This window comes from Enterobacter cloacae complex sp. BZL2005 (assembly GCF_049238885.1).
GTDB classification, from domain to species: domain Bacteria; phylum Pseudomonadota; class Gammaproteobacteria; order Enterobacterales; family Enterobacteriaceae; genus Enterobacter; species Enterobacter roggenkampii.
On record NZ_JBMKGI010000008.1, the window covers coordinates 1 to 57323 of the forward strand.

Sequence of the window (57323 nt, forward strand, 5' to 3'; positions counted from 1 at the left end):
CTGATGATCTGTTCGTCGGAAAAACGCTTCTTCATGGGGATGTCCTCATGTGGCTTATGAAGACATTACTAACATCGGGGTGTACTAATCAACGGGGAGCAGGTCAGAGCGGCTTATCGATATGGACCTTCACCGGATCCGGTTCGGTGATAATTGCCCGGGTATTCGGTGCCAGCAGGCTCACCAGGGCCCGGATGCCTTCTGCATTGCGGGTGGGTAATCGCATGGTGCCCAGCAGGGCCAGAAAGCGGGAAACCGGCGTCGCCACCTGCTCAGCCGTTCCCGGTATACCGAGTCCCACCAGCCCCAGCAGACACTGAGATGTGGCATCGCGGCCACCTGCCTCGAAGGTGGCCGGACATCGCCTGTGCATCTTGCCAGATGTCCAGCGCACTCAGCTCGGAGACAGGATTCAGATTGATTTTCTCAAACAGTGAGGCGTATACACCACCCACAGCAGGACGTTCCAGCACCACGCTTTCCCCGCCAGCAATATGATTTTGTACAGACATGAGCATTCCTTGATTAATCCGTTAAAACAGCATGATGGTTAAGGTTGTTTTGAAGCCAGTGCGGACAGTTCATTTCGCAACTCAGCACTAAGCGACTGGTCAACAACGATTTTTTCCAGCTCTTTTCGGAAAGTCTGGTTATCCAACAGGTTAGCTTTGAGATCGCGAAGCAAGTTGCGCATCGCCAGCATCGCCTTCAGCTGCGGAATTTGGGCAGCCACCTGCTCTGGCGTGAAATCTTTCATGCTCTGGAAAGTCAGCTGAATGTTGTCTTCACCACCATCGTCAGACAGTGTATTTTTTACGGCCAGGTTAACTTTTGGGGAATATTCGGAAAGAACGCTATCAAAATTATTTTTGGTGATGTTAATCTTTTCACGCTCAGATATTGTCGCAGATTCCTGCCCGTTGCTGAAATCACCCGTAACAAGCAATTTCAAGGGTAATTCCATTTTCTTGCTTGCTCCGCCAGTATGCAGGTCAAGCTTCAGGTTAATACGTGCCTTAGGCACCTCGTTCTGAAAACTGTCAGCCATCTAATCATCCCTCTTTGTTTTGCTATGCCAACTTCACGGTATCGTTCTTGACGCGCAATAATAGAATAATGATCGGAACAAAATCAAATACACAGATCATTTATCCGATACAAGAATTTTCTTAAGAATTTTCCACTAAGACATTATCGCAAATTGCTCAATCAACTCAGAAAAAGAAACTACTCTTTTCTCACAAATCGAATATTTGTATCGCCGAAGGCGATTGCAGCCAGAGAGATATTAATAAAAACATCTTATTTTGATTTGCATCACGGAACTATGTCAAAAAACAAGAAAGGACTGCAATATTTTATTGCAGCACGATTAAAAGAAGAGAAAAGTGGGTGATAAAAGACGACTATTCCATTGAGGATATGAATAATAAATAAGATTTTTCACAAAGAAAATTCTTATTTATTAGGTAAGGAAGAAATAAACGAGAAATAATTAATTTGCCGTAACTCAACAATGCCATTCTTTTTCGTTACGTCTTCCATCCGATCGCCAGGGTTTCTGCTCTCCGCTCAGTCAGGAAAAACGCTTTCAATGCGACTTTCTATAAAATCTGTAAAATCAAGCACCTCCTTAACTGCCGCTTTTTTAATCAAAAACGAGTAATAGCACATATCGTATAACGGTGCTACATTACGCCGCCCGCCCAAATCAGCAGTGGCCAGGCAACGCCGTAAAGTTCGGTAAAGCCTGCAACCATCACCTTGAAGAACGGTCTTATCGGCACGTCGTATCGCAAACTCTGCGCTACCTTTACAGGCTTCACATAGGTTTTACTATTTTGTCTCAATCCAAATTTCAACGCGCGTTTTTACACCCGCGTTACTGGTTTACATGGTTTGGTCTTGGCGTTCTCTGGCTGCTGGTTCAACTTCCGTACCCTGTCCTGCGTTTGCTGGGGTCGAAACTGGGCAGCGCTTCCCGCTTCTTCCTGAAACGCCGCGAATCCATCGCGCGTAAAAATATTGAGCTTTGCTTTCCGCATTACAATGCCGAAGAGCGCGAGAAACTCATCGCTGAAAACTTCAAGTCTATCGGCATGGCACTGCTTGAAACCGGCATGGCCTGGTTCTGGCCGGATGAGCGCGTCCGCAAGTGGTTTGACGTGGAAGGGCTGGATAACCTTAAACGCGCGCAGATGCAAAAACGCGGCGTGATGGTCGTCGGCGTTCACTTTATGTCGCTGGAACTGGGTGGCCGCGTGATGGGCCTGTGCCAGCCAATGATGGCGACCTATCGACCACACAACAGTCCGCTGATGGAGTGGGTACAAACGCGTGGCCGCATGCGTTCGAATAAGGCGATGATCAGCCGTAATAACCTGCGCGGTATGGTCGGGGCTCTGAAGAAAGGTGAAGCCGTCTGGTTTGCCCCCGATCAGGATTATGGACGTAAAGGCAGCAGCTTTGCGCCTTTCTTTGCGGTTAAAGATGTTGCGACGACCAACGGCACCTTTGTCATTTCTCGTTTGTCGGGCGCTTCCATGCTGACCGTGACGATGGTGAGAAAAGCAGATAAATCAGGTTATCGTCTGCACATCTCTCCTGAGATGGCTAACTATCCTGAAAACGAGTGCGAAGCCGCGGCGTTTATCAATAAAGTCATCGAAACTGAAATCATGCGTGCGCCAGAGCAGTATCTGTGGATGCATCGTCGTTTCAAAACCCGCCCTATTGGCGAAGCCTCGCTCTATATTTAAGCTCTTCAGAAAGGTTAGTTTCGCTAAGAAACTAACCTTTTCAATCACCTGTCATCCGTTAAGAAACCGTTTTTCATTGCGTCGCCCAAAGTGAATTTATTGCGATGCGAAATCAAACTGTCGCCGTTCCACGACACTCGTAAGTGACGGAAATTATTTAAAAAAATCCCTCTTGTCACCCCTCATTTTTAGGCGTACATTAGCGCCGTCTGGCAACAGGAAAGCACAGAATTCTGAGCTGGAGTCAGCGGCGAAACGGGAAAATTCTCATTTCCGCTTTGACCGGATTTCAGTTCTCTATAATCAGGTGGACTCTGTTTTTAAATGCGTACCACAAGATACGCGGAGCGATGAAACGTGAAATATTTCTTTATGGGCATTTCGGTGATTGTTTTAGTCTGGGCCGGAACCTTTGCCCTGATGATCTAGTGAAGAACATGCAGTCAAAAAAACAGGAGCCATTGGCTCCTGTTTTTTTATGTCATGATGACGCGGGATTTTCAGCCACGCTCTTCGAGGAGAGAAGCCCGTCGGCCCGGAACATACTCTTGATGCCCCTCACCGCCTGACGAATGCGGTCGCTGTTTTCAATCAGGGCAAACCGCACATGGGTGTCGCCATAATCACCAAAGCCAATGCCCGGTGATACGCACACCTTCGCATCCTGCAGCAGCTTTTTGGCAAACTCCAGCGATCCCATCGCCGCGTACGGTTCCGGAATTTTCGCCCAGACGTACATGGACGCCTTCGGCATTTCCACCATCCAGCCCGCTTCATGCAAGCCTTTTACCAGCACGTCGCGACGGCGCTTATACTGAGCGGCAATCTCGTGGACGCACTGCTGGTCGCCCTCAAGAGCAGCGATAGCCGCAACCTGCAGCGGCGTGAAGGTGCCGTAGTCGTGGTAACTCTTAATACGCGCCAGTGCGCTCACCAGCGTTTTGTTACCCACCATAAAGCCAATACGCCAGCCCGCCATGTTGTAGCTTTTCGACAGGGTGAAGAACTCTACCGCCACGTCACGCGCGCCCGGGACCTGCATAATAGATGGCGCTTTCCAGCCATCATACACGATGTCGGCATAGGCTAAATCGTGAACCACCAGCACGTCATAACGCTTCGCCAGCGCGACCACTTTCTCGAAGAAATCGAGCTCCACGCACTGGGCCGTTGGGTTCGATGGGAAACCGAGGATCATCATCTTCGGTTTCGGATAGCTTTCGCGAATCGCACGTTCCAGTTCGTTAAAGAAATCGACCCCTTCCACCAGCGGAACCGAACGGACCTGCGCCCCGGCAATCACCGCACCGTAGATGTGGATTGGGTAGCTGGGATTCGGTACCAGCACCGTATCGCCATGATCCAGCGTAGCCAGCATCAGGTGTGCCAGCCCCTCTTTCGAGCCGATGGTGACAATCGCTTCACTTTCCGGATCGATATCAACCTGATAGCGATCCTGATACCAGCGCGAGATCGCGCGACGTAATCTGGGAATACCGCGGGAGGTCGAGTAGCCGTGCGTATCCGGACGCTGGGCAACCGTGCAGAGTTTTTCAACGATATGCGGTGGCGTTGGGCCGTCAGGGTTACCCATGCTGAAATCAATAATATCTTCGCCGCGCCGACGCGCAGCCATCTTCAGTTCAGCGGTGATATTGAAAACATAAGGGGGGAGACGATCGATACGCGTAAAACGGCGTTCAGGACTGAATTCAGCCATAGATTCCTCAGATTAACGTTAGCGCCCGGACCGTCCGAGCGACGCTGCCACCGATGTGGCGTGCTTAGAAAATAACCTGAAAAAAATCACCCTGTCGAGAGGGAAGTGAAAAAAAAGCGATCGCCTGAAAACCGGAACCCGGCTGTGCCGAAAAGCGGAAGTCCCTGTTTCAGGGTTGGCTTTCTGATAGCTGTTATTTAACAGGATGATATCAAAACAGTTACCTGACGATACGCAGGCTATAAAAAATCAGGATGTGTCCGTTACCCACAGACAATCCCCTTTAGAAATTATGGTTTTTCCTCATTTGATAAACCTGACGGATAGCTGGTCAACACGCGTCAGGTTTTTTATCATGGTTCTTTCCCGTTTTCCCAGGTCTACTCGTGCACGAAATATTCACTATGCTGCTGGCGGTTTTTGACCGTGCGGCATTAATGCTGATTTGCCTGTTTTTCCTCATTCGCATTCGCCTGTTTCGCGAGCTATTGCACAAATCCGCACACTCGCCAAAAGAGCTGCTGGCCGTTACCGCCATCTTTTCGCTGTTCGCCCTGTTCAGCACCTGGTCTGGAGTGCCGGTAGAGGGTTCGCTGGTTAACGTGCGCATTATCGCCGTGATGTCTGGCGGAATTTTGTTTGGCCCGTGGGTGGGTGTCATCACCGGCGTGATTGCCGGAACCCATCGCTACCTGATTGACATCGGCGGCGTCACGGCGGTGCCATGCTTTATTACCAGCATTATCGCCGGGGTGCTCTCCGGCTGGATCAGCCGCAAAATCACGAAAAAACAGCGCTGGCGCGCCGGGATCGTGGCGGGCATGGTGTGCGAAACGCTGACCATGATCCTGGTCGTCGTCTGGGCCCCGACCACCGAACTTGGGCTGGATATCGTCTCGAAAATCGGTATTCCGATGATCCTGGGCAGCGTGTGCATCGGCTTTATCGTGCTGCTGGTGCAAAGCGTTGAAGGGGAAAAAGAGGCCAGCGCCGCCCGTCAGGCCAAGCTGGCGCTGGATATCGCCAACAAAACGCTACCGCTCTTCCGCCACGTTAACGCGGAGTCGTTGCGTCAGGTCTGCGAAATCATTCGCCATGACATCCACGCTGACGCTGTCGCCATCACCAATATTGACCACGTGCTGGCCTACGTTGGCGTCGGGGAGCACAACTATCGCGATAATGATGACACCATCAGCCCAACCACCCGACAGGCGATTAACTACGGTAAAATCATTATTAAAAACAATGATGAAGCCCACCGAACGCCGGAAATCCACTCCATGCTGGTGATTCCGCTGTGGGAGAAAGGCGTCGTGACGGGCACGCTGAAAATTTATTACTGCCACGCGCATCAGATCACCTCCACGCTGCAGGAGATGGCCATCGGCCTGTCGCAGATTATCTCCACCCAGCTGGAAGTATCCCGGGCGGAACAACTGCGTGAGATGGCAAATAAGGCAGAGCTGCGCGCGCTGCAGAGCAAAATCAATCCCCATTTCCTGTTTAACGCGCTGAACGCGATCTCCTCGTCCATTCGTCTTAATCCGGACACCGCGCGCCAGCTGATTTTTAACCTGTCGCGCTATCTACGCTACAACATCGAGCTGAAAGATGACGAGCAGATCGACATCAAAAAAGAGCTGTATCAGATTAAAGACTACATCGCGATTGAGCAGGCGCGCTTTGGTGACAAGCTCACGGTCATTTACGATATTGATGAAGAGGTCAACTGCGTGATCCCAAGCCTGCTTATCCAGCCGCTGGTCGAAAACGCGATTGTTCACGGCATTCAGCCGTGTAAAGGCAAAGGCGTCGTCACCATCAGCGTCACCGAAAGCGGCAACCGCGTACGTATTGCCGTGCGCGATACCGGCCACGGAATTGATCCAAAAGTCATTGAGCGGGTGGAGTCTAACGAGATGCCTGGAAATAAAATCGGCCTGCTGAACGTGCACCACCGGGTCAAGCTGCTTTACGGCGACGGGCTGCATATTCAGCGTCTTGAACCGGGCACCGAAATTGCGTTTTACGTCCCGAACGAGCGCTCTCCCGTTCATTCGGCAACATCACTGTTGCCCCAGGTGGAGTAACCCATGAAAGTCATCATCGTAGAAGATGAAATTCTGGCTCAACAGGAGCTAACCTGGCTTATCAACACCCACAGCCAGATGGAAATTGTGGGTACCTTTGATGACGGTCTGGACGTGCTGAAGTTTCTGCAGCATAACCGGGTCGATGCCATCTTCCTGGACATCAATATTCCGTCGCTGGATGGCGTATTGCTGGCGCAAAACATCAATCAGTTTGCCCATAAGCCGTTTATTGTTTTCGTTACCGCCTGGAAAGAGCACGCCGTAGAGGCCTTCGAGCTGGAGGCATTTGACTATATCCTTAAGCCTTACCAGGAGTCGCGGATTGTCAGCATGCTGCAAAAGCTGGAGGCCGCGTGGCAGCAGCAGACCGCCCCTGCAAACGCCAGCCCAACGGTACGGGAAAACGACACCATTAATTTGGTCAAAGATGAGCGCATCATCGTGACGCCGGTCAATGATATCTACTATGCCGAAGCCCATGAAAAGATGACGTTTGTCTATACGCGACGGGAATCTTACGTGATGGCGATGAACATCACCGAGTTTTGCAGCAAGCTGCCTGCGTCGCACTTTTTCCGCTGCCACCGCTCGTTCTGCGTCAATTTAAACAAGATCCGCGAGATCGAACCGTGGTTTAACAACACCTACATTTTGCGTCTGAAGGATCTGGATTTTCAGGTGCCGGTGAGCCGCAGCAAGGTAAAAGAGTTCCGCCAGCTCATGCACCTGTAACAAAAAAGCCCTCTCCTGCGGGAGAGGGCTATGCGTCAGAGGATTTGACCGAGAACCTGACGCAGGTGGGCACCCGACCCCAGCAGGCCTGGGTTATCATGCACGATCAGATAAACCGGAATGTCCTGCACGTAGCTTCTGAAGCGCCCTTTATCCTCAAACCCGCCGCGGAAGCCGGAGGCTTTAAAGAACTCCAGGAAGCGCGGCACAATGCCGCCCGCGATATAAACGCCCCCGAAGGTACCCAGCGTCAGCGCCAGGTTGCCGCCGAAGCGCCCCATGATCACGCAGAACAGCGACAGGGCACGACGGCAGTCAATGCAGCTGTCCGCCAGCGCGCGTTCGGTGACGTCTTTCGGCTGCAGATTTTCCGGCAGACGACCGTCCGATTTCACAATCGCCCCGTACAGGTTCACCAGCCCCGGTCCTGAAAGGACGCGCTCGGCGGAGACGTGGCCGATCTCCGCGCGTAACTCTTCGAGGATAATGCCCTCTTCTTCGCTGTTTGGCGCAAAGTCCACGTGACCACCTTCACCCGGCAGGCTCACCCAGCGCTGAGCGACATGCACCAGATGTGAAACGCCCAGCCCGGTACCGGCCCCGTAAACCGCAATCGGCTTACCTTCGACCGGTTCAGCGCCGCCAAACTGGATCAGATGCTCAGGCTTCAGCATCGGGATCGCCATGGACACCGCGGTAAAGTCATTGATGATTTCAAGATGCGCAAAGCCGAGGTTTTTTTTCATCTCGGCGATGGAGAATGCCCAGGTATGGTTGGTCATGGCGACCCAGTCGCCGGTTATCGGACAGGCAATGGCGATGCAGCCATCTTCGACGCTTATCTGATGCTCCTCCAGATAGACGCGGACAACGGCCTCAAGGCTTGGATAATCGAGACCGGAATAGGTTTTCGCCCGGGAAATTTCACCGCTATTTACATCGCATAATGCAAGGCGCGCATTCGTGCCGCCCACATCGCCTACCAAAGCATACTTTGTCATTCTTCTACTGCTCCGCTAAAGTCAGAATAAATCTTTGGGACACTGTAAATTCAAGGCGTGATAACAACAACGACCGGAAGGTGAATGCCCATGGATTATCGATCTTCGTCACAGAATAACTTTACCGTTTCAGCACCTTTTGCACTATTGCCATAAGGCTTAATGTGCAAAGTAACGTAATACCGTTTTGTACAAGGAAATCATCATGCTTCACCCGCGAGCCAGAACCATGCTGTTGCTGGCAATTCCGGCGCTCATCATAGGCGTGGTTTCAAGTCTGGTCCTTATTGTCGTGATGAAAGTCGCGTCGGTGCTGCAAACACTATTATGGAACGCGCTTCCTGCAGGGCTGGGCGTCACCGCTGACTCTCCTGCGTGGATCGTTGGGATGCTGACGTTAACCGGTATTGCGGTGGGCCTGGTGATCCGTTTTAGTCCCGGCCATGCCGGCCCCGATCCGGCACTGGAACCGTTGATCGGTGCCCCGGTAGCCCCCTCGGCGTTGCCAGGGCTCATCATTGCGCTGATTATCGGTCTGGCCGGCGGCGTTAGTCTGGGACCTGAGCATCCGATTATGGCCGTGAACATTGGCCTGGCGGTTTTTCTTGGTTCACGCATTTTGCCCCGCGTTGGCGCGCTGGACTGGACCATTCTCGCCTCCGCAGGCACCATCGGGGCGCTCTTCGGCACGCCCGTTGCGGCGGCACTGATCTTTTCTCAGACGCTCAGCAGTAACAACGATGTCCCACTCTGGGACAAGCTCTTTGCCCCACTGATGACCGCAGCCGCCGGAGCGTTGACCACCAGCCTGTTTTTCCATCCCCATTTTTCACTCTCTCTCCCCCACTACGGCCAGATGCAAATCGCCGATATTTTCAGCGGTGCCATCGTCGCCGCCATCGCCATTGCGCTGGGCATGGTGGCAGTATGGTGTCTTCCACGCCTTCACCGGCTGATGCACAGACTCAAACACCCGGTGCTGATTCTGGGGGCTGGCGGTTTGATTCTGGGTATTTTAGGTACGATCGGCGGGCCGGTGACGCTGTTTAAAGGACTGGACGAGATGCAGCAGCTGGCCTTCAGCCAGGTGTTTAGCGTCTCCGACTATCTGCTGTTTGCCGTGATCAAGCTGGCAGCGCTGGTGGTGGCGGCCGCCTGCGGTTTCCGCGGTGGACGCATCTTCCCGGCGGTCTTTGTCGGCGTCGCGCTGGGGCTGATGCTGCACGAGCATGTCGATGCCGTTCCGGCTGCGATTACCGTTTCCTGCTCGATTCTGGGGCTGGTGCTGGTGGTCACGCGCGATGCCTGGCTGAGCCTCTTCATGGCCGCCGTGGTGGTACCGGATACCACCCTCATCCCGTTACTTTGCATCGTGATGTTGCCCGCCTGGCTCCTGCTGGCGGGCAAACCGATGATGATGGCCTGGCGAAACGACAAATAATCAGGCGCTGTTGCGCGCTTCCAGCGCTTTGGTGATCGCCCCCAGCAGCGGAGGGATATCGGCTTTCGGCAGCATCACCTCAATCAGCGAGAGCCGCTCGTGGTGTGCCACCTTTTCAAGGACGTCCGCCAGCTGCTCCGCTTCACTGACCCGCCAGCACTGGGCCTGAGGATCAAGGCTCAGGGCCTGCGGGATTTGCGTCCAGTTCCATAGCGCAATGTCGTTGTAACGCTGCTCAGGCCCGTGGATCGCTCTTTCCACCGTGTACCCTTCGTTGTTCAGGACCAGAATGATGGGGTGTTGTTTATCCCGCAGCATCGAGCCAAGTTCCTGGATAGTAAGTTGCGCCGCGCCATCCCCCGTCAGGACAATCACGCGCCGGTTCGGGCAGGCCGTTTGCGCGCCAAATGCTGCCGCCAGCGTATAGCCAATCGATCCCCACAGCGGCTGGACGATAAAATTTACGTCAGCCGGCAGACGAAGGTCGATCGCGCCGAAGGCCGAGGTGCCCTGATCCGCAAGAATGATGTCTCCCGGACGAATAAATGTCTGCAACGTTTGCCAGAAATTCGCCTGCGTCAGCGAGCCATCCGGCTGCGGGTAGGCCATCGCGCTTTGAGAAGACTGCGCGGGTGTCTCGTGCACGTGCTGTTTGCACAGTTCCACCAGCGTTTCGATTGCCTGAAGCATAGGGATGCCGGTAAACCAGAGATCACCAACGCGTGAGGCATGAGGCTGAACTTCTATCGTTTGTGCCGGGGTGAGCTGATGCGTGAAGCCGGCGGTCAGGGTATCGGTAAATCGCGTGCCGATGCACAGTACGGTATCCGCCCCTTCAATCGCCTCTTTTACCGCACCGGCGCTCGCTGAACCGCTGTAGGTGCCATAAAATCCGGCGTGACGTTCGTCAAAGATCCCTTTGCCCATCAGCATGGTGGCGTGTGCCATCGGCACGTCTTTGACCCATTTTTGTAGCGCATGCTTCAGGCCGTGGCGCAGGACAAGGAAATCGGCCAGCAGCGCAGTACGCTTGCTCCTGGCAAGCTTGTTTTCTGCGGCGTCCCGGAACGCTTTCAGGCAGGCACTATCGGCATGTGGATGCCTGAGCGTGAGAGCGTTTACAGGGGGAGTGGCGGCCTTTTTCGCCACGTCGGCAGGCAACATCAGATAGCCGGGGCGACGCTCCCGTAGCATTGTCGTTAACACCCGGTCGATTTCATAACAGGCGTTTTGTTCGGTCAGGATCGCCTGTGCAGCAGTGATCGGCTCGCTCATATGATAAAAATGACGAAACTCACCGTCGCCAAGCGTGTGGTGCAGCAGCTCCCCTCTTTGCTGTGATGCCGTACCCGGTGCCCCCACAATATGCAAGACCGGAACGTGCTCGGCGAAGCTGCCCGCAATGCCGTTCATGGCGCTTAACTCTCCTACGCCAAATGTCGTCAGCAGCGCGGCAAAGCCCTTACATCGGGCGTATCCGTCAGCGGCATAAGAAGCGTTTAACTCGTTGGCACAGCCCACCCAGCAGATATCCGGGCTGTCTATCACATGGTCGAGAAACTGCAGGTTATAGTCGCCCGGCACGCCAAACAGATGATCGGCTCCACAATCATTAAGACGGTCCAGCAGGTAATCGGCGACGCAGTATGGGGTACGCATGAACAGGTATCCTTCTAATGTTGACCTCACCTTGAGTATTAAATAAGCGTGATGGCTGTCCAGAATTGGTGATAAGAAGGGCATGGAAAGAATGCTTTACAAAAAAGGCTGCGCTATGCTGCTTTTTTTCACGAAAATGTAAACGCATACACTGATTTTTCACTTCAGCGCCAGAGGTCACGAAAATGGGTTATCAGCCGGACAAAAATCGTTACTGGACAATGGAGTATCGCCGCTGCGGGCGAAGCGGACTCAGGTTGCCTGCCATCTCGCTTGGGCTGTGGCATAACTTTGGTGACACCACCCTTATCGAAAACAGCCGTCAACTTTTACAGCGTGCGTTCGATCTGGGCATTACGCATTTCGACCTTGCCAACAACTATGGCCCGCCCCCCGGATCGGCCGAACGTAATTTCGGACGTATTTTGCAGGAGGATTTCCTGCCCTGGCGCGACGAGCTAATCATCTCCACCAAAGCGGGTTATACCATGTGGGAGGGGCCTTACGGCGACTGGGGGTCACGTAAATATCTGCTGGCAAGCCTCGATCAAAGCCTGAAGCGCACGGGGCTGGAGTATGTGGATATCTTCTATCATCACCGGCCAGATCCTCAAACGCCGCTGCAGGAAACCATGAAAGCGCTTGACCATGTGGTGCGTCAGGGGAAGGCTTTGTATGTCGGATTATCCAACTACCCGGCTGTTCTGGCTCGCCAGGCGATTGATATCCTTAATGACCTCGGGACGCCCTGCCTGATCCACCAGCCGAAATATTCCCTCTTTGAACGTGCGCCGGAAGCGGGGCTGCTGGACGTGTTGCAGGAAAAAGGAGTCGGCTGTATTCCCTTCTCGCCGCTGGCCGGCGGGCAACTGACCAATCGCTATCTGAACGGCATCCCCGCAGACTCACGCGCGGCAAGCGGCAGTCAGTTCCTTAAACCCGATCAGCTCACCGAAGAGAAGCTGGAGAAAGTCAGGAAGCTGAATGCCCTGGCAGAAAGTCGCGGCCAGAAGCTGTCCCAGATGGCGCTGGCCTGGGTATTACGCCATGAGGACGTGACGTCGGTGCTGATTGGGGCAAGTAAAGCGGCTCAGATTGATGACGCCGTGGGGATGCTGGCAAACCGCCATTTCTCTGCAGAAGAGTTGGCCCGTATAGACGCGATCCTGAGCAGCTCAATATAACATCACTTTTAGCAAAAAGTGCTCTCACCCAGGAATTCGGAGTTGAGGCGATGATACGACGCTTTACCAACTCGTAAAATTGCGTTAACAGGCCCAACAAAGGCCCCGATCGTGAAGGAGAAAGAGTATGTTCAGGTCACTGATTCTTGCAGCGGTATTACTGGCTTCGGCGCCGCTGATCGCCACTGCGGGCGAAATCACCCTGTTGCCATCAGTAAAATTACAAATTGGCGATCGTGACGACTACGGCAGATACTGGGACGGCGGCTACTGGCGCGACCGTGATTACTGGCATCGTCACTATGAGTGGCGCGGCGATCGCTGGTGGAAACATGATAACGGCAGACACCGCGGCTGGTATAAAGACAGCGCCTATGAGCGCGGTTACCGTGAAGGCTGGAACGATCGTGACGACCGTCGCGGCGGCTGGGGTCGCGGCAAAGGTCATGGTCACGGCCATCATCACTAATCAAAAAGGAGCCTCCACGGCTCCTTTTTTTGTTAAAGACCCAGCGCGGTTCCCACTAACAACCACAGGTTCAGCGCAACGACCACCACCACGATGGCCCACCCGGTTCGTTTCACCAGCGTTGAGTTGACCAGCTCGCCCATCAGAGTTTTGTTGCTGGTAAAGATCAGCAGCGGCACCAGCGCCAGCGCAATACCAAAACTCAGCAGCACCTGGCTCATGACCAGAATTCGCGTTGGGTCGAGTCCCATCAGAATCACCACAAATGACGGCAGCATGGTGACGGAACGACGAACCCACAGCGGAATATGGAACCGGACAAACCCCTGCATCACCACCTGGCCTGCCAGCGTACCCACCACCGTAGAAGAGAGACCAGCAGCCACCAGGCTAAGGCCAAATATCGTGGCGGCAGCATGGCTCAGCAACGGCTCCAGCGTGAGATACGCCTGGTCGAGATCGGCAATACCGGTATGACCGTTAAAGTGGAAAGCTGCGGCTGCAGTAGCCATCATCGCCAGATTGACAAACCCCGCGATGGTCATGGCGATCGCCACGTCCCACTTGGTGGCGGAGTAACGCTCTTTACGCGTCCCACCGTGGAGATGCTGAGTCAGCGAGGAGTGCAGATAGATCACGTGCGGCATGATGGTCGCCCCCAGCACCCCGGCGGCCAGGAACACCGCTTCGGAGGTCGGCAGGCTTGGGATCGCCATCCCTTTACCGAGCTGCGCCAGATTCGGCTGTGAGAAGATTAGCTCAACGATATAGGCCGCCGCGACAAACAGCAGCAGACCGCCAATGACCTTCTCCAGCGGCTTTTGACCCCGACGCTGCAGCATCAGGATCAGGAACGTGGCAATCCCGGTGAGGACCGCCCCCTGCAACAGCGACACACCCAGAATCAGCTTAAAGCCGATCGCTGCGCCAATAAATTCAGCAAGGTCAGTGGCCATGGCGATGATTTCAGCCTGAACCCAGTAGAGCCAGACCGCGGGACGCGGATAATGGTCGCGAATTTGCTCCGCCAGGTTTTTGCCCGTCGCAATCCCCAGCTTTGCGGAGAGCATCTGAATCAGCATTGCCATCAGGTTTGCCCAGACGACCACCCAGAGCAGCTTATAACCGAAGCTGGCCCCGGCCTGAATATTGGTCGCAAAGTTACCTGGATCGATATAACCAATGGCAGCGATGAACGCAGGTCCCATTAATGCGAACCGCAACTTGCGCGCTGCTCTGCCACTGCTACCCTCTACGCGACTGTTTGTCATTTCTGCCTCTGAAATATAGCCTTTGCTATGTTTAATGCTATCAAAATGAGAATGATTATCAAGATCATTTATGAAGTTTGCAGTGATTTCTCTGATAGCTTTGAACGATAGACGGGCGGGTAAGTGGGGCGATCTAACTGAAACTGAAATCGCGCATGCTTTTGTGAAGACTAGCACACAAACTTAACTTTTCACTCATTTACCTAACATAACAAAAATGTATTGTGGATCACTATTTTTGAGACTCGTCACAGGATGTAACTATAGTGTGCCCTCGATCTCGTTTTCTTTTCGCTTGTTACATAGAATGTGCACGAAAATTAAACCTGCCTCATATTTGGAGCAAATATGGACCGCGTCCTTCATTTTGTCCTGGCACTTGTTGTCGTTACTGCACTCGCATTGCTGGTCAGCACAGACCGCAAAAAAATTCGTATTCGTTATGTTGTCCAACTGCTGGTCATTGAAGTTTTACTTGCGTGGTTCTTCCTGAACTCCAACGTAGGCCTCGGCTTCGTGAAAGGCTTCTCCGAAATGTTCGAAAAACTGCTCGGGTTCGCCAATGAAGGGACCAACTTTGTCTTCGGTAAAATGAACGACGAAGGTCTGGCGTTCTTCTTCCTGAAGGTTCTCTGCCCTATCGTCTTCATCTCCGCGCTGATCGGTATTCTGCAGCACATCCGCGTTCTGCCGTTCGTGATTCGTGGAATTGGTTTCCTGTTATCCAAAGTGAACGGCATGGGTAAGCTGGAATCCTTCAACGCCGTCAGTTCCCTGATCCTCGGTCAGTCTGAGAACTTCATCGCGTATAAAGATATTCTCGGCAAGATGTCCCGCAACCGTATGTACACCATGGCGGCAACCGCAATGTCTACCGTTTCCATGTCTATCGTGGGCGCGTATATGACCATGCTGGAACCAAAATACGTGGTGGCTGCGCTGGTACTGAACATGTTCAGCACCTTTATCGTTCTGTCGCTGATCAACCCGTACCGCGTTGACGCCAGCGAAGAGAACATCCAGATGTCTAACCTGCACGAAGGCCAGAGCTTCTTCGAAATGCTGGGTGAATACATCCTGGCCGGTTTCAAAGTCGCGATTATCGTTGCCGCCATGCTGATCGGCTTCATTGCGCTGATTTCTGCACTGAATGCCCTGTTCGCCGCGGTGCTGGGTATCTCCTTCCAGGGCATTCTGGGCTACATCTTCTACCCTGTTGCATGGGTGATGGGTGTTCCGGCTCACGAAGCGCTGCAGGTGGGCAGTATCATGGCAACCAAACTGGTTTCTAACGAATTCGTTGCGATGATGGATCTGCAGAAAATTGCCAGCACGCTTTCTCCACGCGCGGAAGGTATTCTCTCCGTGTTCCTGGTCTCCTTCGCGAACTTCTCGTCTATCGGTATCATCGCCGGTGCGATTAAGGGTCTGAACGAAGAGCAGGGTAACGTGGTTTCTCGCTTTGGCCTGAAGCTGGTTTACGGCTCTACGCTGGTGAGCGTCCTGTCCGCATCCATCGCGGCACTGGTTCTGTAACGTTTACCGTTAAACAAAAACCGGGAGCCTGGCTCCCGGTTTTTTTATGCCCGCAATTCTTCCAGCGGTTTGGGTTTGCCTATCAGGTATCCCTGCAGGTAATCCACACCAAAGCGAAGCAGCATCTCCCGCTGGGCTGGCGTTTCGACGTATTCCGCGACGACGCACAGCGATTTCGCCTTCGCCAGATTACACATCGACTGGACGATCATTGCATCCATGTCGTCTGTACAAATGTCTTTCACAAAGCAGCCGTCAATTTTAATGATGTCCGCCTGCAGGCGTCTGAGGCGCTCGTAGTTGGCGTAGCCAGTACCAAAATCATCTATGGCGATTCGGAAACCGTAATCCCGCAGCTGCTGAATATTGTTGATACTTGTGCCTGAATTTGAAAAAGCCTGCTCCTCGGTGATCTCAATCACGACGGCCTGAGATGCCACGCCGTACCGTTCAAACAGCGCGCAAATCTCGGTCGCCACCTCTTTTTGCATCAGCGTGAGCGGCATCAGATTGACGGAGAAACGGGCACCAACCTGTGTTGCAGAATTATCGCGCAGCCACAGCAGTAATTTCTCCATAATGCACATATCAAACCGATGGCTGAGGTTGAACTGGGCAATCAGCGGAATAAAGCGGTCAGGGGTGAAGATCTCGCCCTCGCTCTCCATACGCGCCAGGATTTCGTAATACCCGCTCCCGTCCGCCTTCTGGATCGGTTGCGCGTATAAATGGAACTGCCCTGCCTCAAGGGCATGCTTAATCCGCGCCAGCATCAGGACACGCTCTGTCGTTTGTCCTGATGCCGCCTCAAGGCTATTCGTGAGCGCGAGAACGTTTTGCTCTCCGCAGGCCTGCTCTGCCAGCCAGCTCAGCTGTCCCAGCGTGTGATGAAGCTTTTCGCCGTTTTCGACCATTCCCCAGGATGCGCCAAATTCAATATCCAGCCCGGTGTTGTTCCAGAAAATCTTACGGCTGTTCAGCCGATCGACCATATGCTGGAGCCGCTCGGCGGTTCCCGGCCCCAGTAATACCAGCACCAGTTCGCTTCCCGGAAGCTGGAAGAGCGTCTCATCTTTCTGCAAAAGTGGCTGTAGCGACGTGGCGATCGTACGTTTGCAGTGGACCCGCATGATAATACCGTAGTGGCGGCTCAAAAACTCCAGGTTATCCATGCGCAGAATGCACACTTTGGCATCCGGGTGAATCTCAAGATAATCTTCCAGCGCACGAATATTGGGCAAACCGGTAAGGGGATCGGTAAGCGCCCTGCCCTGCCAGCCCCGCTTCAGCCACTCGCTGCGCTGGTAAATGCGCGACATGTAAAGCAAGCAGATAGCGAAAGAGATCAGCACGGAGAGGATAAAGGAGAGTGAATGGCCCGATTCGACCCCGTTAAGGAAATTGTAGTTGTAGGTCAACAGCAGCAGCGCTGAGGTGGCCCACAGCAGAGAAATCAACGCATAGGTCAGGCGGCTTATTGCCAGGGTAAAAAGAATAAAAATCAGCGGCATCAAATAGCCCGCAATGACCGGTGATTCAAAAGGACCACATAAAATGATGAGAATGGCGCCTAAAAGCATCAGCCAGACAAAAATATATAATGGATTCTTGTGATAAAACACGGGCTTCACGCTTCGCCGCCAGAAGGTGACGGCATAACGAGGATTAATTATCATTCTTAATGGGTAATAGAACATCATGGTAAAAATCAGCCCCGCGCATATCAGGCTTTGAATATCCACAACATTATAAATTACCGTTCCTTCGCCGAAATAGGTTGAGATAGTCACCGGAAAATCAAACAAATAGCCTGCCATATACATCGACAGCTTAATACCAAATGGCACAATAAAACCGAGCCAGAATATACGTAACCCGATGTGCTTGTTAGGGATGGAGTGGCGCCAGCGCTTGCCCAGCATGAGGCGTAGCAGACCGCAGGCCGCGAACAACGCAAAGGTCTGACAGAACAGCAAAACTGAATATTGTAGCGGCGCTAAATTAATATAGAATAAATTAGTGACAGTAAAACCTAACAAAATGGGAAGAATAGCCCTGCGCCCAAATAGCAGAATTACCGCCAGCATCACGCTGAGCGGCAGCCATGCTAAATAAACGTCATGACCATTAACAATTGCGCGTGGAGAGAGATAACGGGAGACAGGTACCGCAATCAGACAAAGTGTCAGGGCAATTATAAATATCTTTACATTATTGTACGTTTTTCTATTCATTAAGCTGATGAGTATATTATCCGTCTGAATCATTGACCGGATGGATAATAGGTTTATTAATTGCACGAATCAAGTTCAAGTCTATTTATAGACACGTTTATTGATTTCGATTGAGGTGAGGTATGGGAATACCTTCTTTTTGATAACAAAAACCAGTGGCGGGCGTTACAAACAGATAAAAAAAACCCTCGTCATTTGACGAGGGTTTACAATTTTGGTGGAGCTAAGCGGGATCGAACCGCTGACCTCTTGCATGCCATGCAAGCGCTCTCCCAGCTGAGCTATAGCCCCACATGTGACTTTACTGACCGCACTCTGTTGGGTTCAGAGTTTGGTGGAGCTAAGCGGGATCGAACCGCTGACCTCTTGCATGCCATGCAAGCGCTCTCCCAGCTGAGCTATAGCCCCATCGTAAAGCTGTCATGTTGACGGGCGGCATAATATGAATTCCGCTGCGGAGTGTCAACGGCAAAATCAATGACCGCCGTTCGATCGCCGAAAAATCATGCAAATGAATCACTTTGCGAGCGTGCTCGTAATCAGGAGTTAAGCCTGTCACGTTTTCATGTAAAACGGTGCTATAAAATGAGCCGTTAATTAACCCCACTGATATTCAGGAAATTGCATGATCAAGGAACGAATGACGCCAGAAGAGTTAGCCCTGCTCACTGGCTATAGCCGACAGACCATCAATAAATGGGTACGCAAAGAGGGTTGGATTACGTCACCAAAACCTGGCGTTCAGGGCGGGAAAGCGCGACTGGTACATGTGAACGAAAAAGTCCGCGACTTTATCCGCAGCGCACGTCGGGCAAGCGAAACGTCCGATATGGCAGAAGGTACCAGCCATAACAGTTCGCTTCACACCCTACTCCTGACGCTGGCTGATGAAATGACGCCGGAAGAGCAGAAACAGATGACATCGCTGTTACTGCGGGAAGGGATCACCGGATTGTTGCAACGTTTAGGGATTCGCGATCGGGACTGATATGAAAAAATTACGGAGCAAAATGACCACGGAAGAGCTGGCGGAGAGTTTGGGCGTTGCCAGGCAAACGGTTAATCGCTGGATTCGCCAGCAGGGCTGGAAAACAGAAGGACTCAACGGCGTGAAAGGCGGTCGCGCGAGGCTCATTCATATCGATGCGCGCGTGAAGGAACATATCATAAGTCTCCCGGCGATTCGCAACCGTCAGGCGATTTACCATCTCGCGGAGGCCACTTCCGCCTACAATGCCCCCTCTGCAAACCTGTTTCCGGGCATAATTGAGACGCTGGAGAGTATGACTGCAGCAGAGCAGAAGCGTCTGGACACCTTCCTGAAGCGCGAAGGCATTCACGGCTTTCTTAAGCGTCTGGGTATTGCAGAAGAAGAAGCATAAAAAAACGGCAGGTTCCCCCTGCCGTTTGTTTTATCTGAGACGTTATTACTGCTGATTTTCTCGTTCAGCGATAAAGTCCAGAGCCTTGTTAATGCGCGCTACGCTGCGTGATTTGCCGATAGCATGAACCGTTACGTCCAGCGCCGGAGACTGACCCGCACCGGTCACTGCAACGCGCAGTGGCATACCGACTTTACCCATGCCGACTTCCAGCTCGTCCGCCGTCGCCTGAATGGCGTGATGCACATTCTCTGCGGTCCACTCGGTAATGGCAGCCAGCTTGTCACGCACCACTTCCAGCGGCTGACGCGCAACCGGGCGAAGGTGTTTCTTCGCGGCGTCCGCATCAAACGCATCAAACTCTTCATAGAAGTAGCGGCAGCTTTCAGCAATCTCTTTCAGCGTTTTGCAGCGCTCGCCGAGCAGTTTCACCAGATCCGCCAGCTCAGGGCCTGTGCGGGTATCAATATTTGCCTGCTCAATGTGCCACTGCAGATACGTCGCCACATATTCTGGCGGCATGGTATTGATGTAGTGATGGTTCAGCCACAGGAGCTTGTCGGTGTTAAACGCGCTGGCGGATTTGCTGACAGAGCTCAGAGAGAACAGTTCGATCATCTCTTCGCGGCTGAAGATCTCCTGGTCACCGTGAGCCCAGCCCAGACGCACCAGATAGTTCAGCAGCGCTTCTGGCAGATAGCCGTCGTCGCGATACTGCATCACGCTCACCGCACCGTGACGTTTAGACAGCTTTTTCCCGTCGTCGCCGTTGATCATGGAGACGTGGGCATAGACAGGCACAGGGGCGTTCAGCGCCTTCAGGATGTTGATCTGACGTGGCGTGTTGTTGATATGGTCTTCACCGCGCACAACGTGGGTAATTTCCATATCCCAGTCGTCCACCACCACGCAGAAGTTGTAGGTTGGAGAACCATCGGTACGACGGATGATCAGATCGTCGAGCTCCTGGTTGCTGAATTCGATCGGGCCACGGATCTGATCGTCAAAGATCACAGACCCCTCTTGCGGGTTAGCAAAACGCACAACACAAGGCTCATCTGCAGCATGCTCGCTGTGGTCGTGGCGGCAGCGGCCGTCATAACGCGGCTTTTCACCGTTCGCCATCTGCTCTTCACGCAGCGCATCCAGACGCTCTTTGGAGCAGTAGCACTTATACGCCGTGCCCGCGACCAGCATCTCATCAATGACGGAGTTATAGCGGTCAAAGCGTTTGGTCTGGAAGTAGGGACCTTCATCCCATTCCAGGTTCAGCCAGTTCATCCCATCCATAATGGCTTCAATTGCTTCTGGCGTGGAGCGCTCAAGATCGGTGTCTTCAATACGCAGCACGAACTCACCTTTGTTGTGGCGTGCGAAAAGCCAGGAATAGAGAGCGGTACGTGCACCACCGACATGCAGATAGCCTGTCGGGCTCGGCGCGAAGCGAGTTTTGATTTTCATGAAATGGCCTTACGTTATAAAGATGCCGGCAATCGGCAAATCCTGGGGAAAAAACAATGGGCAATATTCTATCACTGTGCGGCGATTCCTCAATGTTGTTCCCTGAATCGGGCCCGAGTTTGCGATTTTTGTTTAGAAATCATGCGCCACTGCCCGTTTCGCGATCGTTTTGCTTAATTTTACGACGAACGAATAAAAACTTTAGAAAATGCGTTGACTCATTTTCAACTCTCCCTATAATGCGACTCCACACAGCGGGGGTGATTAGCTCAGTTGGTAGAGCATCTCCTTTACACGGAGGGGGTCGGCGGTTCGAGCCCGTCATCACCCACCATCTACTTCGGTAGACTCGCAGTGTAGATAAGGATTGAGATTGGGCGATTAGCTCAGTTGGTAGAGCATCTCCTTTACACGGAGGGGGTCGGCGGTTCGAGCCCGTCATCGCCCACCATTCTCATCTTATCGCAGCAGTTCCGAAATGGGCGATTAGCTCAGTTGGTAGAGCATCTCCTTTACACGGAGGGGGTCGGCGGTTCGAGCCCGTCATCGCCCACCATTTCGGGTCGTTAGCTCAGTTGGTAGAGCAGTTGACTTTTAATCAATTGGTCGCAGGTTCGAATCCTGCACGACCCACCAATGTAAAAAAAGCGCCCTAAAGGCGCTTTTTTGCTATCTGCGATATAAAAAATGTGAACCTGCCGCATTTTCCTCAAGCTAATCCCGTCGGTGCCGATACCTCTGTTTTATAACGCGAGGAAAAAGTATGACGACCATTCAGGCATCAACCCAACCTATTCAAACCAGCGGCGGGAGCGGTACTTCCAGCAGTAACGATATCGCCACGCAAATCAGCCGCATTCTCGATAAGATCAAAAAGCTAACTCAGCAGCTAAAAGAGCTGGCGAACAGTCCCGGCAGCACGGATGAAAAGAAAAAGCAGCAGGAACTGATTCAGACCCAGATCAAAGTGCTTCAGGCGCAGCTCGCCGCACTGCAGCGCCAGCAGGCCGAAGAGGCCCAGAAAAAGCAGGATCAAAAACTGGGCAAAGTGGAAGGTGTGAATAGCCCATCAGACAATAACCAGATTGATATCTACATCTGATCTTCTGAAGCGTTAAACAGTGGATCGCGTATGCGGGCCTCGGTCAATCGCTGTGCCTGGATACGCACCACTTCCCAGATAGCCTGCGCCGCCCCCGAGAGTGAACGATTTTTTCGCCGCACCAGCATTAGCTTTCGTTCGACAACGGGCGTCAACCGCTTCACGGCCAGTCGACTTCCCTGAGGCAGGGGAAGCGCCAGGGCGGGCAACACGCTAATGCCGATCCCGGCTTCCACCATGGGAAACAGCGTTGCCGGGTGGCCAATCTCCTGCACGATCGCTGCCTTTACCCCCTGATTCATCAGCGCGGAATCAATCAGCGGGCGGCTGCCCGAGGCATAATCTTGTAAAACCAGGTTTGCGCCCTGCAGTGACTGCCACCTGACGTCAGGCAACGCTGCCAGCGGATCGTCGTCACGGCAGAGCAGCAAAAAGGGCTCCGAAAGTACGATTTCGCACTCCAGATCGCTCACCTGGCCGGGATCGATAACAATACCAAAATCGACATCCCCCTGGCGGATGCTCTCCAGTACCCACTGCTGTGGCCGGTCATGCAGCACAAAGTCAATGTCCGGGTAGCGATGGTTCCCCTCGGCAATACACTGCGGGATAAGGTGTGCAGATATCGTCTGGCTGGCCGCGACCCGCACGGTACCCGAAAGCTGCTGCCCCAGCCTCCCCACGTCTCTGAGCGTGCTGTTCAGCTCATCCAGCAGCCGTTCAAGGCGCAGAGCAAGCTGCTGCCCGGCTTCGGTCAACACCACTTCGCGCGTGGTGCGGTCAAGCAACCGGACGCCGGTCTGATTTTCCAGTTCTTTCACGCTGTGGCTGACCGCCGACTGGCTCAGGCCAATCATCTCCCCTGCTCGGCTAAAGCTGCGGGCATTGGCGACGGTAACGAAAATGCGGAGCTGGCGTAAGGAATAATTCATCTGTTTAATTCATGAATGGATGCAATAAATCAATTTTATTTCTCAAATGGAAAAAAGCACAATAGCGACATCTGTTTTCAGGAGTCATTATGAAACTATTTCGTATTGTTGATCCGTTTACGCTCACCCTGGTCGTTACCGTTTTACTGGCCTCGTTCTTTCCCGCTCGCGGCGGGTTCGTCCCGTTCTTTGAAGGGCTGACGACGGCCGCCATCGCACTGCTGTTTTTTATGCACGGCGCGAAGCTGTCCCGTGAAGCGATTATCGCAGGGGGGAGCCACTGGCGGCTGCATCTCTGGGTAATGTGCAGCACGTTCATTCTCTTCCCGATCCTCGGCGTGCTGTTTGCCTGGTGGGCACCGGTTAACGTCGACCCGGCGCTCTATACCGGTTTTCTGTATCTCTGCATTCTTCCGGCTACCGTGCAATCCGCCATTGCCTTTACCTCTCTGGCGGGAGGGAACGTTGCGGCCGCCGTCTGCTCGGCATCGGCATCCAGCCTGCTGGGGATTTTCGTCTCCCCGCTGCTGGTGGGCCTGCTGATGAACATGCACGGCGCGGAAGGTAACCTTGAGCAAGTCGGCAAAATCTGTTTGCAGCTGCTGCTGCCGTTTGTGCTGGGGCATCTCTCGCGTCCGTGGACGGGCGCATTTGTGGCAAAGCACAAGAAATGGATTTCAAAAACCGACCAGTCGTCGATCCTGCTGGTGGTCTATTCCGCCTTCAGCGAAGCGGTCGTGAACGGGATCTGGCATAAGGTGGGCGCTGGTTCGCTGCTCTTTATCGTGGTGGTCAGCCTCATCCTGCTGGCAATTGTCATTGCAGTAAACGTCTTTGTGGCACGCAAGTGCGGCTTCAACAAAGCGGATGAAATTACGATTGTGTTCTGCGGTTCGAAGAAGAGCCTGGCAAACGGTATCCCGATGGCCAACATTCTGTTCCCGACCTCGGTGATTGGAATGATGGTACTGCCGCTAATGATTTTCCATCAGATCCAGCTGATGGTCTGCGCGGTGCTGGCGCGTCGCTACAAGCGCCAGACGGAAAAACTGGCGCAGGAAGGAACCCGCGCCGCAAAGGCTTAAGGACGTTTCAGGGGCTGCACCAGCTGGGTCAGCCCCTCGGTTTTGATCAGTAACGCAATCGCCATCAGCTCGCCCAGTCGCCCTGCCGGGAATTCATCCTTACGGGCAAACCACAGCAGATACTCCTCCGGCAAATCAATCAGCCTGCGGCCCTTGTATTTACCGAACGGCATCTTCGTATTGGCGATCTCAACGAGCTGCTCTTTCTCCACGTTACTCTCCTAACAGACGCATCATTTCTGCTTCGTCGATAACCTCAATGCCGAGCTCCTGGGCTTTCGCCAGCTTCGAACCGGCGGCCTCCCCGGCGATCACCAGATCAGTTTTCTTCGACACGCTGCCCGCCACTTTGGCTCCCAGCGCCACCAGACGTGCCTTTGCATCATCACGGGATAGCTGGCTCAGGCTGCCGGTCAGCACCACCGTTTTACCGGCGAACGGGCTGTCGATCTCTTCGGCGTTGACGACGACCGGCGCAGGCCATTTGATGCCCTCTGCCAGCAGTTGGCCGATGACCTCGCGGTTGCTCTCTTCAGCAAAGAAGTTAAAGACGTGCGTGGCGACGACGATGCCGACATCCGGGACTTTCTGTAGCTCCTCGATGCTTGCCTTTTCCAGCGCCTCCAGCGTACCAAAGTACGCCGCCAGCCCTGCTGCCGTCGCTTCACCCACTTCACGAATGCCCAGCGCATAAAGGAAACGGGCGAAGGTGGTCTCTTTTGCCGCTTCCAGCGCGTTAACCACGTTCTGGGCTGACTTTGGCCCCATGCGATCCAGACCGGTTAGTTTACCTGCGGTCAGCCTGAAGAGATCCGCTGGCGTGTGGACGTACTCTTTCTCAACCAGCTGATCGATAATCTTGTCGCCCATGCCGTCAACGTCCATTGCGCGACGGGAGACGAAGTGCTTTAGCGACTCTTTACGCTGCGCGCCACAGATTAAGCCGCCCGTACAGCGCGCCACCGCTTCACCTTCTACGCGCTCAACGTCCGAGCCGCACACCGGGCAATGGGTCGGGAAGACAACTTCGCGCGTATCGTCAGGACGCTCTGACTCCACGACGTTAACCACCTGCGGAATCACGTCCCCCGCGCGGCGAATTACCACTTTGTCACCAATACGCAGGCCCAGGCGGTCGATTTCATCTGCGTTATGCAGCGTGGCGTTACTCACCAGCACGCCGGCCACCTGTACGGGCTCCAGACGAGCGACCGGCGTAATCGCCCCCGTACGTCCCACCTGGAACTCCACGTCGCGGACGAAGGTCATCTGCTCCTGAGCCGGGAACTTAAACGCCACCGCCCAGCGCGGCGCGCGCGCCACAAAGCCCAGCTGCTCCTGCAGCGCCAGCGAGTTCACCTTGATGACCACGCCATCAATATCAAAGCCGAGCGTCGGACGGTCCGCTTCCACCTTGTGGTAGAACGCCAGCACCGCTTCCGGCGAGTCGCAGAGCTGAACGCGGTTGCTCACCGGCAGGCCCCACGCCTTAAACTGCAGCAGACGCCCGAGATGGGTATCCGGCAGCTCGCCGCCCCCCAGAATACCGACGCCGTAGCAGAAGAACGTAAGCGGTCGCTTCGCGGTGATGCGCGGATCAAGCTGTCGCAGCGAGCCCGCCGCCGCGTTACGCGGGTTAGCAAACACCTTACCGCCGGTGCGACGTGCCTCTTCGTTAATTTTCTCGAAGCCCGCCTGGGGCAGAAACACCTCGCCGCGCACTTCCAGACGTGCAGGAATATTGTCACCCTGCAGCTTCAGCGGGATCGCGCGGATGGTACGCACGTTGGTGGTGATGTCTTCGCCCGTCGTACCGTCGCCACGCGTCGCGGCACGCACCAGCACGCCGTTTTCATAGAGAAGACTGACCGCCAGGCCATCCAGCTTCAGTTCGCAGCACCAGGTGAGAGCGTCGCTGCTTTTCAGGCGATCCTGCACGCGCTTGTTAAACGCGAGAAAGCTCTCTTCATCGAAGACGTTATCCAGCGACAGCATCGGTACTTCATGACGCACCTGGCTGAAAGCGCCCAGCGGCTCAGCGCCGACGCGCTGGGTGGGGGAATCCGGTGTAATGAGTTCAGGATGCTGCGCCTCTAATTCGCGCAGCTCGCGCATCAGGCGGTCATACTCCGCATCCGGGACTTCCGGCGCGTCCATAACATGATAGAGATATTCATGATGGCGAAGCGTGGTTCGCAGTTCAGTGAGTTGTTGTTCGATTGAGTCCATATCACACCATCAATGAGAAAAAACCCCCGACATGCGGGGGTTGAGGAGGAGTTGAAGATAACGCGTCGGTTACGCGTTGGCTTCCTTAACTTCGCGGATGCGGTCCTGATACTCACGCAGCTTCTGCGGGGTCATCATGCGACGCTGATCGTCGAGCACCACACCACCCACTTCGTCAGCGATGTGCTGAGCGGATTGCAGCATCAGCTTAAAGTTTTGCAGTTCGTCGCCGTAGGACGGCACCTGCATAAAGATAGTGACACCCGGCGTCACGAAATCGCCCGTCATTTCTGGGTCGAATGTGCCAGGGTTAACCATATTGGCCAGGCTAAATAGCGCCGGGCCGCTACCGTCCGGGCTCAGGTGACGATGGAAGATATTCATATCACCAAACTTGAAGCCGGCCTGTTGAATACTGTTCAGCAGTACGTCACCGTTCAGATGGCTACCGTGATGGGCGGCCACGTTCATGATGATCACCGCTTCTTTACGCTGCGGTTTTTCAACAACCGGCTCTGGCTCTACAACGGGCTCAGGCTCAACGTGCGGGGCCGGAGCGGGCTGCGGCGCAGGTTGAACATGAACAGGCTGCTGCGGTTGATGTACCGGTTGCGCAGGCTGCTGTTGCACAGGCTGCTGCACGGGTTGTTGTTGAACCGGCTGTGGCGCCGCAGGCTGCTGATAGACAGGCTGTTGCGGCGGCTGGCGCACCGGTTCTTCCACAGGCTGTGGCGCTGGCTGGCGCGGCTGTGCAGAAGCATACGGCGGTTGATACTGGTGCTGCGAAGGACGAGGTGCTTCATGCTCCCCATGGCCTACGCCGGGCGCAGTATTGACCCGATGAACACGAACTTCACCCACGCCGTCATCGTCGCTTCCATCGATGTCATCTTCACTGTCATCGTCGTCACGACTGGACTTCATGCGCTTCAGTGGGCGATCGCGAAACATCGAGGAACGCTCTTTACGGCTGGTCCAGAAACCATGTACCAGTAAAGCGATTATGGCGATCGCGCCAACAATGATTAATATCAGACGCAAATCCTGCATCATTATATTCTCTGTTGTTCTAACACCTTGCCACCACGGCAAACATTTACTCACTAAGAGTATTTGCCGTTTACGTCAAGTGCAAGTGTGTGCAGAGCATTCACAGCATAAAGATGAAGGAAATCGTGCTTTTTGCTGGTTTTTCGAACATTTCCGAACTGGTCATTGGTCCGTAAGTGGATAATATAGGCGGGCAATTCCACTGGTTGTGTAAAAAGGAGTACAGCCTGGCTATGGTTTCAACATCTTCTTCTCCCCCGCGCAGCGGCGTCTGGTATTTTTCTCAGGGCTGGAAACTGGTCTCTCTGCCGGGTATTCGACGCTTCGTCATTCTGCCGCTGTTGATCAACATTATTCTGATGGGCGGCGCGTTCTGGTGGCTGTTCACAAAACTGGAAAGCTGGATCCCATCGCTGATGAGCTACGTGCCGGACTGGCTGCAGTGGCTTAACTACCTGCTCTGGCCGGTGGCGGTGATCTCCGTTTTGCTGGTATTTGGCTACTTCTTCTCGACGATTGCCAACTGGATAGCCGCGCCGTTTAACGGTTTGCTGGCGGAACAGCTGGAAGCGCGCCTTACCGGCGCAACACCGCCGGACACGGGCATCCTGGGGATCATGAAAGACCTCCCTCGCATTATGAAGCGTGAATGGCAGAAGTTTGCCTGGTACCTGCCCCGCGCGGTTGTGCTGCTTATCCTCTATTTTGTGCCCGGCATTGGCCAGACGGTGGCACCGGTGCTGTGGTTCCTGTTCAGCGCCTGGATGCTGGCTATCCAGTACTGCGACTATCCGTTCGATAACCACAAGGTGCCGTTTAAAGAGATGCGCACTGCCCTGCGCAGCCAGAAGATCGCCAATATGCAGTTTGGCGCGCTGACCAGCCTGTTCACTATGATTCCGTTCCTGAATCTGTTCATCATGCCGGTTGCCGTTTGCGGCGCGACCGCCATGTGGGTCGACTGCTACCGTGCTAAGCACGCGTTATGGAAATAATGCAAAAATGTGTAAAGCAGGGGTGGCTTATGCCGCCCCTTATTCCATACTGATCCCCATTATTTCCTTGCAGTATATAGATATGCGAATTCCTTACTTCCCCCTACCTGCTTAGCAGGTATGCTGGGTCGGTATCCCAATTTCATACAGTTAAGGACAGGCCATGAGTAAGATTTATGAAGACAACTCGCTGACTATCGGTCATACGCCCCTGGTTCGACTGAACCGTATCGGTAATGGACGCATTCTGGCGAAGGTCGAATCACGTAACCCGAGCTTCAGCGTAAAATGCCGTATCGGTGCAAACATGATTTGGGATGCTGAAAAACGTGGCGTACTGAAGCCGGGCGTTGAGCTGGTGGAACCGACCAGCGGCAATACCGGGATCGCTCTGGCCTATGTTGCTGCCGCGCGCGGCTACAAGCTGACGCTGACCATGCCTGAAACCATGAGCATCGAGCGTCGTAAGCTGCTTAAAGCGCTGGGCGCGAACCTGGTGCTGACCGAAGGCGCGAAGGGCATGAAGGGTGCCATTCAGAAAGCCGAAGAGATTGTGGCCAGCGATCCGGCGAAATACCTGCTGCTACAGCAGTTCAGCAACCCGGCTAACCCGGAAATTCACGAGAAGACTACCGGCCCGGAAATCTGGGAAGATACCGACGGCCAGGTTGACGTCTTTATCTCCGGCGTAGGTACCGGCGGCACGCTGACCGGCGTGTCACGCTATATTAAAGGCACCAAAGGTAAAAAAGAGCTGATCACCGTTGCCGTTGAGCCGACTGATTCACCGGTTATCACCCAGGCCCTGGCGGGGGAAGAGCTCAAACCCGGCCCGCACAAAATTCAGGGGATTGGCGCAGGCTTCATTCCGGGCAACCTGGATCTGAAGCTGATTGATAAAGTAGTCACTATCACGAACGAAGAAGCCATCTCTACCGCGCGTCGCCTGATGGACGAAGAAGGCATTCTGGCAGGTATCTCTTCCGGTGCGGCCGTTGCGGCAGCGCTTAAACTTCAGGAAGATGAGGCCTTTACCAATAAGAATATTGTGGTTATCCTTCCTTCCTCGGGTGAGCGTTACTTGAGCACCGCACTGTTTGCCGATCTGTTCACTGAAAAAGAGCTGCAACAGTAGTGCCACTATGTTAATAACGCGTAAAAAAGCACCTTTTCAGGTGCTTTTTTGTGGCCTGCTTCAAACTTTTGCCCCTCCTGGCATTGCTTCACCCCGTTGGGTCTGGTATTTAAACCAGCAATTATTTTGATGCGTGAAATTAATCAGCGAACGAAATAGCCTTGCTGAATCGATTTTATGATTTGGTTCAAGTCTTGCTTTCGCTGCATAATGTTTAATGACGATCGAAACGTCAGCGCTAACAATACAGGCTAAAGTTCAGTCGCCAGGCTAGACTTTAGTTCCACAACACTAAACCTATAAGTTGGGGAAATACAATGTTCCAGCAAGAAGTTACCATTACCGCTCCGAACGGTCTGCACACCCGCCCTGCTGCTCAGTTTGTTAAAGAAGCGAAAGGCTTCACTTCTGAAATCACTGTGACTTCCAACGGCAAAAGCGCCAGCGCAAAAAGCCTGTTCAAACTGCAGACTCTGGGCCTGACTCAGGGCACCGTAGTCACCATCTCTGCGGAAGGTGAAGACGAGCAGAAAGCAGTTGAGCATCTGGTAAAACTGATGGCTGAGCTCGAGTAAGTTTCCGGGTTCTTTTAAATATCAGTCACAAGTAAGGTAGGGTTATGATTTCAGGCATTTTAGCATCCCCGGGTATCGCTTTCGGCAAAGCACTGCTGCTGAAAGAAGACGAGATCGTCATCGACCGGAAAAAAATTTCTGCCGACAAGGTTGATCAGGAAGTTGAACGTTTTCTGAGCGGTCGTGCCAAGGCATCTGCGCAACTGGAAGCAATCAAAACTAAAGCTGGCGAAACTTTCGGTGAAGAAAAAGAAGCCATCTTCGAAGGGCACATCATGCTGCTCGAAGATGAGGAGCTGGAGCAGGAAATCATAGCCCTGATTAAAGATAAAGGCATGACGGCCGACGCGGCTGCGCATGAAGTTATCGAAGGTCAGGCAACTGCCCTGGAAGAACTGGATGATGAATACCTGAAAGAGCGTGCGGCTGACGTACGTGACATCGGTAAGCGCCTGCTGCGCAACATCCTGGGTCTGGCCATTATCGACCTGAGCGCGATTCAGGATGAAGTGATCCTGGTTGCCGCTGACCTCACACCGTCTGAAACCGCACAGCTGAACCTGAAAAAGGTCCTCGGTTTCATCACCGATGCGGGCGGCCGTACCTCCCACACCTCTATCATGGCGCGTTCTCTGGAACTGCCTGCCATCGTGGGTACCGGTAGCGTCACCTCTCAGGTGAAAAACGGCGATTATCTGATTCTGGATGCCGTAAACAATCTGGTTTACGTCAACCCAACTAACGAAGAGATCGAAAAACTGCGCGCGGTTCAGGAGCAGGTTGCGACTGAAAAAGCGGAACTCGCTAAGCTGAAAGACCTGCCAGCCATCACTCTGGACGGCCATCAGGTAGAAGTGTGCGCAAACATCGGTACCGTCCGCGACGTTGATGGCGCTGAGCGCAACGGTGCGGAAGGCGTTGGTCTCTATCGTACAGAATTCCTGTTCATGGACCGCGACGCGCTGCCAACGGAAGAAGAGCAGTTTGCTGCGTATAAAGCCGTTGCTGAAGCCTGTGGCTCTCAGGCGGTTATCGTCCGTACCATGGACATCGGTGGCGACAAAGAGCTGCCGTACATGAACTTCCCGAAAGAAGAGAACCCGTTCCTGGGCTGGCGTGCCGTGCGTATTGCGATGGATCGTAAAGAGATCCTGCGTGACCAGGTTCGCGCAATCCTGCGTGCCTCTGCGTTCGGTAAGCTGCGCATCATGTTCCCAATGATCATCTCTGTTGAAGAAGTGCGTGCACTGAAGAAAGAGATCGAAATCTACAAGCAGGAACTGCGCGACGAAGGTAAAGCATTTGACGAGTCAATCGAGATCGGCGTGATGGTGGAAACACCTGCGGCGGCGACCATTGCGCGTCATTTAGCCAAAGAAGTTGATTTCTTTAGTATCGGCACCAATGATTTAACGCAGTACACCCTGGCAGTTGACCGTGGTAATGATATGATTTCACATCTCTACCAGCCAATGTCACCGTCCGTACTGAACTTGATCAAGCAAGTTATTGATGCTTCTCATGCAGAAGGTAAATGGACTGGCATGTGTGGTGAGCTTGCAGGCGACGAACGTGCTACACTTCTGTTGCTGGGTATGGGTCTGGACGAATTCTCTATGAGCGCCATTTCCATCCCGCGCATTAAGAAGATTATCCGTAACACGAACTTCGAAGATGCGAAGGTGTTAGCAGAGCAGGCTCTTGCTCAACCGACAACGGACGAGTTAATGACGCTGGTTAACAAGTTCATTGAAGAAAAAACAATCTGCTAATCCACGAGATGCGGCCCAAATTACTGCTTAGGAGAAGATCATGGGTTTGTTCGATAAACTGAAATCTCTGGTTTCTGATGATAAGAAAGACTCCGGAACTATTGAGATTGTTGCTCCGCTCTCCGGCGAGATCGTCAACATCGAAGACGTGCCGGATGTAGTGTTTGCTGAGAAAATCGTTGGTGATGGCATTGCTATCAAACCAACTGGCAACAAAATGGTTGCTCCAGTTGACGGCACCATCGGTAAAATTTTTGAAACCAACCATGCGTTCTCTATCGAATCTGATAGCGGTATCGAACTGTTCGTTCACTTCGGTATCGACACCGTTGAACTGAAAGGCGAAGGCTTCAAACGTATCGCGGAAGAAGGCCAGCGTGTGAAAGTTGGCGACCCGGTGATTGAATTCGATCTGCCACTGCTGGAAGAAAAAGCCAAGTCTACCCTGACGCCGGTTGTTATCTCCAACATGGACGAAATCAAAGAACTGATCAAACTGTCTGGCAGCGTCACCGTGGGTGAAACCCCGGTTATCCGCATCAAGAAGTAATTCTTGCCGCACAGAAAAATGGCGCCTTCGGGCGCCATTTTTGTTTATGCCGGGAGGATAAGCTCGTCGTAGCCTTTCGACTGGGTATACAGCATGACGTCAGTCACCCGATCGCCGGCCATGCGAATGGCATCGGCAACGGTTTTCCCCTCAACAATGCCGCTCACCAGCTCTGAACAGAACAGATCGCCCGTTCCCTTCAGATCGGTCTCTACGCGCGGATGCGCGCTGACGGTGACGCCCTCGCGTGAGACCAGCACCACGTGGATGTTTTGCGGATCGTCGGCAACCGGCGCACTGGTGATCGCCACCCATTTCAGGCTGTCGGAGAGCAGTCCCTGTGCCGCCGCGATGGCGCTTTCCGGCGTGCGGCACGGCTTGCCGCTTAACACTTCCAGCTCGTAGACGTTGGGCGTGATCCCCTGCGCCAGCGGCAGCAGGTGCTCCCGATACGCTTCGGGGATCTCAGGCTTCACGTACATCCCGCTGTCGATATCGCCGATAACCGGATCGACCAGCACCAGCAGGTCAGGATGCTGCGCTTTGACCGCCTTCAGCCACTGCGCCAGCAGGACGATCTGGCTGGCACTGCCCATATAGCCGGTGGTGACCGCCTTAAGCTCGCGCAGGATTTCGCGCTCTTCCAGCGCCTTCAGGTAGCCGCTGAACCACTCGTCGGGGATCACGCCGCCGTAGAAGGTGTCATAGTGTGGCGTGTTGCTGAACAGCACCGTCGGTACGGCGGTGACGTTCAGCCTGTGGGTACGAATATTCGGTACCGCAATGCTGTTCCCCACGCTGCCGTACACCACCTGCGACTGCACCGCGACAATATCGGTTTGCTGTGCCCGGGTATTATCCCGGAATAGAATCATCTCCATGACGCTTAAATCCCCGCCCCCTGCGAATAACTCTCTTCACCAAAGACGCCGGTAGAGAGATAGCGATCGCCGCGATCGCAAATAATCGCCACCACTAACGCACCCGGGTTTGCCTGCGCTACCCGAATCGCACCCGCTACCGCGCCGCCCGAGCTGACGCCGCAGAAGATACCTTCGCGGACGGCCAGCTCACGCATGGTATTTTCCGCCTCGCGCTGGTGAAGATCCAGCACCTGGTCCACAAGCTGTGCATTAAAAATGCCGGGCATATACTCCGCCGGCCAGCGGCGAATGCCCGGAATGCTGCTCCCCTCTTCCGGCTGCAGGCCAACGATGGTGACGGCTTTCGCCTGCTCGCGCAGAAAACGGGATACGCCGGTAATGGTTCCAGTGGTGCCCATGCTGGAGACAAAATGGGTGATGCGCCCGTCGGTTTGCTGCCAGATTTCCGGGCCGGTGGTGGTGTAGTGCGCGTAAGGGTTGTCCGGGTTGTTAAACTGATCGAGCAGTTTACCTTCGCCGCGCTCGGCCATTTCTAACGCCAGGTCGCGCGCGCCTTCCATCCCCTGCTCTTTGGTCACCAGAATCAGCTCGGCTCCGTAGGCACGCATCGCGGCGCGACGCTCCTGGCTCATGTTGTCCGGCATCAGCAGCTTCATGCGGTAGCCTTTCAGCGCCGCAATCATCGCCAGGGCGATACCGGTGTTGCCGCTGGTGGCTTCGATCAGCACGTCGCCCGGCTTAATCTCGCCGCGCTTTTCGGCCTGGACGATCATCGACAGTGCGGCACGGTCTTTCACCGACCCCGCCGGGTTATTGCCTTCGAGTTTGACCCAGATTTCGCTGCCGTTATCCGGCCCCATGCGCTGAAGTTTGACCAGAGGGGTATTGCCGATGGTGTGTTCGAGTGTATTCACGATTTTTACTCAATAAAAAAGCCGGGTTGCGCGCAGCGATCCCGGCCTACAAGACGCAGTTTTAGCTGTAGGCCCGGTCAGCGCAGCGCCACCGGGCGATAAACATCCTAATAACCTATCAGGCTGACTCCGCCAGAGCAATATCCTCGCGCGTCTCGATGCGTTCCTTGCCGTGATAAATACGGGCATGCTGAAGACCGACAAACAGGCGCTCTCCCCGATGCGGCGGGACGTCGTCGCGCATGACCACGGTCAGCGGCTCGGTGTACCAGCCCAGCGGCTGAACCACCAGTTGGGTGTAGTGCCCTTTAGGGCTCGCTTCCAGCACCTGTACCGGCAGCGGTGAGTCCAGGCTGGTTCGACGGCTCACGTCCACTTCCCACGGACGCAGGAACAGATCGACCGGGCCCTGATGCGCGGAGGTATAGCCCAGCGGCCAGCGGTGCGCGCCGACGTGGAACTGACCACCGCGAATGGTGCCCTGCAGGCGGTTCACCTCGCCCATAAACTCCAGCACGAAGCGGGTCGCCGGTTCACGCCAGAGCTGCTCCGGCTCGTCAACCTGCTCAATGTTGCCCTGACTCATGACCACCACGCGATCCGCGACTTCCATCGCCTCTTCCTGGTCGTGGGTCACGAAGACGCTGGTGAATTTCAGCTCTTCATGCAGCTGACGCAGCCAGCGGCGCAGCTCTTTACGCACCTGCGCATCCAGCGCGCCGAAGGGTTCATCCAGCAGCAGAATTTGCGGCTCAACGGCCAGCGCGCGCGCCAGCGCCACGCGCTGTTTCTGCCCGCCGGACAGCTGGGCCGGAAAACGGTCCGCCAGATGCGCCAGCTGCACCATCTCCAGCAGTTTGGTCACTTTCGCCTTAATGGTTGCCGCATCCGGGCGCTCACGACGCGGCAGCACGGTCAGGCCAAACGCAATGTTGTCGAACACGGTCATGTGGCGGAACAGCGCGTAATGCTGAAACACAAAGCCCACCTTACGATCGCGGGCGTGCAGGCGGCTCACGTCAGTGCCGTGGAAGCGGATGTGCCCGCTGGTCTGGTGCTCAAGCCCGGCGATAATGCGCAGCAGCGTGGTTTTGCCCGAGCCAGACGGCCCCAGCAGCGCCACCATTTGTCCGGAAGGGATATCCAGCGAGATATCATTCAGCACCTGGGTGCGACCAAAAGACTTCTTAATATTGGCAATCTCAATGCTCATGATTTCCCTCCTGATGCTGACGTTTTTCCTGATTTTCTAAACGCCACTGCACCACACTCTTCAAAAACAGGGTCAAAATCGCCATCAGCGTCAGCAACGCTGCGGCAGTAAAGGCGCCGATGGTGTTGTAGTCCTGCTGCAGGAGTTCAATCTGCAGCGGCAGCGACAGGGTTTCACCCCGAATGGAGCCAGAGACGACGGAAACGGCACCGAATTCACCAATCGCGCGGGCATTGGTCAGCACCACGCCATAAAGCAGCGCCCAGCGGATGTTCGGCAGGGTCACGCGGCGGAACATCTGCCAGCCCGACGCACCCAGCAGCACCGCCGCTTCGTCTTCGTTGCTCCCCTGGCTTAACATCACCGGCACCAGCTCGCGCACCACAAACGGACAGGTCACGAAGATGGTGACCAGCACCATACCCGGCCAGGCGAACATGATCTGCAGGTTATGTGCATCCAGCCAGCCGCCCAGCGGGCCGTTGGAGCCGTAAAAGAGCAGATACACCAGACCCGCCACCACCGGCGATACGGCGAAGGGAATATCCAGCAGGGTCAGCAGCAGCTGACGTCCCGGGAAATTAAAGCGCGTCACCAGCCACGCCAGCAGGGTACCGAACACCAGGTTCACCGGAACGGTGATCAGGGCAATCAGCACGGTCAGCCAGATGGCGTGCAGCATGTCCGGGTTCGCCAGGTTTTCCAGCGCGGGCATCAGGCCCTTGCTGAACGCCTGAACGAAGATATAAATCGTCGGCACGACGAGAATGAGGGCGGAAACCAGCACGCCCGCCCCAATCAGAAACCATTTACCCCAGTTGATGCGGGGCGCATCGTATCGCTTCAATTGCGTAACTTCCGCCATCAGTGACCTACCACACGTCGACCAAAGCGACTTTGCAGAGTGTTAATCGAGTACAGCAGCAGCAGCGATGCCGCGAGGATCACCGAAGCGATCGCGCTCGCCGCCGGATAATCAAACTCCTGCAGGCGAATGAAAATCATCAGCGAGGTCACTTCCGTTTTCCAGGCGATGTTCCCGGCGATAAAAATCACCGCACCGAACTCGCCGAGGCTGCGGGTAAACGACAGCGCGACGCCCGCCATCAGCGCCGGAGACAGCTCCGGCAGCACCACTTTGCGGAAGCTCTGCCAGCGCGTGGCGCCCAGCGTTTCCGCCGCTTCTTCGTATTCCGGACCTAACTCTTCCAGCACCGGCTGCACGGTACGCACCACAAACGGGATGCTGGTAAAGGCCATCGCCACCGCGATACCGAGCCAGGTGTAAGTCACCTTGATGTCAAATTTCGCCAGCCACTCGCCGTACAGCCCGTTCACGGAGAAGAGCGACGCGAGGGTTAAGCCCGCGACCGCCGTCGGCAGCGCAAACGGCAGATCCATCAGGGCGTCAAGCAGCGTGCGGCCCGGGAAGCGATAGCGGGTCAGGATCCACGCCATCAGCAGGCCGAACACGCCGTTAAAAATGGAGGCGACAAACGCCGACAGCAGCGTCACCTTATAGGCCGCCACCACCTGCGGGTTGGTGATCACGTCCCAGTACTGCGCCCAGCTCATCTGCGCAAGCTGCATCACCAGCGCGCTGAGCGGCAACAGCAGAATCAGGCAGACGAACAGCAGGCTGGTTCCGAGGCTTAATGTAAAGCCCGGCAGCACGCGTTTGGTCGAGACTGCAAACATTACTTATGCCCCGCCGCCAGCAGTTTGTCTAACTCACCGCCGCTGGCAAAATGCGTTTTCATCACGTCTGGCCAGGAGCCAAAATGGTCTTCCACGCGGAACAGCGCGGTCTGCGGGAATTTATCTTTCAGCTTGTTCATCACGTCCGGGTTGTTCACGCGGTAGTAGTAATCGGTAATGATGGTCTGCGCCTGAGGGCTGTACAGGTAATTGAGATAGGCTTTTGCCGCTTTCTCGGTACCGTTCGCCTGCACGTTTTTATCCACCCATGCGACCGGGAACTCGGCCAGAATGTTGGTTTTCGGGATAACCACCTCAAAGCCCTGCGCTTCATACTGCTTGCGGATGTTGTTCACTTCCGACTCAAAGCTGATCAGCACATCGCCCAGGCCGCGCTCTGCGAAGGTCGTGGTCGCCCCGCGGCCGCCGGTATCGAACACTTCGACGTTTTTCAGGAACTGGGTCATGAACTGCTCGGTTTTGGCTTTATCGTTGCCGTCAGCCTTGTCCGCCGCGCCCCACGCCGCTAAATAGGTGTAACGCGCGTTACCGGAGGTTTTTGGGTTCGGGAAGATCAGCTTCACGTCGGAACGCACCAGGTCGCTCCAGTCGTGGATATTCTTCGGATTGCCCTTGCGCACCAGGAAGCCCATGGTGGAGTAGAACGGCGAGCTATTGTTCGGCAGACGGCTCTGCCAGTCCGCCGGGATGAGCTTGCCTTTGTCGTGCAGGATCTGCACGTCAGTCACCTGGTTGTAGGTCACGACGTCCGCTTTCAGTCCCTGAAGAATGGCCAGCGCCTGCTTGGACGACCCGGCGTGGGACTGCTTGATGGTCAGCTTATCGCCGTTATTGTCTTTCGCCCACTGCTGTTCGAACGGGGGATTAAGGGCGGCAAACAGCTCGCGGGAGACGTCATACGAACTGTTCAACAGTTCAGTCGCCTGCGCCTGTGCCACCAGCAATAAACCTGCCAGCGCCAGAGTTCCTTTTTTCAGTACAGTAACGGCCATTGCGCACCCTTATAAATGTGATGACTATCTTATAGTCATAATATTTATAACGGGGATGAAAGGAGTAACGGTTTTATATACCGTTTGGTGATTTAGAAGCAGAAAAGGGAATAAGGAGCGGGGAAAATTGCCGGGTGGCGCTAACGCTTACCCGGCCTACGTATGGAAAGCGGTTTTATAGCGCCAGCAGACGCTCGACGGACGGCGCGAAGTAGTAGCCGCCGGTCACCGGTTTGGTGAAGCGCAGCATGGCGTCGCGCTTGCCGTCGGTATCGCCGAACATGCTCAGCAGCTGCTGTTCAATGTTATGCAGGCGCGCGCAGTAGGCGCAGAAGTAGAGGCCGTGCGTACCGCTTGCGGTACCGTACGGCAGACTCTGGCGGACAATCTTCAGCCCTTTGCCGTCTTCTTTGAGGTCAACGCGGCTCAGGTGCGAGGTGACCGGACGGTCATCGCCGTCGATCTCTTCGTTAGCTTCTTTGGTGCGGCCAATCATCATCTCCTGGTCATGCACGCTCATGCGGTTAAGCTGCTTGAGGTTATGCTCCCAGCGCTGCACGAACACGTAGCTGCCGCCCGCGTCCACGCCGTCTTTGATTACCGCGACTTCACGACGCGTCTCTTCACCCGCCGGGTTTTCGGTTCCGTCGACAAAGCCGCTCAGATCGCGCTCTTCTACCCAGCGGAAACCGTGAACTTCTTCCTGCACCTCGATGCTGTCGCCGAAGGCCGCCACCGCCGCCTGCGCAACCGAGAAGTTCACGTCGTGACGCAGAGAAAGGATGTGGATCAGCACGTCGTACTGGGTCGCCGGAGCCAAGCCTTTGCCGTAAGGAATGAAGTCCTTCAGCTCTTCTGCCCCTTCACCGCCGCTCAGCTGACGCCAGACGTTATTGCCAAACGCAACAACGGCGCCGAGGTGGGCTTCCGGGAATTTGGCCTGGAAGGTCGCCAGTTTATCAATAAACGCTTTGCTGGCCACACGCAGGGCATTCACGTCCCCTTTGACATTGGCTTCAATCCAAATCGCCGCGCGGCAATGTTCTGGCAAAATGCCACTCTGAACCTGAGACATCGCTCCTCCTGAAATAAAGATGCCACGTCAGCGTGGCATTGATGGCGGCTATTATACCCGGATTTCAGCGAGGCGGTTTGTTCATACGCAAATTACTGCTTCCAGAGTATTTTGCTCACCTTCCAGCTCTTCAGGGTGTCGTCAGACGGCATCAACCCTTCCGGGCCGCTCCAGGTGCCGGTAAAAACATAGCTGATGTGCTGGCTGCCTTCCGCCTTACACTCCACCGCCACTTCATCGTCGGATGGCACGCTGGTGCAGTTGCCAAAGGCCTGCTTATAAAGATCGCTAAACGGCGTCCCGACCTTCACGCCGCTGGCGGTCGGAATATCTTCATCCATCACCGCGATCCGGTTTACCGTGCCTTTGTCACCGTTGATCACCAGCGCCAGCTTGTCGCCCTTCAGCGCCTCGTAATAGCGCACTATATTGCCATTCTCTGTTTTCATGCCGCTGCGCAGGCGGTAGTCACTGCTGAGCGCATCCTGAATAGCATTCTGATCCAGCGCCGTCGCGGCGGTAATTTTCCCCACGCCCTGCTCGGTCACTTCCGTTGATGAGCCAAACCAGTTCCACGGATACGCAGCGGACCAGTTAATGGAGGAGAGCGTCGAACAGCCGGTCAATGCCAGCGGAAGAGCGCATAAAACTAAACGCAGCGATTTCATTGAAACGTCCTTACGTGTTAAATCAACGCTTGTTGGAGTGCGACATCGGCAAAAAGTGCCGGATTAATCATCCAGAGGCACAAAACAGGCGCGAAGACGTGGGTTGGTCAGCAGCCACAGCAGCGCCACGATATCGGCAACCACCAGCGCAACGCCGATGCCCGTCAGCGGTTCACCGTACCACCAGAGTACCGGCTGCCAGAAGAGCAGCGCAATTTGGGCAAGGATCAGCAGCCCGCGAAGCGCGCGCCACAAGCGCGGGATTACGTGCCGCCGACCACTGCACAAGAAAGCCACCACCGCCGTTACGCCCGGCAGCAAGCCGAGCCAGAAGGCATCGTGATCGGGATAAAAGAGATTTAGCAGCGTGTCGCCCTGCCCGCGCGACGCGGCGGCCATCACAAACAGCACCCAGGTGCGGGCCTGAAGCAGCAGAACGCACCAGAATAAAAAGGGCAGCCTGACGCGACCCTGCGCGTCATAATCTGCCGGATGGATCTCAGTACTCTTCATCTTCGATGAGACGCTTTCCTAAATTCAGCACGTCAGCGTGTACGTAGCCCAGGCGTTCATACATGCCCAGCACCACGTCGTTATCTTCCCGCACCATGATCTGGATTTTCGGACAGCCGCGGGCGATCAGCTTCTTCTCGAGCCGGTTGAGCAGCGCATTGGCAATACCGCGACCACGGTATTCCGGATGAACGCCCAGATAATAGGCCGAGCCGCGATGGCCGTCATAACCGCCCATCACCGTCCCCACAACCTCGCCATTGACTTCCGCAACCAGAAACAGACTGACGTCGTGATTCACCTTACGTTCGATATCCATTTCCGGATCGTTCCACGGACGCAGCAGATCGCAGCGCTCCCAAAGGGTGATCACCTCTTCGAAATCTTCCTGGCGAAAAACGCGTATCTCCATGGTATTAACCGCCTTTTCGGGTTTAAAAACAGTGATTATGGCGCGAACCACGCCTTTAGCCAATAACCGGGGAAAATCTCGCCAAAATTTGGCATAATGTCACTTTGTCACGTATTGAAATGAAAAGTAAAACAATTCTCAATAAGGACTGTCGTAACGCTAAACGCGATACGATATAACACCAGGACCCCTTTTTTTAGTATTCAGGCCGCATGAGCACATTCAAACCATTAAAAGCACTCACATCGCGTCGTCAGGTTCTCAAAGCGGGGCTGGCGGCCTTAACGTTAACGGGCATCGCAAAGCAGGCTCAGGCAAAAGACGAGAGCACGCTTAAAACCAGTAACGGACACAGCAAACCGAAAACCAAAAAGCCGGGCGCAAAGCGCCTGGTGATGCTCGACCCGGGCCACGGCGGTATTGATACCGGCGCCATCGGCAAAAACGGGTCGAAAGAAAAACACGTCGTGCTGGCGATTGCAAAAAATGTGCGGGCGATTTTACGCAGCAACGGCATTGACGCGCGTCTGACGCGCTCTGGCGACACCTTTATTCCGCTGTACGATCGCGTAGAGATCGCCCACCAGCACGGGGCGGATCTGTTTATGTCGATTCACGCGGACGGCTTTACCAACCCGTCTGCCGCCGGTGCCTCGGTGTTTGCGCTGTCCAACCGCGGCGCCAGTAGCGCCATGGCAAAATACCTCTCCGACCGCGAAAACCGGGCGGATGAAGTCGCCGGGAAAAAAGCCACCGACAAAGACCACCTGCTACAGCAGGTACTGTTCGACCTCGTGCAGACGGATACGATCAAAAACAGCCTGACGCTCGGCTCGCACATCCTGAAGAAGATTAAGCCAGTGCATCGCCTGCACAGCAGGAGCACCGAACAGGCGGCGTTTGTGGTGTTGAAATCACCGTCTATCCCGTCCGTGCTGGTGGAAACCTCGTTCATTACCAACCCGGAAGAGGAGCGACTCCTCGGCACCACGGCGTTTCGTCAGAAGATCGCCAACGCCATCGCCTCCGGCATTATCAGTTACTTCAACTGGTTTGATAACCAAAAAGCGCACTCCAGGAAACGCTGATGAAACCCAATGCTCAACTGGTCAAAACCTTCCTGCTGCAGTTACAGGATGAGATTTGCCAGAAACTGGCCGCCGCTGACGGCGGAGAATTTCAGGAAGACAACTGGCAGCGCGAAGCCGGCGGCGGCGGGCGTAGCCGCGTGCTGCGTAACGGCGGCATCTTCGAACAGGCGGGCGTGAATTTTTCCCACGTTCATGGCGACGCGATGCCCGCGTCTGCGACGGCACACCGTCCTGAACTTGCGGGCCGCAGCTTCGAAGCGATGGGCGTTTCGCTGGTGGTGCATCCGCACAATCCGTTTGTGCCAACCAGCCACGCCAACGTGCGCTTTTTCATTGCGGAAAAAGCGGGGGCCGATCCGGTCTGGTGGTTTGGCGGCGGTTTCGACATGACGCCCTACTACGGCTTCGAAGAGGATGCCATGCACTGGCACACCACCGCGCGGGATCTTTGCCTGCCGTTTGGCGAAGACATTTACCCGAAATTTAAAAAGTGGTGCGATGACTACTTTTACCTGAAGCACCGCGACGAGCAGCGCGGCATCGGCGGGCTGTTCTTTGACGATCTCAACACGCCTGATTTTGATACCGCATTCAGCTTTATGCGCGCGGTGGGCGAAGGCTATACCGACGCGTACCTGCCCATCGTCGAACGCCGTAAAGACACCAGCTATGGCGTGCGCGAGCGCGAGTTCCAGCTCTACCGTCGCGGGCGCTACGTGGAGTTCAACCTGGTATGGGATCGCGGGACGCTGTTTGGCCTGCAGACCGGCGGGCGCACGGAGTCGATTCTGATGTCGATGCCGCCGCTGGTGCGCTGGGAGTACTGCTACGAGCCAAAAGAAGGCAGCCCGGAGGCTGCCTTGAGTGAGTTCCTTAAAGTACGCGACTGGGTTTAACTGCCGGATGGCGCTGCGCTTATCCGGCCTGCTCAACCTGTAGGTCGGGTAAGCGAACGCGCCACCCGACTCACAATGCTTACAGCGGCTGCGTCTGCGCCTCAACCACCGCCAGCGCCACCATATTCACGATACGGCGCACGGAGGCAATCGGCGTTAACACATGCACCGGTTTCGCCACGCCCATCAGCACCGGTCCTACGGTCACCCCTTCAGAGCTGGAGACGCGCAGCAGGTTATAGCTGATACGCGCCGCTTCCACATTCGGCATAATCAGGATGTTTGCCGATCCCTTCAGCGGGCTGTCCGGCATACGTTCGTTACGGATGCTCTCCACCAGCGCGGCATCACCGTGCATTTCCCCGTCAATCATCAGCTCCGGCGCGCGCTCGCGCACCAGCGCCAGCGTCTCACGCATTTTGCAGGCCGCCGCTGATTTGGACGAACCGAAGTTAGAGTGCGACAGCAGCGCCACCTTCGGCTCGATACCGAAGCGGCGCACGGTCTCGGCGGCCATCACGGTGATCTCCGCCAGCTCGTCCGGGCTCGGATCGTCGTTAACATAGGTGTCAGCGATAAAGGTGTTCCCGCTCGGCAGCAGCAGGGCATTCATCGCCCCGGCGGTATGGACGCCGTCGCGATAGCCGAAGATCTCCTGCACCACGCTAAAGTGCTCGTGGTAGTCGCCGATGGTGCCGCAGATCAGCGCATCCGCCTCGCCGCGATGGACCATGATCGCGCCGATCACCGTCGTGTTGCTGATGACGGCTTTCTGCGCCTGTTCCTGAGTGATCCCCCGGCGCTTCATGATCGCGTAGTATTCGCTCCAGTACTCTTTAAAGCGCGGATCGGATTCGTTGTTGACGATCTCGAAGTCGACGCCCGGCTTAATCTGCAGGCCCAGCTTCTGGATACGCATTTCAATCACGCTCGGACGACCAATCAGGATCGGTTTCGCCAGGCCTAAGGTGATCAGCTCCTGGGTGGCGTGCAGCACGCGCGCCTCTTCCCCTTCCGCCAGCACCACGCGCTTCGCGTCGGCGCGCGCCTGAGAGAAGATCGGCTTCATGAACAGGTTGGTTTTATAGACAAACTCGGTGAGCTTATCGACGTAAGCGTCGAAGTCTTCAATCGGACGCGTCGCCACGCCGGAATCCATCGCCGCTTTTGCCACCGCAGGGGCAATTTTGACAATCAGACGCGGGTCGAACGGTTTTGGAATGATGTAGTCCGGGCCAAAGCTCAGATCCTGATCGCCATAGGCTGAGGCAACCACTTCACTCTGCTCGGCGTGGGCCAGCTCCGCAATGGCGTGCACCGCGGCCAGCTTCATCTCTTCGTTGATCGCCGTCGCGCCGACGTCCAGCGCGCCGCGGAAGATGAACGGGAAGCAGAGCACGTTGTTCACCTGGTTCGGGTAGTCGGAACGCCCGGTGCAGATAATGGCGTCTTCACGCACCGCTTTCGCCAGCGGCGGCAGAATTTCCGGCTCAGGGTTCGCCAGGGCCAGGATCATTGGCGCGCGCGCCATCTTCTTCACCATCTCCTGGGTCAGCACTTTCGGACCCGAGCAGCCGAGGAAGATATCCGCGCCGTCAATCACGTCCTCAAGCGTGCGCTTGCCGTCGTCTTCTACCGCATACGCCGCTTTGGTTTCCGCCATGTTCGGCTCGCGATCTTTGTAAATCACGCCCTTGGAGTCGCAGACCACAATGTTGTGTTTCTGCATACCCAGCGCCACCAGCAGGTTCATACAGGCGATGGCCGCGGCGCCAGCGCCGGAGACCACCATGCGCACGTCGGAGAGATTTTTCTCTACCACGCGCAGGCCGTTGAGAATGGCGGCGGTGCTGATAATGGCCGTTCCGTGCTGGTCGTCATGGAACACGGGAATGTTCATACGCTCGCGCAGCTTCTGCTCGATATAGAAACATTCCGGCGCTTTGATGTCTTCCAGGTTGATCCCGCCGAAGGTCGGCTCCAGCGCGGCCACCACGTTGATGAATTTGTCAGGATCGAGCTCGTCCACCTCGATATCAAACACGTCGATACCGGCGAATTTCTTGAACAGCACCCCCTTGCCTTCCATCACCGGCTTACCGGCCAGCGCGCCGATGTTACCGAGCCCCAGTACCGCCGTGCCGTTAGAGATCACGGCAACAAGGTTGCCGCGCGCGGTGTATTTATAGGCCGCTAGCGGATCTTTTTCGATCTCCAGACACGGGGCCGCCACGCCCGGCGAGTAGGCCAGCGCCAGATCGCGCTGTGTCGCCAGCGGCTTGGTTGGGGAGACCTGAATTTTGCCCGGGACAGGGAACTCGTGAAAATCGAGGGCACTCTGTTTCAACTGCTCATCCATCTTATTTTTCCTTTCACGTATCGGTCAAAAGGGTGACGAAAACGATCCGGTTGCACACCCTGGTGTGCCGCCTAGTATCGCCTCAGGCCGCCTCCTAAACTTTGAAGGCTGCCAAACTCTCACCATCACACATTAAAAATTGTTATCAATTTATAACAGCCATGTTACCCGTCTCAAAAGCAATGCCTCCCCCGTCTGCTATGCTTTTTTGTTAAGTCCATCATGATTTTCTCAGAAGTGTGAACTAACGCACTCAGCTAACGCTTTTATTTCCAAGGAGTAATCATTTATGAACCAGCTAGACGGCATCAAACAATTCACCACGGTGGTGGCAGACAGCGGCGATATCGAGTCGATTCGCCACTATCAGCCGGAGGATGCGACCACCAATCCTTCGCTACTGCTCAAGGCAGCCGGGCTTACCCATTTTAGTCATCTGATTGATGACGCCATTGCCTACGGAAAACAGCGCGGGAAAACGCAGGAGCAGCAGGTCGCCGAAGCCAGCGACAAGCTGGCAGTTAATTTTGGTGCGGAAATTCTTAAAAGCATTCCGGGGCGCGTCTCGACCGAAGTTGACGCCCGCCTTTCGTTCGATAAAGAAAAGAGCATCAACAAGGCTCGCCGCCTGGTGGAACTCTACCAGGAGCAAGGGATCGATAAATCACGCATTCTGATCAAGCTGGCGTCAACGTGGGAAGGCATCCGCGCGGCAGAGGTGCTGGAAAAAGAGGGAATTCACTGCAACCTGACGCTGCTGTTCTCCTTTGCCCAGGCGCGCGCCTGTGCCGAAGCGGGCGTGTTCCTGGTGTCACCGTTTGTTGGCCGCATCTACGACTGGTACCAGGCGAAACAGCCGATGGATCCGTACGTGGTGGATGAGGACCCGGGCGTGAAATCGGTGCGCAATATCTACGACTACTACAAACAGCATCGCTACGAAACCATCGTGATGGGGGCCAGCTTCCGCCGTACCGAGCAGATCCTCGCCCTGGCGGGCTGCGACCGCCTGACCATCTCCCCTAACCTGCTCCAGGAGCTACAGGACAAAGAAGAGACGGTCATCCGCAAGCTGATCCCCACCTCTACCGTTCTGCCAAAACCGAAAGCCATGACCGAAGCCGAATTCCGCTGGGAGCACAATCAGGACGCCATGGCCGTGGAAAAACTGGCGGAAGGTATCCGCCTGTTCGCCGTCGACCAGCGCAAACTTGAAGATCTTCTCGCTGCCAAACTTTAACCTTGCCACGGAGTGAACTATGTCCCGTAAAGAGCTCGCCAATGCCATCCGCGCCCTCAGCATGGATGCCGTGCAGAAAGCCAATTCTGGCCATCCCGGCGCACCGATGGGCATGGCCGATATTGCCGAAGTGCTGTGGAACGACTTCCTGAAGCACAACCCTAACGATCCCACCTGGTACGATCGTGACCGCTTTATTCTCTCCAACGGCCACGCCTCGATGCTGCTTTACAGCCTGCTGCACCTGTCCGGTTACGATCTGCCGCTTGAGGAGCTGAAAAACTTCCGCCAGCTGCACTCCAAAACCCCGGGGCACCCGGAGATTGGCTATACGCCGGGCGTGGAAACCACCACCGGGCCGCTCGGTCAGGGGCTGGCAAATGCGGTCGGGCTGGCGATTGCCGAGCGTACGCTGGCGGCACAGTTCAACCAGCCGGACCACGAGATTGTCGATCACTACACCTACGTTTTTATGGGTGACGGCTGCCTGATGGAGGGGATTTCCCATGAGGTCTGCTCCCTGGCGGGCACCCTGGGGCTCGGCAAGCTGATTGGCTTCTACGATCACAACGGCATCTCCATCGACGGGGAAACCGAGGGCTGGTTCACCGACGACACGGCAAAACGCTTCGAGGCCTATCACTGGCACGTGGTGCACGAGATCGACGGCCACGATCCTGAGGCGGTGAAAAAAGCGATTCAGGAAGCGCAGAGCGTGAAGGACAAACCGTCCCTGATTATCTGCCGCACGGTTATCGGCTTCGGCTCGCCGAACAAGGCGGGCAAAGAAGAGGCGCACGGCGCGGCGCTGGGTGACGAAGAAGTGGCGCTGACCCGGCAGAAGCTGGGCTGGAAATACCCGCCGTTTGAAATCCCGAAAGAGATCTACCGGGCGTGGGATGCCCGTGAAGACGGTGAGAAAGCCCAGCAGGCCTGGAACGAGAAATTTGCCGCCTACAAAAAAGCGTACCCGGAACTGGCCGCCGAGTTTTCCCGGCGCATGAGCGGCGGTCTGCCGGAGGACTGGGACGATAAAACCCAGGCGCTGATTGAAAACCTGCAGTCCAACCCGGCAAAAATCGCCACCCGTAAGGCGTCGCAAAACACCCTGAATGCGATTGGCCCTCTCCTTCCTGAGCTGCTGGGCGGCTCGGCGGACCTGGCACCGAGTAACCTGACCATCTGGTCGGGCTCGAAATCGCTGAAAGAGGATATTGCCGGGAACTATATCCACTACGGCGTGCGCGAGTTCGGGATGACCGCGATCGCCAACGGCATCGCCCACCACGGCGGCTTCGTGCCCTACACCGCCACCTTCCTGATGTTCGTCGAGTACGCCCGTAACGCGGCGCGCATGGCAGCGCTGATGAAGGCGCGGCAGATTATGGTCTATACCCACGACTCCATCGGTCTGGGAGAAGACGGCCCCACCCACCAGGCGGTTGAACAGCTGGCGAGCCTGCGTTTAACGCCCAACTTCAGCACCTGGCGCCCCTGCGATCAGGTCGAAGCGGCAGTGGGCTGGAAGCTGGCGGTAGAACGCCATAACGGCCCGACGGCGCTGATCCTGTCACGCCAGAACCTGACGCAGATTGAGCGCACGCCGGAGCAGGTGAAAAACATTGCCCGCGGCGGCTACATCCTGAAAGACAGCGGCGGCAAGCCGGACGTGATCCTGATTGCGACCGGTTCCGAGGTGGAAATCACGGTGAAAGCGGCGGAAAAACTGACCGCCGAAGGGCACGCGGTGCGCGTGGTGTCCCTGCCCTCAACGGATATCTTTGACGCCCAGGACGAGGCGTACCGGGAATCGGTGCTGCCCTCTAACGTCGCGGCGCGCGTGGCGGTGGAGGCCGGTATTGCCGACTACTGGTACAAGTATGTTGGGCTCAAAGGGGCGATTGTTGGGATGCGGGGCTACGGCGAGTCCGCCCCTGCCGACAAGCTGTTCCCGTACTTCGGCTTTACCGTTGAGAACGTGGTAGAGAAGGCGCTGAGCGTGATTTAGTGCGGTCTGCGTTGCCGGGTGGCGGCTACGCCTTACCCGGCCTACAAAACCACCAAACCGTAGGCCGGGTAAGCGACAGCGCCACCCGGCAAAAAGCTACCGCGTGATCCACAGCGTGGGCCAGGCGTCAGGCCCGTTCCAGTTATCGCAGCTCGGCTCTTCGGCATAGCGCACCAGGCGGAAACGCTGGCCGTCAAACCGCCAGCGCGTCTGGATCCCACAATCCCCCATACCGCGCCACAGCGAGAGCGTGGTCAGCTCGCGCGTCTTTTCATCAAAGCTGGCGTTCATCAACTCGATTTCGCTGCTGTCGCTTGACGGCGTAAACGGCAGACGCAGCCTCACGCTGCGGGCAGAGAACGGTTTTTTACGTGACACCAGCCACGCCAGATCGACCGTGTTATAGGCCCCCGCCTCGCAGCTGACGATCAGCAGCGCTTTGTCATCGGTTAACGCGGTGACGCGCACTTCGCGACGGTTAGGATCCAGCGAGCACTGGCTGCTGTTCATCCTGCCGGTACCATAATCCAGCAGATCGTTCAGTTCGGCATGGGAAAGCGGTGTTGGGGTAGGATTAACGATCGCCACCTTTTTCAGGGCAGGTGCGGGCGGCACGCTTAACGGCGGATCGTCACCTTTCTTGATCCACGCGGTTTCGCTGCCAACGCGCTTTTGCTGGGCATCAATGAACAGCAGCGCGGCTTTCAGACCGGCCAGTGAAATCACCTGCTTACCGCCTCGCAGAGTCAGGGCTTTTCCTTCCTGGATGTTTTTCAGAAAGGCGGTGATGGTGGCCGCATCGTCCGTTTTCAGATGCCAGGGGGTGAGCTGCCAGCGCTGTTTGTCGAGCTTCAGGGGAACATTATCCAGCAGCAGCCGCGGGGCAATATCCGGCTCTTTCACGGAAGGCGTATCAAGACCGCCGAGATCGATACGCAGCGTGGCATCCGTTTTTGCCCCGGCGCTCCGGGTGAGCGTCATGACCAGACCGCGGTGTTCGCCCGTGTTGCGGGCAAGGCAAAAGTTCTGGTTATTGCAGGTCACCTGCCAGTCAGAGAAGGCTTGCTGCGCGGGTGCAGCCCGCACCTGCGGCGCGAGGAGCACACAAAACAGGGAAAATAAAAAGACGCTGTGGCGCATGAATGACACAATCCCGGAACGAAAACGCATAACAGGGCAGTATCTTCGTGTTCCCGCCGGGGTTGCTCAATCGGATTTATCAGATATACCTGAAAAACAGGCTATATCCGTTCGAAAGGGGTGTTCATCAGCCCGGTTGTCTGTAAATACTGCAGCAATATCACCGCTTTACCATCCCTGATTTCGCCTGAACGCACCATCTCCAGCGCTCGGGCAAAAGGAAGCTCCAGCACGTCGATATCTTCATCCTCTACGCCACCGCCCCGGTGCGTGCGCTGTGCGTCGCTGTATTCAGCAATGAAGAAATGGACAATTTCCGTCACGCCGCCCGGGGACATGTACAGCTCGAAGACCTTTTTGACCTCGCCCACTTCAAAGCCGGTCTCTTCGACGGCCTCTTTGCGGATGCAGACTTCCGGCTCATCGTCATCGAGCAGGCCCGCGCAGGTTTCAATCAGACGTCCGTCAGGATTGCCATTGACCCATGTTGCCACCCTGAACTGACGGATCAGCACCACGCTCTGCTTTTCACGGTTATAGAGCAGGATGGTTGCTCCGTTACCACGGTCATAGACCTCGCGCTTGTGGCGGATCACTTCACCGTTGTTACGTGTAAGATCATAGGTAATGTTACGCAGGACAAAGTAGTTTTCAGAGAGAATTTTGTCTTTGATAACGTCAATTTTCAGGGTCATACGGGCTCCACGGCACAATGAGTCGTCCTATACTACGCCGTGAATCCCGCTTTGTCGTCCGCCGGATTAATGATGTTGTGGTACATCAACTCCCAGCCAGTCGAGTATCCCCTGCGCGGCATGACGCCCTTCCGCCATCGCGGTGACGACCAGATCCGCGCCGCGTACCGCATCGCCCCCGGCGAAGATCTGCGGGTTGGTCGTCTGGTAACGATAGCGGCTCTCGACCGAGGCCACGATCCGCCCCCAGTCATCCGTTTCGACACCCTGCGCCTGCAGCCACGGCATCGCGTGCGGATTAAAGCCAAACGCCATGATGACTGCATCCGCGGCCATCACAAACTCGCTGCCCGCCACCGGAACGGGCCGACGACGCCCCTGCGCATCCGGCTCACCGAGCGCGGTACGCAGCATCCGGATACCGTTGACCTTACCGTTCGGATCCAGCGTCAGCTCAACCGGCTGGACGTTAAACTCAAATGACGCCCCCTCTTCTCTGGCGTTCTGCACCTCTTTCTTCGAGCCCGGCATGTTGGCCTCATCCCGACGATAGGCGCAGGTGACCGTCGCCGCGCCGTGACGTAACGCCGTGCGAACGCAGTCCATCGCGGTATCGCCTCCACCCAGCACCACCACGTTCAGGCCACGGGTGTCGATGAACGGCTCGCTGGCCGTCGCCTCCAGCCCCATAACATGCCGCGTGTTGCCCACCAGGAAAGGCAGCGCGTCGTAGACCCCTGGCGCATCCTCGTTCGGAATACCCGCCTTCATCGAACGATAGGTACCCACGCCAATAAACAGGGCGTCGTAATCGCTCTTGAGCTGCGACATCGACACGTCCTGGCCCACCTCGCAGTTCAGCTCGAAGCGGATCCCCATCGCGGTAAAGATCTCTCTGCGCCGCGCGAGCAGCGATTTATCGAGCTTAAATGCCGGGATGCCAAAGGTCAGCAAACCGCCGATCTCCGGATGCCGGTCATAGACCGTCACGCTCACGCCGCGGCGCGCCAGCACGTCGGCGCACGCCAGCCCGGCGGGCCCCGCGCCGACAATCGCGACACGTTTACCTGACGGCGTGACGGCGGACATATCCGGCCGCCAGCCCATCGCCAGCGCCCGATCGGAGATGTAGCGCTCGATGTTGCCGATCGTCACGGCCCCCGCCGCGTCACGAAGCGTGCAGGCTCCCTCGCATAACCGGTCCTGCGGGCAGACGCGACCGGTAATTTCAGGTAAACAGTTGGTCTGATGAGAAAGCTCGGCCGCGCCGGTGATATCCCCCGCGTTGAGGCGCTCAATCCACTGCGGGATGTGGTTGTGCAGCGGGCAGGTCCATTCGCAAATGCTGTGCTCTCCGCACTTCAGGCAGCGCGACACCTCGCGGGCGGCCTGTTCGGCCCGGAACGGCAGGTAAATTTCGTTAAAATGGCCCACGCGCTCTGCGCCAGCCAGCTTGTCGGGCTCGCCGCGGGGCGGGGTCGTTTGCATCTGCTGCAGTTTGGTACGCGGCGCGTCCACGCTGACGGCCTCGGCACCATGCCAGGGCTGCGCCTCCAGGCAGGCCGTGCGCTGTCGGCGCGATTTCGCCAGGTTTTCCAGCGCGGCGGGCGTCGCCAGGGAGAGGACATCCGCCGGGCAATTTTCGATACAGGCCGGGCCGTGTGGACGCGTCAGACAGAGATCGCATTTATTCGCCGAGGCCTTCACGCTGCCATTGTTGAGCGGAGTGACAATAATCTCCATCGTGCCAAACGGGCAGGCCACCGCGCAGGCCTTACAGCCGATGCATTTTTGTTGATTCACCTGTACGCTGTCATCGCATTTGCTGATGGCGCCGTTCGGGCAGCTTTGCGCGCAGGGTGCATTTTCGCAATGATGACAGGTCACGGGGTGGCTCTTCTCGCCGGATCTCAGGACCGTGATACGGGGATGAAAATGGCGCTCGCTCAGGGCATGCTGCTCACCGTTGTGCGCCATCACGCAGGCGACTTCGCAGGCGCGACACCCAATGCACTGCTGGCTGTTAGCCATAATAAAACGATTCATAACCACACCTGTTTTTGGTTCAATAACCTTTCTCTTTATAAGAGTATGGTATTTACGCATCACGGTGCGTTCGGGCAATGTTCAAATGCCTGAAGCGCCCAATTATTTCCAGTGAACCTGTGGCAGATCAATTTTATTCAGAGAGCCGTTCTGTGACCGTTAAACGACCCGTTTCCGGAAGCCTTGCCTGGGCTTTCTTTTCGATCATTGCCCTATCCGTACTCAGCAGCACCGTCGCGCTGCTGACGCTGGCCAGCAGCCAGCGCGATGCCGAAGCCATCAACATCGCTGGCTCACTGCGCATGCAGAGCTATCGTCTGGGCTACGAGATGCAGCGAAACAGCCCGTCCCTTGCGGCACATCGCGAGAGCTGGCAACAGACGCTCGGCGCGCCTGCCCTGCAGAAGCTGGATCGCTGGTACGTCCCGGACAATGTGAAAGCACGCTATCAGCAGCTGCATGTGGCTTGGCAGGAGATGGATGCGCATATCGCCCGCGGCGACAGCGCGTGGTACCAACGCAATATTGAGGATTTTGTGGGCCGCATTGATGCCTTTGTGCTCGCCCTCCAGCACTACACCGAACATAAAATTCAAACGGTCACCCTGCTCTCGCTGGCTGGCGCACTCGGGATCCTGCTGCTGACGCTGTTTACCCTGCGACGCATCCGTCGTCAGGTGGTGCTTCCGCTGAATAACCTGGTGGCGGCCAGCGAACGCGTTGAGCGCGGCGAGTTTGCCACCCCTGCGCCGGATAGCGCCCTGCCGAACGAGCTGGGCCAGCTTTCGCGCGCCTTTAACCACATGTCAGCCGAGCTTGATACGCTCTACCGTTCGCTCGAAGCCTCGGTTGCGGAAAAGACGCGGCACCTGCACGAAGCCCACCAGCAGCTCGACATGCTGTTTAAGTGCTCGCAGGCGCTCAATACCGGCCAGATAGACAGCCACTGTTTCCGGCATATCCTGCAGATTGTCCATGACTATACGCAGATGAATTATCTGGAACTGCGCACCAGCGACGACTGGCGGCTGTGCGAAGGGACGGAGGCTGAGGGTATCCCTCTGCAAAACCTGCCGGTACTGATGCAGGACACGCTCTACGGCGAGCTGCGCTGGCAAAGCGAGGCGGACAGCGTCCCCCTTCCGCTGATGAGAAGCGTGGCGACCATGCTCGGGCGCGGGCTGTACTTTAACCAGGCGCAAAAGCATTACCAGCAGCTGCTGCTGATGGAAGAGCGCGCCACCATTGCCCGCGAGCTGCACGATTCGCTGGCGCAGGTGCTGTCGTATCTGCGCATTCAGCTTGCACTGCTCAAACGCGCCGTGCCGGAAGAAAATACCCAAGCGCAGGCCATTATCACCGACTTCTCCCGCGAGCTGAACAACGCCTGGCAGCAGCTGCGCGAGCTGCTGACCACCTTCCGCCTGACGTTGAACCACGCGAATTTACCCGCGGCGCTGCAGGAGTCACTCGATGCCCTGCAGAGCCAGACGCAGGCGAAACTGCATCTCGACTGCCGCCTCTCCTCGCTGGCGCTCGACGCGCAAAAGCAGGTGCATTTGCTGCAGATCGTGCGTGAGGCGGTGTTGAATGCCATTAAGCACGCGCAGGCCAGCGAGATCACCGTGAGCTGCGTGACCGCAGCGGACGGTACGCACAGCGTCAGCATTCGCGACAACGGCATCGGGATTGGCGAGGCCAGCGAGCCGCCGGGACATTACGGTCTGAACATTATGCGCGAACGCGCGCAGCGGCTTGGAGGAGTGCTGCACTTCTCGCAGCCGCAAAACGGCGGCACGCTGGTCAGCGTGACGTTTCCGGCGCCTTTGCCGTTAACGGGTAAATAACGGTAAAGAGGGAAGCGCAGGGAAAAGCGCATGATAATTTACACTATCTCCTTTATTTCTCCACGTTTGAGCTGGGCCTTACCGCTAAAGTTATGCGGGCAATAAACAATAATGACGTGCAGCAAAACGAGGTCACACTTTCATGGCGAATTTTTTCATCGATCGCCCCATTTTTGCCTGGGTGCTTGCCATCCTGTTGTGTCTGACAGGTGTCCTGGCGATTACGTCACTTCCCGTTGAGCAATACCCCGACCTGGCACCGCCGAACGTGCGCGTCACCGCAAACTACCCCGGCGCGTCCGCTCAGACGCTGGAAAATACCGTGACGCAGGTTATTGAGCAGAACATGACGGGTCTGGATAACCTGATGTACATGTCCTCGCAAAGCAGCGCCACGGGACAGGCGACGGTGACCCTGAGCTTTAAGGCGGGCACCGACCCGGACGAAGCGGTGCAGCAGGTCCAAAACCAGCTGCAGTCGGCGATGCGCAAGCTGCCCCAGGCGGTGCAAAACCAGGGCGTGACCGTGCGTAAAACCGGCGATACCAACATATTGACCATCGCCTTTGTCTCGACAGATGGCTCGATGGATAAACAGGACATCGCGGACTACGTCGCCAGTAATATTCAGGATCCCATCAGCCGTATCAACGGCGTCGGGGATATCGACGCCTACGGCTCACAGTACTCCATGCGTATCTGGCTCGATCCCAACAAGCTGAACAGCTACCAGATGACGGCAACCGACGTGACGGATGCTATCAAAGCCCAGAACGCCCAGATTGCCGTAGGGCAACTGGGGGGAACGCCTTCCGTTGATAAGCAAGCCCTGAACGCCACCATTAATTCGCAATCCCTGCTGCAGACGCCGGACCAGTTCCGCAATATCACCCTGCGCGTGAATCAGGACGGGTCGGAAGTGCGTCTGGGCGATGTCGCCACGGTGGAAATGGGGGCGGAGAAATACGACTACCTGAGCCGCTTTAACGGCAATCAGGCCTCCGGTCTGGGGATTAAGCTGGCCTCCGGCGCGAACGAAATGGCGACGGCAAAACTGGTGTTAGACCGTCTGGACGAGCTGTCGCAGTATTTCCCGCACGGGCTGGAGTACAAAGTCGCCTATGAAACCACCTCCTTCGTTAAAGCCTCCATTGAGGACGTGGTGAAGACTCTACTCGAAGCCATCGCGCTGGTGTTCCTGGTCATGTACCTGTTCCTGCAAAACTTCCGCGCGACGCTGATCCCCACCATTGCCGTCCCCGTGGTGCTGCTGGGGACCTTTGCGGTGCTCTACGCCTTCGGGTACAGCATTAATACCCTGACGATGTTTGCGATGGTGCTGGCGATCGGCCTTCTGGTGGATGATGCCATCGTGGTGGTTGAAAACGTCGAGCGCATCATGAGCGAAGAAGGGCTCTCTCCGCGCCAGGCGACGCGCAAGTCCATGGGGCAAATTCAGGGGGCGCTGGTCGGGATTGCGATGGTGCTGTCGGCCGTCTTTATCCCAATGGCCTTCTTTGGCGGCACCACCGGGGCGATTTATCGCCAGTTCTCGATCACCATCGTCTCGGCGATGGTGCTCTCCGTGCTGGTCGCGCTGATCCTCACCCCCGCGCTGTGCGCCACCATTCTGAAACCGCTACACAAAGGGGAGCATCACGGGCAGAAAGGGTTCTTCGGCTGGTTTAACCGCATGTTCAACCGCAACGCCGCGCGCTATGAATCTGCCGTTGGTCGCGTACTGCACCGCAGCCTGCGCTGGATGATGATTTACGTTGTGCTGCTGGGCGGGATGGTGTGGCTGTTCCTGCACCTGCCCACCTCGTTCCTGCCGATCGAAGACCGGGGGATGTTCACCACCTCGGTGCAGCTTCCGAGCGGCGCAACGCAGCAGCAGACGCTGAAAGTGGTGCAGAAAGTGGAACAGTATTTCTTCACCAAAGAGAAAGATAACGTTGTCTCGGTCTTCTCCACCGTCGGTTCCGGCCCGGGCGGAAACGGGCAGAACGTTGCCCGCATGTTTGTCCGCCTGAAGGACTGGGACGAACGCGATACCCGGACGGGCACCTCGTTTGCCATCATTGAACGTGCGACAAAAGCCTTTGCGCACATCAAAGAAGCGCGCGTCTTTGCCAGCAGCCCACCGGCGATAAGCGGCCTGGGCAGTTCCGCCGGGTTTGATATGGAGCTGCAGGATCACGCCGGGGCGGGCCACACGGCGCTGATGGCCGCACGCGATAAGCTGTTAGCGCTGGCAGGCAACGATCCCGGCCTGACCCGCGTTCGCCATAACGGCCTCGACGACAGCCCGCAGCTTCAGGTGGATATCGATCAGCGTAAGGCGCAGGCGCTGGGTGTGTCGATCAACGATATCAACGACACCCTGCAAACGGCGTGGGGGTCGAGCTATGTGAATGACTTTATGGATCGCGGCCGCGTGAAAAAAGTGTATGTCCAGTCCGCCGCGCCGTTCCGCATGCTGCCGGATGATATTAACCGCTGGTTTGTCAGAAATAATGCTGGCGGCATGGTGCCGTTCTCTGCCTTTGCGACTTCGCACTGGGAGAGCGGATCGCCACGCCTGGAACGCTATAACGGCTACTCTGCGGTTGAAATCGTCGGGGAAGCCGCGCCGGGCGTCAGCACCGGTACCGCCATGGACACCATGGAAAAACTGGTGCAACAGCTGCCCGCCGGTTTTGGTCTCGAGTGGACGGCCATGTCTTACCAGGAGCGCCTCTCCGGGGCGCAGGCCCCCGCCCTTTACGCGCTCTCTCTGCTGGTGGTCTTCCTCTGCCTTGCCGCCCTGTATGAGAGCTGGTCGGTCCCGTTCTCGGTCATGCTGGTCGTGCCCCTTGGGGTTATCGGTGCGCTGCTCGCAACGTGGATGCGCGGCCTGGAGAACGATGTCTACTTCCAGGTGGGCCTGCTCACCGTCATTGGGCTGTCGGCGAAAAACGCCATTCTGATCGTTGAGTTTGCTAACGAGATGAATGCCAAAGGCCACGAGCTGATGGCCGCCACGCTGCACGCCTGCCGTCAGCGCCTGCGTCCGATCCTGATGACCTCGCTGGCGTTTATTTTTGGTGTACTGCCGATGGCAACCAGCACCGGTGCAGGCTCCAGCAGCCAGCATGCCGTCGGCACGGGGGTGATGGGCGGCATGATTTCGGCCACCATCCTGGCTATTTACTTCGTTCCGCTGTTCTTTGTGCTGGTGCGTCGCCGCTTCCCGCTAAAG

48 protein-coding genes, 6 tRNA genes and 2 pseudogenes (1 of these 56 running past the window's edge) are annotated in these 57323 nt (G+C 55.9%); 27 read left to right on the forward strand and 29 right to left on the reverse strand.

Annotated elements, in window-relative coordinates; all coding sequences use genetic code 11:
• Positions 1 to 115: 115 nt before the first annotated feature.
• The 3 genes and pseudogenes from ACOTXI_RS14720 to tssB form a co-directional block, all read right to left on the reverse strand.
• Positions 116 to 358: pseudogene (locus tag ACOTXI_RS14720) on the reverse strand (type VI secretion system baseplate subunit TssG); the annotation flags it as partial.
• A pseudogene (locus tag ACOTXI_RS14725) lies at positions 357 to 518 on the reverse strand (type VI secretion system contractile sheath large subunit); the annotation flags it as partial. The pseudogenes ACOTXI_RS14725 and ACOTXI_RS14720, both read right to left, overlap by 2 nt.
• 32 nt (positions 519 to 550) lie before the next feature.
• Positions 551 to 1048 (reverse strand): type VI secretion system contractile sheath small subunit, encoded by a 498-nt coding sequence (gene tssB / locus ACOTXI_RS14730; protein WP_008501580.1) that lies wholly within the window; start codon positions 1046 to 1048, stop codon positions 551 to 553.
• Between the two features lie 790 nt (positions 1049 to 1838).
• Here tssB and lpxP point away from each other — a divergent pair.
• Together lpxP and ypdK are read left to right on the forward strand one after the other, a co-directional pair.
• The gene (lpxP, locus tag ACOTXI_RS14735) at positions 1839 to 2759 is read left to right on the forward strand and encodes a kdo(2)-lipid IV(A) palmitoleoyltransferase (protein ID WP_025912768.1); all 921 of its coding nucleotides are present in this window, start codon (positions 1839 to 1841) and stop codon (positions 2757 to 2759) included.
• 357 nt (positions 2760 to 3116) lie between these two features.
• Entirely contained in the window at positions 3117 to 3188 is a 72-nt protein-coding gene (gene ypdK / locus ACOTXI_RS14740) for a membrane protein YpdK (protein WP_099458937.1), read from the forward strand.
• 52 nt (positions 3189 to 3240) lie between these two features.
• On the opposite strand, the gene alaC is transcribed toward ypdK, so the two are convergent.
• Positions 3241 to 4479, reverse strand: coding sequence for an alanine transaminase (gene alaC, locus ACOTXI_RS14745; protein WP_008501582.1), 1239 nt, complete (start codon positions 4477 to 4479; stop codon positions 3241 to 3243).
• A 386-nt stretch (positions 4480 to 4865) separates the two neighbouring features.
• Here alaC and ACOTXI_RS14750 point away from each other — a divergent pair, with 386 nt between their 5' ends.
• A complete protein-coding gene (locus tag ACOTXI_RS14750) occupies positions 4866 to 6572 on the forward strand; it encodes a sensor histidine kinase (RefSeq protein ID WP_008501583.1) in 1707 nt (568 codons plus the stop codon).
• A gap of 3 nt (positions 6573 to 6575) precedes the next feature.
• Positions 6576 to 7307, forward strand: coding sequence for a LytR/AlgR family response regulator transcription factor (locus ACOTXI_RS14755; protein WP_021241782.1), 732 nt, complete (start codon positions 6576 to 6578; stop codon positions 7305 to 7307).
• 35 nt (positions 7308 to 7342) lie between these two features.
• Here the strand turns inward: ACOTXI_RS14755 and glk are convergent, their stop codons facing one another.
• Positions 7343 to 8308 (reverse strand): glucokinase, encoded by a 966-nt coding sequence (gene glk, locus ACOTXI_RS14760; protein ID WP_058653506.1) that lies wholly within the window; start codon positions 8306 to 8308, stop codon positions 7343 to 7345.
• A gap of 205 nt (positions 8309 to 8513) precedes the next feature.
• Here glk and ACOTXI_RS14765 point away from each other — a divergent pair, with 205 nt between their 5' ends.
• Positions 8514 to 9749, forward strand: coding sequence for an ion channel protein (locus tag ACOTXI_RS14765; RefSeq protein WP_058653504.1), 1236 nt, complete (start codon positions 8514 to 8516; stop codon positions 9747 to 9749).
• Here the strand turns inward: ACOTXI_RS14765 and ipdC are convergent, their stop codons facing one another.
• The gene (gene ipdC, locus ACOTXI_RS14770; protein WP_045334228.1) at positions 9750 to 11408 is read right to left on the reverse strand and encodes an indolepyruvate decarboxylase; all 1659 of its coding nucleotides are present in this window, start codon (positions 11406 to 11408) and stop codon (positions 9750 to 9752) included.
• A gap of 185 nt (positions 11409 to 11593) precedes the next feature.
• Between ipdC and mgrA the strand changes: the two genes are divergently transcribed.
• Both mgrA and ACOTXI_RS14780 read left to right on the forward strand, forming a co-directional pair.
• Entirely contained in the window at positions 11594 to 12592 is a 999-nt protein-coding gene (gene mgrA, locus ACOTXI_RS14775) for an L-glyceraldehyde 3-phosphate reductase (RefSeq protein WP_045334227.1), read from the forward strand.
• A 127-nt stretch (positions 12593 to 12719) separates the two neighbouring features.
• Entirely contained in the window at positions 12720 to 13061 is a 342-nt protein-coding gene (locus ACOTXI_RS14780; RefSeq protein ID WP_008501589.1) for a DUF2502 domain-containing protein, read from the forward strand.
• A 32-nt stretch (positions 13062 to 13093) separates the two neighbouring features.
• Here the strand turns inward: ACOTXI_RS14780 and ACOTXI_RS14785 are convergent, their stop codons facing one another.
• Entirely contained in the window at positions 13094 to 14332 is a 1239-nt protein-coding gene (locus tag ACOTXI_RS14785) for an Nramp family divalent metal transporter (protein WP_008501590.1), read from the reverse strand.
• A gap of 348 nt (positions 14333 to 14680) precedes the next feature.
• Between ACOTXI_RS14785 and ACOTXI_RS14790 the strand changes: the two genes are divergently transcribed.
• Positions 14681 to 15868 (forward strand): NupC/NupG family nucleoside CNT transporter, encoded by a 1188-nt coding sequence (locus ACOTXI_RS14790; protein WP_008501591.1) that lies wholly within the window; start codon positions 14681 to 14683, stop codon positions 15866 to 15868.
• A gap of 44 nt (positions 15869 to 15912) precedes the next feature.
• Here ACOTXI_RS14790 and ACOTXI_RS14795 read toward each other — a convergent pair whose 3' ends face one another.
• The 3 genes from ACOTXI_RS14795 to ACOTXI_RS14805 all read right to left on the reverse strand — a co-directional run bounded on the left by ACOTXI_RS14795 (position 15913) and on the right by ACOTXI_RS14805 (position 18510).
• Positions 15913 to 18102, reverse strand: a complete 2190-nt coding sequence (locus ACOTXI_RS14795) for a sensor domain-containing phosphodiesterase (RefSeq protein WP_058653503.1) — start codon at positions 18100 to 18102, stop codon at positions 15913 to 15915.
• Positions 18103 to 18317: 215 nt separating this feature from the next.
• Positions 18318 to 18393, reverse strand: a tRNA-Ala gene (locus ACOTXI_RS14800).
• Positions 18394 to 18434: 41 nt separating this feature from the next.
• A tRNA-Ala gene (locus ACOTXI_RS14805) sits at positions 18435 to 18510 on the reverse strand.
• A 217-nt stretch (positions 18511 to 18727) separates the two neighbouring features.
• On the opposite strand from ACOTXI_RS14805, the gene ACOTXI_RS14810 reads away from it, so the two are divergent.
• Entirely contained in the window at positions 18728 to 19090 is a 363-nt protein-coding gene (locus ACOTXI_RS14810) for a YfeC-like transcriptional regulator (protein ID WP_008501593.1), read from the forward strand.
• A gap of 1 nt (position 19091) precedes the next feature.
• Positions 19092 to 19484: a YfeC-like transcriptional regulator gene (locus ACOTXI_RS14815; protein ID WP_058653502.1), complete on the forward strand. Its 393-nt coding sequence runs from the start codon at positions 19092 to 19094 to the stop codon at positions 19482 to 19484.
• A 45-nt stretch (positions 19485 to 19529) separates the two neighbouring features.
• Here ACOTXI_RS14815 and gltX read toward each other — a convergent pair whose 3' ends face one another.
• Positions 19530 to 20945, reverse strand: coding sequence for a glutamate--tRNA ligase (gltX, locus tag ACOTXI_RS14820; RefSeq protein ID WP_045334222.1), 1416 nt, complete (start codon positions 20943 to 20945; stop codon positions 19530 to 19532).
• Positions 20946 to 21203: 258 nt separating this feature from the next.
• On the opposite strand from gltX, the gene ACOTXI_RS14825 reads away from it, so the two are divergent.
• The 5 genes from ACOTXI_RS14825 to ACOTXI_RS14845 all read left to right on the forward strand — a co-directional run bounded on the left by ACOTXI_RS14825 (position 21204) and on the right by ACOTXI_RS14845 (position 22047).
• Positions 21204 to 21279 (forward strand) — tRNA-Val (locus ACOTXI_RS14825).
• Positions 21280 to 21320: 41 nt separating this feature from the next.
• Positions 21321 to 21396: transfer RNA gene (locus ACOTXI_RS14830), tRNA-Val, on the forward strand.
• A 29-nt stretch (positions 21397 to 21425) separates the two neighbouring features.
• A tRNA-Val gene (locus ACOTXI_RS14835) sits at positions 21426 to 21501 on the forward strand.
• A gap of 4 nt (positions 21502 to 21505) precedes the next feature.
• Positions 21506 to 21581, forward strand: a tRNA-Lys gene (locus ACOTXI_RS14840).
• A gap of 127 nt (positions 21582 to 21708) precedes the next feature.
• On the forward strand, positions 21709 to 22047 hold the full coding sequence (locus tag ACOTXI_RS14845) for a FlxA-like family protein (protein ID WP_058653500.1): 339 nt from the start codon (positions 21709 to 21711) through the stop codon (positions 22045 to 22047).
• Here ACOTXI_RS14845 and ACOTXI_RS14850 read toward each other — a convergent pair.
• Complete coding sequence (locus ACOTXI_RS14850; RefSeq protein ID WP_421633944.1) at positions 22038 to 22979, reverse strand: LysR family transcriptional regulator; 942 nt, start codon at positions 22977 to 22979, stop codon at positions 22038 to 22040. The two genes, ACOTXI_RS14845 and ACOTXI_RS14850, sit on opposite strands and share 10 nt — an antisense overlap.
• Before the next feature lie 89 nt (positions 22980 to 23068).
• Between ACOTXI_RS14850 and ACOTXI_RS14855 the strand changes: the two genes are divergently transcribed.
• Positions 23069 to 24064 carry a bile acid:sodium symporter family protein gene (locus ACOTXI_RS14855; RefSeq protein WP_008501598.1) on the forward strand — a complete coding sequence of 332 codons (996 nt, stop codon included), beginning with the start codon at positions 23069 to 23071 and terminating at the stop codon, positions 24062 to 24064.
• Here ACOTXI_RS14855 and ACOTXI_RS14860 read toward each other — a convergent pair.
• The 3 genes from ACOTXI_RS14860 to zipA all read right to left on the reverse strand — a co-directional run bounded on the left by ACOTXI_RS14860 (position 24061) and on the right by zipA (position 27346).
• Positions 24061 to 24276, reverse strand: a complete 216-nt coding sequence (locus ACOTXI_RS14860; RefSeq protein WP_058653498.1) for a DUF3820 family protein — start codon at positions 24274 to 24276, stop codon at positions 24061 to 24063. The two genes, ACOTXI_RS14855 and ACOTXI_RS14860, sit on opposite strands and share 4 nt — an antisense overlap.
• 1 nt (position 24277) lies before the next feature.
• Positions 24278 to 26293 carry an NAD-dependent DNA ligase LigA gene (ligA, locus tag ACOTXI_RS14865; protein ID WP_058653497.1) on the reverse strand — a complete coding sequence of 672 codons (2016 nt, stop codon included), beginning with the start codon at positions 26291 to 26293 and terminating at the stop codon, positions 24278 to 24280.
• 69 nt (positions 26294 to 26362) lie between these two features.
• Complete coding sequence (gene zipA, locus ACOTXI_RS14870) at positions 26363 to 27346, reverse strand: cell division protein ZipA (protein ID WP_021241791.1); 984 nt, start codon at positions 27344 to 27346, stop codon at positions 26363 to 26365.
• 230 nt (positions 27347 to 27576) lie between these two features.
• On the opposite strand from zipA, the gene cysZ reads away from it, so the two are divergent.
• The 5 genes from cysZ to crr all read left to right on the forward strand — a co-directional run bounded on the left by cysZ (position 27577) and on the right by crr (position 32370).
• Positions 27577 to 28338 carry a sulfate transporter CysZ gene (cysZ, locus tag ACOTXI_RS14875; RefSeq protein ID WP_008501602.1) on the forward strand — a complete coding sequence of 254 codons (762 nt, stop codon included), beginning with the start codon at positions 27577 to 27579 and terminating at the stop codon, positions 28336 to 28338.
• Between the two features lie 163 nt (positions 28339 to 28501).
• Positions 28502 to 29473 carry a cysteine synthase A gene (gene cysK / locus ACOTXI_RS14880; protein ID WP_008501603.1) on the forward strand — a complete coding sequence of 324 codons (972 nt, stop codon included), beginning with the start codon at positions 28502 to 28504 and terminating at the stop codon, positions 29471 to 29473.
• Between the two features lie 317 nt (positions 29474 to 29790).
• Positions 29791 to 30048: a phosphocarrier protein Hpr gene (gene ptsH, locus ACOTXI_RS14885; RefSeq protein WP_000487600.1), complete on the forward strand. Its 258-nt coding sequence runs from the start codon at positions 29791 to 29793 to the stop codon at positions 30046 to 30048.
• Positions 30049 to 30092: 44 nt separating this feature from the next.
• Positions 30093 to 31820, forward strand: a complete 1728-nt coding sequence (gene ptsI / locus ACOTXI_RS14890; protein WP_008501604.1) for a phosphoenolpyruvate-protein phosphotransferase PtsI — start codon at positions 30093 to 30095, stop codon at positions 31818 to 31820.
• 40 nt (positions 31821 to 31860) lie between these two features.
• On the forward strand, positions 31861 to 32370 hold the full coding sequence (crr, locus tag ACOTXI_RS14895; RefSeq protein WP_003861316.1) for a PTS glucose transporter subunit IIA: 510 nt from the start codon (positions 31861 to 31863) through the stop codon (positions 32368 to 32370).
• A gap of 44 nt (positions 32371 to 32414) precedes the next feature.
• Here the strand turns inward: crr and pdxK are convergent, their stop codons facing one another.
• The 10 genes from pdxK to ACOTXI_RS14945 form a co-directional block, all read right to left on the reverse strand.
• Positions 32415 to 33251, reverse strand: a complete 837-nt coding sequence (gene pdxK / locus ACOTXI_RS14900) for a pyridoxine/pyridoxal/pyridoxamine kinase (protein ID WP_008501605.1) — start codon at positions 33249 to 33251, stop codon at positions 32415 to 32417.
• 5 nt (positions 33252 to 33256) lie between these two features.
• Positions 33257 to 34168, reverse strand: coding sequence for a cysteine synthase CysM (gene cysM, locus ACOTXI_RS14905; protein WP_023325835.1), 912 nt, complete (start codon positions 34166 to 34168; stop codon positions 33257 to 33259).
• A gap of 118 nt (positions 34169 to 34286) precedes the next feature.
• Complete coding sequence (gene cysA / locus ACOTXI_RS14910; RefSeq protein WP_008501607.1) at positions 34287 to 35381, reverse strand: sulfate/thiosulfate ABC transporter ATP-binding protein CysA; 1095 nt, start codon at positions 35379 to 35381, stop codon at positions 34287 to 34289.
• Positions 35371 to 36246, reverse strand: coding sequence for a sulfate/thiosulfate ABC transporter permease CysW (gene cysW, locus ACOTXI_RS14915; RefSeq protein WP_008501608.1), 876 nt, complete (start codon positions 36244 to 36246; stop codon positions 35371 to 35373). Before cysW ends, cysA begins: the two co-directional genes overlap by 11 nt.
• Positions 36246 to 37079: a sulfate/thiosulfate ABC transporter permease CysT gene (gene cysT, locus ACOTXI_RS14920; protein WP_008501609.1), complete on the reverse strand. Its 834-nt coding sequence runs from the start codon at positions 37077 to 37079 to the stop codon at positions 36246 to 36248. Before cysT ends, cysW begins: the two co-directional genes overlap by 1 nt.
• Positions 37079 to 38092 carry a sulfate ABC transporter substrate-binding protein gene (locus tag ACOTXI_RS14925; protein ID WP_023344640.1) on the reverse strand — a complete coding sequence of 338 codons (1014 nt, stop codon included), beginning with the start codon at positions 38090 to 38092 and terminating at the stop codon, positions 37079 to 37081. Before ACOTXI_RS14925 ends, cysT begins: the two co-directional genes overlap by 1 nt.
• A gap of 175 nt (positions 38093 to 38267) precedes the next feature.
• Positions 38268 to 39167 carry a Dyp-type peroxidase gene (locus ACOTXI_RS14930; protein WP_058653495.1) on the reverse strand — a complete coding sequence of 300 codons (900 nt, stop codon included), beginning with the start codon at positions 39165 to 39167 and terminating at the stop codon, positions 38268 to 38270.
• A gap of 92 nt (positions 39168 to 39259) precedes the next feature.
• Positions 39260 to 39835, reverse strand: coding sequence for an RpoE-regulated lipoprotein (locus ACOTXI_RS14935; RefSeq protein WP_045335290.1), 576 nt, complete (start codon positions 39833 to 39835; stop codon positions 39260 to 39262).
• A gap of 63 nt (positions 39836 to 39898) precedes the next feature.
• Positions 39899 to 40348 carry a DUF2919 domain-containing protein gene (locus ACOTXI_RS14940; RefSeq protein WP_058653493.1) on the reverse strand — a complete coding sequence of 150 codons (450 nt, stop codon included), beginning with the start codon at positions 40346 to 40348 and terminating at the stop codon, positions 39899 to 39901.
• Positions 40335 to 40760 carry a GNAT family acetyltransferase gene (locus tag ACOTXI_RS14945; RefSeq protein WP_008501614.1) on the reverse strand — a complete coding sequence of 142 codons (426 nt, stop codon included), beginning with the start codon at positions 40758 to 40760 and terminating at the stop codon, positions 40335 to 40337. The genes ACOTXI_RS14940 and ACOTXI_RS14945 overlap by 14 nt, the downstream gene beginning before the upstream one ends.
• 212 nt (positions 40761 to 40972) lie before the next feature.
• Between ACOTXI_RS14945 and amiA the strand changes: the two genes are divergently transcribed.
• Entirely contained in the window at positions 40973 to 41848 is an 876-nt protein-coding gene (gene amiA, locus ACOTXI_RS14950) for an N-acetylmuramoyl-L-alanine amidase AmiA (RefSeq protein ID WP_008501615.1), read from the forward strand.
• Complete coding sequence (hemF, locus tag ACOTXI_RS14955; protein ID WP_058653491.1) at positions 41848 to 42747, forward strand: oxygen-dependent coproporphyrinogen oxidase; 900 nt, start codon at positions 41848 to 41850, stop codon at positions 42745 to 42747. The genes amiA and hemF overlap by 1 nt, the downstream gene beginning before the upstream one ends.
• 79 nt (positions 42748 to 42826) lie before the next feature.
• Here the strand turns inward: hemF and maeB are convergent, their stop codons facing one another.
• A complete protein-coding gene (gene maeB / locus ACOTXI_RS14960) occupies positions 42827 to 45106 on the reverse strand; it encodes an NADP-dependent oxaloacetate-decarboxylating malate dehydrogenase (RefSeq protein ID WP_008501617.1) in 2280 nt (759 codons plus the stop codon).
• Between the two features lie 289 nt (positions 45107 to 45395).
• Between maeB and tal the strand changes: the two genes are divergently transcribed.
• Entirely contained in the window at positions 45396 to 46346 is a 951-nt protein-coding gene (tal, locus tag ACOTXI_RS14965) for a transaldolase (RefSeq protein WP_008501618.1), read from the forward strand.
• Positions 46347 to 46365: 19 nt separating this feature from the next.
• Complete coding sequence (gene tkt / locus ACOTXI_RS14970) at positions 46366 to 48354, forward strand: transketolase (RefSeq protein ID WP_008501619.1); 1989 nt, start codon at positions 46366 to 46368, stop codon at positions 48352 to 48354.
• A 96-nt stretch (positions 48355 to 48450) separates the two neighbouring features.
• Here tkt and ACOTXI_RS14975 read toward each other — a convergent pair whose 3' ends face one another.
• The 3 genes from ACOTXI_RS14975 to aegA all read right to left on the reverse strand — a co-directional run bounded on the left by ACOTXI_RS14975 (position 48451) and on the right by aegA (position 52235).
• Entirely contained in the window at positions 48451 to 49494 is a 1044-nt protein-coding gene (locus ACOTXI_RS14975) for a DUF1176 domain-containing protein (RefSeq protein ID WP_058653511.1), read from the reverse strand.
• Positions 49495 to 49595: 101 nt separating this feature from the next.
• Positions 49596 to 50189: a GDP-mannose pyrophosphatase NudK gene (gene nudK / locus ACOTXI_RS14980; RefSeq protein ID WP_025912781.1), complete on the reverse strand. Its 594-nt coding sequence runs from the start codon at positions 50187 to 50189 to the stop codon at positions 49596 to 49598.
• Between the two features lie 66 nt (positions 50190 to 50255).
• A complete protein-coding gene (gene aegA / locus ACOTXI_RS14985) occupies positions 50256 to 52235 on the reverse strand; it encodes a formate-dependent uric acid utilization protein AegA (protein ID WP_058653490.1) in 1980 nt (659 codons plus the stop codon).
• A gap of 152 nt (positions 52236 to 52387) precedes the next feature.
• On the opposite strand from aegA, the gene narQ reads away from it, so the two are divergent.
• Together narQ and acrD are read left to right on the forward strand one after the other, a co-directional pair.
• Positions 52388 to 54082 (forward strand): nitrate/nitrite two-component system sensor histidine kinase NarQ, encoded by a 1695-nt coding sequence (narQ, locus tag ACOTXI_RS14990; protein ID WP_058653509.1) that lies wholly within the window; start codon positions 52388 to 52390, stop codon positions 54080 to 54082.
• Between the two features lie 142 nt (positions 54083 to 54224).
• Positions 54225 to 57323, forward strand: partial view of a multidrug efflux RND transporter permease AcrD gene (gene acrD / locus ACOTXI_RS14995; protein ID WP_058653488.1) — the 5' portion only. The gene runs 15 nt beyond the window's last position; only the first 3099 of its 3114 coding nucleotides appear in the window; it begins with the start codon at positions 54225 to 54227; its stop codon lies off the right edge, out of view.

Excerpts from the sequence above, each read along its gene's own strand:
- tssB (WP_008501580.1), bottom strand. The coding sequence starts at position 1,048 with ATGGCTGACAGTTTTCAGAACGAGGTGCCTAAGGCACGTATTAACCTG.
- alaC (WP_008501582.1), bottom strand. The coding sequence starts at position 4,479 with ATGGCTGAATTCAGTCCTGAACGCCGTTTTACGCGTATCGATCGTCTC.
- ACOTXI_RS14755 (WP_021241782.1), top strand. The coding sequence starts at position 6,576 with ATGAAAGTCATCATCGTAGAAGATGAAATTCTGGCTCAACAGGAGCTA.
- glk (WP_058653506.1), bottom strand. The coding sequence starts at position 8,308 with ATGACAAAGTATGCTTTGGTAGGCGATGTGGGCGGCACGAATGCGCGC.
- ACOTXI_RS14765 (WP_058653504.1), top strand. The coding sequence starts at position 8,514 with ATGCTTCACCCGCGAGCCAGAACCATGCTGTTGCTGGCAATTCCGGCG.
- ipdC (WP_045334228.1), bottom strand. The coding sequence starts at position 11,408 with ATGCGTACCCCATACTGCGTCGCCGATTACCTGCTGGACCGTCTTAAT.
- mgrA (WP_045334227.1), top strand. The coding sequence starts at position 11,594 with ATGGGTTATCAGCCGGACAAAAATCGTTACTGGACAATGGAGTATCGC.
- ACOTXI_RS14780 (WP_008501589.1), top strand. The coding sequence starts at position 12,720 with ATGTTCAGGTCACTGATTCTTGCAGCGGTATTACTGGCTTCGGCGCCG.
- ACOTXI_RS14785 (WP_008501590.1), bottom strand. The coding sequence starts at position 14,332 with ATGACAAACAGTCGCGTAGAGGGTAGCAGTGGCAGAGCAGCGCGCAAG.
- ACOTXI_RS14790 (WP_008501591.1), top strand. The coding sequence starts at position 14,681 with ATGGACCGCGTCCTTCATTTTGTCCTGGCACTTGTTGTCGTTACTGCA.
- ACOTXI_RS14795 (WP_058653503.1), bottom strand. The coding sequence starts at position 18,102 with ATGAATAGAAAAACGTACAATAATGTAAAGATATTTATAATTGCCCTG.
- ACOTXI_RS14810 (WP_008501593.1), top strand. The coding sequence starts at position 18,728 with ATGATCAAGGAACGAATGACGCCAGAAGAGTTAGCCCTGCTCACTGGC.
- ACOTXI_RS14815 (WP_058653502.1), top strand. The coding sequence starts at position 19,092 with ATGAAAAAATTACGGAGCAAAATGACCACGGAAGAGCTGGCGGAGAGT.
- gltX (WP_045334222.1), bottom strand. The coding sequence starts at position 20,945 with ATGAAAATCAAAACTCGCTTCGCGCCGAGCCCGACAGGCTATCTGCAT.
- ACOTXI_RS14845 (WP_058653500.1), top strand. The coding sequence starts at position 21,709 with ATGACGACCATTCAGGCATCAACCCAACCTATTCAAACCAGCGGCGGG.
- ACOTXI_RS14850 (WP_421633944.1), bottom strand. The coding sequence starts at position 22,979 with ATGAATTATTCCTTACGCCAGCTCCGCATTTTCGTTACCGTCGCCAAT.
- ACOTXI_RS14855 (WP_008501598.1), top strand. The coding sequence starts at position 23,069 with ATGAAACTATTTCGTATTGTTGATCCGTTTACGCTCACCCTGGTCGTT.
- ligA (WP_058653497.1), bottom strand. The coding sequence starts at position 26,293 with ATGGACTCAATCGAACAACAACTCACTGAACTGCGAACCACGCTTCGC.
- zipA (WP_021241791.1), bottom strand. The coding sequence starts at position 27,346 with ATGATGCAGGATTTGCGTCTGATATTAATCATTGTTGGCGCGATCGCC.
- cysZ (WP_008501602.1), top strand. The coding sequence starts at position 27,577 with ATGGTTTCAACATCTTCTTCTCCCCCGCGCAGCGGCGTCTGGTATTTT.
- cysK (WP_008501603.1), top strand. The coding sequence starts at position 28,502 with ATGAGTAAGATTTATGAAGACAACTCGCTGACTATCGGTCATACGCCC.
- ptsH (WP_000487600.1), top strand. The coding sequence starts at position 29,791 with ATGTTCCAGCAAGAAGTTACCATTACCGCTCCGAACGGTCTGCACACC.
- ptsI (WP_008501604.1), top strand. The coding sequence starts at position 30,093 with ATGATTTCAGGCATTTTAGCATCCCCGGGTATCGCTTTCGGCAAAGCA.
- crr (WP_003861316.1), top strand. The coding sequence starts at position 31,861 with ATGGGTTTGTTCGATAAACTGAAATCTCTGGTTTCTGATGATAAGAAA.
- pdxK (WP_008501605.1), bottom strand. The coding sequence starts at position 33,251 with ATGGAGATGATTCTATTCCGGGATAATACCCGGGCACAGCAAACCGAT.
- cysA (WP_008501607.1), bottom strand. The coding sequence starts at position 35,381 with ATGAGCATTGAGATTGCCAATATTAAGAAGTCTTTTGGTCGCACCCAG.
- cysW (WP_008501608.1), bottom strand. The coding sequence starts at position 36,246 with ATGGCGGAAGTTACGCAATTGAAGCGATACGATGCGCCCCGCATCAAC.
- cysT (WP_008501609.1), bottom strand. The coding sequence starts at position 37,079 with ATGTTTGCAGTCTCGACCAAACGCGTGCTGCCGGGCTTTACATTAAGC.
- ACOTXI_RS14925 (WP_023344640.1), bottom strand. The coding sequence starts at position 38,092 with ATGGCCGTTACTGTACTGAAAAAAGGAACTCTGGCGCTGGCAGGTTTA.
- ACOTXI_RS14930 (WP_058653495.1), bottom strand. The coding sequence starts at position 39,167 with ATGTCTCAGGTTCAGAGTGGCATTTTGCCAGAACATTGCCGCGCGGCG.
- ACOTXI_RS14935 (WP_045335290.1), bottom strand. The coding sequence starts at position 39,835 with ATGAAATCGCTGCGTTTAGTTTTATGCGCTCTTCCGCTGGCATTGACC.
- ACOTXI_RS14940 (WP_058653493.1), bottom strand. The coding sequence starts at position 40,348 with ATGAAGAGTACTGAGATCCATCCGGCAGATTATGACGCGCAGGGTCGC.
- ACOTXI_RS14945 (WP_008501614.1), bottom strand. The coding sequence starts at position 40,760 with ATGGAGATACGCGTTTTTCGCCAGGAAGATTTCGAAGAGGTGATCACC.
- amiA (WP_008501615.1), top strand. The coding sequence starts at position 40,973 with ATGAGCACATTCAAACCATTAAAAGCACTCACATCGCGTCGTCAGGTT.
- hemF (WP_058653491.1), top strand. The coding sequence starts at position 41,848 with ATGAAACCCAATGCTCAACTGGTCAAAACCTTCCTGCTGCAGTTACAG.
- maeB (WP_008501617.1), bottom strand. The coding sequence starts at position 45,106 with ATGGATGAGCAGTTGAAACAGAGTGCCCTCGATTTTCACGAGTTCCCT.
- tal (WP_008501618.1), top strand. The coding sequence starts at position 45,396 with ATGAACCAGCTAGACGGCATCAAACAATTCACCACGGTGGTGGCAGAC.
- tkt (WP_008501619.1), top strand. The coding sequence starts at position 46,366 with ATGTCCCGTAAAGAGCTCGCCAATGCCATCCGCGCCCTCAGCATGGAT.
- ACOTXI_RS14975 (WP_058653511.1), bottom strand. The coding sequence starts at position 49,494 with ATGCGCCACAGCGTCTTTTTATTTTCCCTGTTTTGTGTGCTCCTCGCG.
- nudK (WP_025912781.1), bottom strand. The coding sequence starts at position 50,189 with ATGACCCTGAAAATTGACGTTATCAAAGACAAAATTCTCTCTGAAAAC.
- aegA (WP_058653490.1), bottom strand. The coding sequence starts at position 52,235 with ATGAATCGTTTTATTATGGCTAACAGCCAGCAGTGCATTGGGTGTCGC.